The sequence below is a fragment of the Amycolatopsis sp. WAC 01416 genome, assembly GCF_003947485.1.
Lineage (GTDB): Bacteria > Actinomycetota > Actinomycetes > Mycobacteriales > Pseudonocardiaceae > Amycolatopsis.
Genome location: NZ_QHHX01000008.1, coordinates 286,556 through 344,226, shown reverse-complemented (window position 1 = coordinate 344,226; position 57,671 = coordinate 286,556). Strand labels below are relative to the sequence as shown.

Here is a 57,671-nt window from a genome sequence, read left to right as displayed (position 1 = left end):
GCTGTCGCGGTCACTCGACGCGGTGGTCGAAGACTGTGTGAACGCGGTCGGCGTGGACGTCAACACCGCGTCGGCGCCGCTGCTGACCCGCGTCTCGGGCATCACGACGACGCTGGCGGAGAACATCGTCGCGCACCGCGACGAGAACGGTCCGTTCAAGACTCGGAGCGGGCTCAAGGAGGTCGCGCGGCTCGGCCCCAAGGCCTTCGAGCAGTGCGCGGGCTTCCTCCGGATCCCGGACGGCGACGACCCGCTCGACTCGTCCTCGGTGCACCCCGAGGCCTATCCGGTGGTGCGGCGGATCCTGAGCTCGACCGGCACGGACATCCGCGCGCTGATCGGCAACTCGCGGACCCTGCAGGCGCTGAAGCCCACACAGTTCGTCGACGACACCTTCGGCCTCCCGACGGTGACCGACATCCTCGCCGAACTCGAAAAGCCGGGCCGCGACCCGCGTCCGGCGTTCAAGACCGCGACCTTCGCCGACGGCGTCGAGAAGATCGGCGACCTCAAGCCGGGAATGCGGCTGGAAGGTGTCGTGACGAACGTGGCCGCGTTCGGCGCGTTCATCGACGTCGGCGTGCACCAGGACGGGCTCGCGCACGTCTCGGCGCTGTCGAAGAACTTCGTCAAGGACCCGCGTGAGGTCGTGAAACCCGGCGACATCGTCAAGGTGAAGGTCCTGGAAGTCGACGTGCCGCGCAAGCGGATCTCGCTGACCCTGCGGCTGGACGACGAGCCCGGCCGTCCCGCCCGCGAGCAGGGCGGTGGCGGCGGCGGCGGTCGTGACCGCGGCCAGGGCGGTCAGCGTCAGGGCGGCGGACAGCGTCAAGGCGGCCAGGGCGGACGCGGCGGCGGCAACCGGGGCGGGAACTCCGGCGGCGGTGGCGGTGCCATGGCGGACGCGCTCCGAAAGGCCGGCTTCGGCAAGTAAGGGTTGGCACGTTATCGAGGGGTAAGGCAATGGTGTCGGGTCGCGGGGATTCACTCGCGGCCGTGGGGCACCCGGGTGTCGCGAAGGACGCCTTCTTCGCTACCGCACCCCTGCCCCCGACGTTGCGAAAGCCACTTTCGCAACGTTGAAGGTTGCGAAAGTGGCTTTCGCAACACGCCACCTTCGCCTTACCCCTCAAAGAGAAAGGGCGCTTTCCCCGCATGCGATGCGAGGAAAGCGCCCTTCACCACGTCAGATGCGGGGAAAGTCCCTTTCAGCTCACGGGTTCATGGCGTAGGCGCCCGAGAGGTCCCGCACCAGCGACCACACGTGGTCGAAGCGCGCCGCGTCGACGACGGGCTTCCGGATCGACGCCAGCGCGAGCGCCTGCTGCGCCTCGGTCGAGGACGACTTTCCGTGTAGATCGATCGCGGTGGCGCTGAAGTCCTGCACCAGGATGGCGAAGATCTGGTCGACGACCTCGGTCTCGATGCCGGTGATCTCCGCCTGCTCCAGCACCAGCTGCCCGTAGACGACCAGCGTGAACAGCTCGGTCAGCGCGAGGCCGAAGTCGATGTCCTGCTGCTGTGCCTCGTCCGGCGCGGCTTCGGTGAACAGCTTCACCAGCGCCTCGGCCTGCTCGGTGAACCGCGCGACGTTCGGGATCGCGGACGCCTTGGCGTAGGCCTCACGCCAGTCGTGGAACCGCACCTTCGACAGGCCGCGCGCGGGGCCCTGGCGGAACAGGAACTCGTCGTCGGCCGCGTCGGACCGGGTCGGCACCGGCTCGTAGGCCTGCGGCGCGAACAGGTACGCGGGCACGAACTTCGCGATCAGCGCGAGGTTCACCGCCACCGTGCCTTCCAGCTTCGGCAGGCCGTCGATGTCGTTCTTGGACATCGCGAGGTAGGTGTCGGCCTCGAAACCCTTGGCCGCCACCACATCCGCGACCAGGCCGATGACCTTCTGCGCCTCGGTGGTCACCTTCATCTTGGTGATCGGGTTGAACAGCAGGTACCGGCGGTCGTCCGCGTTCGCGCTGCGGAAGTAGTCCACGGCGCGGTCGGAGAACAGCTTCATCGCGACGAGCCGCGCGTACGCCTCGACGAATTCCCGGCGCACGTGCGGGAAATCGGTGACCTTCTTGCCGTAGAGCACCCGGTTGTGCGCGTGCGTGATCGCCTCGTACAACGAGTGCGTCGACATCCCGATGCCGCCGAAGCACAGGTTGAACTTGCCGATGTTGACCGTGTTCAGCGCAGCGGAGAACGCGTCGGCGCCGACGTGCAGAATGTCCTCTTCGGACACCGGGTAGTCATCGAGCTCGAACTCGGCGACGTACATCTGCGACGGGACGACGTTCTTCACCACGCGGTAGTTCGGGTGCTCCGAGTCCGCGTAGAAGAACACGTACTGGTCCGGTCCCTCGACGCCGCCGATGCGGCCGAACACCGACACGGTGCGCGCGCAGTTGCCGTTGCCGATGTAGTACTTCGACCCGTTCGCGCGGTAGCCGCCCTTGCCGTCCGGTGTGAGCACGAGGTCCGACGAGTAGATGTCGGCGCCGTGCTCCTTTTCGGACAGTCCGAACGCGGCGACGCCGCCGGCCGCGAGCGAGTCCGCCGCGCGTTTGCGGGCGGCCTCGTTCGCGCTCTGCCACACCGGGCCAAGGCCGAGGATGGTGACCTGCCACGGGTACCAATAATTCAGGCCGTAGAAGCCGAGGATCTCCGACAGCGCCGCGACGCGCGCGGTATCCCAGCGCTTGTCGGGGTTCCCCTCGGCGTTCGCGCCAGGAGTGAGGAACGTCGAAAAGAGCCCTTCCTTGCCCGCGAACTCGATGAAGTCCGCGTAGAAGGTCCGCTCGTGGTAGTCCTCGACGAGCTTGCGCTTGCCTCGCTGTTCGAACCACTCGATGGTGGCACGCAGCAGGCGACGCGTCTCCGGGTCGAACTGCCGTGGGTCGTACCCACCCGGGTTCAGCAACAACGCGGTCGCCTTTTCGCTCATCGTCACTCCTGGTCGCCGAAGTTACTACCCGGTAACCGTAGCGCGCCGCTTCGCCGTCCGGCCACCGAACTCGACCGAAGTCACCTCCCCGTGGTCGTTCCGCAGGAAACGCGCGGTGGGCTTGCGGGTGTCGGCGGCGGGGGCGATCGCGTCGCCGCCCACGAAAACGGCCTCGAACGGCGGAGGCGACGGGAAGTCCTCGATCTCGGCGACCAGCTGAGCCCACAGCGTGCCGTCGCGGTCGCTGACCACGAACGCCAAGTCACCGGTCTGGTAGCGGCCGAGGTACTCGGCGACGTCCGGCTGGGGCACCGGCGGCGGGCTCGCGAGCGGAGGCAGGCCGACCAGCTTCTCCAAGCACCAGTCGACGATCTTCGCGCCCAGCGCGGAGCCGCCCGCGCTGTTCGTCAGCACGGTGACGGCGAAGTCCTCCTCCGGAATGGTCACGAACTCCGACAACTGCAGATTGCTCACGTTGCCGCCGTGCCGGACCAGCCGGGCAGCGCCGTGGGTCGTGTGCAGCCAGCTCAGCCCGACCTGTTCGAACCGCAGCGCGGCCTTGCGCTGCGGCGCGCGCATCAGGTCGCGGGTGGCTTCGCTGATCGGCGGCTTGCCCTCGGCCTCGCCGGTCAGGAAGAACCGGGCCCATTTCAGCTGGTCACCCGCCGTCGACCACAATCCGCCGCTCGCGCTGTCCGCGCGGGTGAGGCCCACGGTGTGCTCGACCGCCGGTCCGCCGTCGCGCAGCACGTGCCCGACGGCGTGACGGCGCGTGAGCACCTCCCACGGCAGGTAATACGACTCGGTCATGCCCAGCGGTTCGAGCAGCCGGGCGCGGACCACGTCCTCGAAGGGTTCGCCCGCCACCACCTCGACGACCCGGCCTGCCAGCTGGAACCCGGCGTTGCAGTAGGAGAACACCTCTCCTGGCGGGAAGTTCTGCGGCAGGTCGCCGAACTTCGCGATCGCGAGGGCCAGCGCGTCGTCACCCCACCCGGTGGTGAAGTCCACGTCGCCGAGGAACCCGGCGGAGTGCGTGAGCAGCTGGCGCAGCGTCACCGTCTTCCGCGCCACCGGATCCGCCAAGGGGAGATCGGGGAGGTATTCGACGACCGGCCGGTCCAGGTCCAGTACACCGTCTTCGACCAGGGCCAGCACGGCGGCCGCGGCGAAGGTCTTGCTGGTGGAGCCGATCATGAACAGGGTGCCGGGATCGACCGGAAGCCCGGTGTCCACACTGGACACCCCGGTGGCGAACACCGACTCCTCGCCGCGATGCGTCACCCCCACCACGGCTCCAGGGACACCCGCCCCGCGCGCCTCCTCTTCGAGCACGCCTCGCAGATCCTGAACGTTCGACACCCGTGTCCCCTTTCGTCCGGTCAGGCCAGCGTTTCACCGCGACCCGGCGTCCGGCTCGTCCGAACCGACGAACATCGGCGGACCGGTGCGGGCGATATCACGTAGCCCCGGAGATCACGACCCAGTACACTGGACAACGCGGTCCGCTCAGTTCTGCCTCGGGCCGCGTTTCGTTGTCGAAGACCACGCGCCGCGGCCCCCCGAGGTCTGCGCCGGGCAGGACAACCCTTTCTATCCTTACGGAGATACCAGGGCGCACCTGTGCCCACACGCTTATGAGCACACCTACCTTCACCGAACTCGGCCTGCCCAAGACCCTCGTGGACTCGCTCGCCGAACAGGGCGTCACCAGCCCGTTCCCCATCCAGGCCGCCACGCTGCCGCATTCGCTGGCGGGCCGCGACGTCCTCGGCCGCGGCCGCACCGGCTCCGGCAAGACCTATGGCTTCGTGCTGCCCGTCCTCGCCCGGCTCGCCGCCGGCCCGACCCGGCGCCGCCCCGGCCGCCCGCGCGCGCTTGTCCTGGCGCCGACCCGCGAACTGGCCACCCAGATCGAGGCGTCGTTCCTGCCGCTGGCCAAGCCGCTCGGCCTCAAGGTCACCACCATCTTCGGCGGCGTCAGCCCCAACCCGCAGATCACCCGGCTGCGTGACGGCGTCGACATCGTCGTCGCCTGCCCCGGCAGGCTCGCCGACCACATGCGTTCGGGCGAGGTGAAGCTCGACAACATCGAGATCACCGTCCTGGACGAGGCCGACCACATGGCCGACCTCGGCTTCCTGCCCGACGTCCGGCGCATCATGGCCGAGACCCCGGAGCGCGGGCAGCGGCTGCTGTTCTCCGCGACCCTCGACGCGGGTGTCGACGTGCTGGTCAAGCGCTTCATGCACAACCCGGTCACGCACAGCGTCGACTCGGCCCAGTCGCCGGTATCGACCATGAAGCACCACGTGCTGCACCTGGAGGAGACCCACCGGCTGGCGGTGCTGATCGACCTCACCGCCGCGCCCGGCCGCACACTGGTGTTCACCCGCACGAAGCACCGCGCCAAGCAGCTGACGCGCAAGCTCATGGCCTCCGGCGTGCCGGCGGTCGAACTGCACGGCAACCTCGGGCAGACCGCGAGGACGCGCAACCTGGAGGCGTTCTCCTCCGGCGCGGCGAAGACGCTGGTCGCGACCGACATCGCCGCCCGCGGCATCCACGTCGACGACGTCACGCTGGTCATCCACGCCGACCCGCCCGTCGAGCACAAGGCGTACCTGCACCGCTCAGGTCGGACCGCGCGGGCCGGGGCGTCCGGCACCGTCGTCACGCTGATGACCGACGCGCAGGTCGGCGACGTCCGCGACCTCACCCGCAAGGCGGGCATCAAGCCGACCACGACGCAGCTCGGCCCCGGCCACCCGCTGCTGTCGGAGCTGGCGCCCGGCGAGCGTTCGTTCACCGCGTCCCCGCGTCAGCCGATCGTGGACATGCGGCCGAAGCGCGTCAGCGCCAGCGGCGAAGCCATCCCGGGCAAGGGTGACGACGAAGACCGTCCGGCAGGCAGCCGTGGCCGCGGCAGCCGCGCCGGTCGCGGCCGAGGCCCCTCCGTCGGTGGCAGGGGTGCTTCCGGTGGCGGCTCGCGTCGCGGCGGTTCCTCGGAGGGCCGTTCGCGTCAGCCCCGCGCCGAAGGCGACCGCCGTGGCGGCGCCCCCGCCGGCCAGGGCGGCCGTCGCGCGGCCGAGTCCACCGGACGTCGCGAAGGCGCGCCCAAGGGCGGCGGCCAGGGCCGTCGCGGCGCCGCCGACTCCCAGCCGCGCCGGGCTTCCGGTGCGGGCAAGGCCCAGTCCGGTGGCGCTCCGGCCCGCCGGGGCGGTGCCGCCGCGTTCTCCTCGGGCACCCGCGCCGGCTCGCGCCGCTCGCGCTAGCTCACCCTGACGGCCGCCACGCGTGATCCGGCGGCCGTCACGCGAGTTACGGCTCCCGTCACGCGAGTTACGGCTCCCGTCACGCGAGTTACGGCTCCCGTCACGTGAGTTACGCCTTCCAACACGCGAGTTCCGGAGGGCGGCTCAGGTGATCGGGCCGCCCGACCACGCGAGTCGGCCACCGGAACACACGTGCCGTCCATCCGATCACGTGAGTTGGCCGTCTGGTCACGTGACTGGAGGCGGAACTCACGTGATTGGAGGCGCAACTCGTGTGATTGGGGGCGGAACTCGCGTGACTAGGGGCGCAACTCGCGTGATCGGGGGCGTATCACGTGGTTCGGGCGGCGGCGCGGGCGGCCGCGGCCGCGCGACGCTCTTCGAAGCGGGACGCCTGGGTGTCGAGGGCCTTCAGGAACTGGTCGAGTTCGTCCCGCGCCTTCTCCCCCACCTCGCCGAGCCCTTCGAGCTCGAAGATCTTCCACTGCCGCAGCAACGGCCAGATCACCTCGTCGTGGTGGATCCGCAGGTCGTAGATGCCCGCCTTCGCGATCAGCGCGGCCTTCCGCACGAAGCTCGGGATCACCGCGCCCGGCATCTGGAACTGGACGACCTCGTCGGTGATGGCGCGCATCATCGCGTCGGGTGAAAGCTCCAGCGAGGCCTGCACCAGGTTCCGGTAGAAGACCATGTGCAGGTTCTCGTCCATCGCGACCCGGGAAAGCAGCTTCTCGCACATCGGATCCTGCGTGTACTTGCCGGTGTTGCGATGCGAAAGCCGCGTCGCCAGCTCCTGGAACGACACGTACGCGAAGACGTTCAGCAATGCCTTGTCGCCGCTGTCGTACCCGGCCTGCATGGTCTGCATCCGCGCCCGCTCCAGCTCGACCGGGTCCACCGCGCGCGTCACCAGCAGGTAGTCGCGGATGCAGATGCCGTGGCGGCCCTCCTCGGCCGTCCAGCGATGCACCCACGTGCCCCACGCGCCGTCGCGGCCGAACGCCCGCTCGATCTCGCGGTGGTAGCTCGGCAGGTTGTCCTCGGTCAGGAGGTTGACCTCCAGCGAGGTCCGCGCGATGGGCGACACCCGCGACTGCTCGGGATCCCACGGCTCGCCGCCCAGTTCGGCGAAGTTCTTGCCCTCGCTCCACGGCACGTACTCGTGCGGCATCCATTCCTTGGCGACCGAGAGGTGCCGGTTGAGGTTTTCCTCGACCGTTCCCTCCAGCTCGAGCATCAGCCGGGTGCTTTCGGGGACCGTCATGCGTTTCGTCCTTCCAGGGTACGGAAAACGCCACCTACGACACCGTAACTTACGGTGTCGTAGGTTTGCCACCTCCGGAAGGTGAACGCTCAGGAGCCGGGGACGGCCGCCAGCTTCGGCACCAGCTGTTCGATCGCGTACGGGATGCTCAGCACGGTGTTGAACGAGATCGCGGCCCCGACCGGCGGGTTCTCGTAGGTGATGAACAAGTCCCGCTTGTCCGCCGACACCTTCAGCTTCCGGTACACCGGGTCGGCCCGCACCCTGGTCTCCGCGTTGACGTCGGAGTTCAGCCACACCAGGCGATCCGCGTCGAACAGGTCGAACCGTTCCGACGAGACCTCGACGACGTTGTTCTCCGGTTCGCTCAGCGCCTTGACCGGATCGAACGGCCGGAAACCCAGCTCGGTCATGAAGATCATCTTCGGGTCGGTGGTGGTGAACGCGGAGAACTTGCCCGCCTCGAAGGTGTCGGCGACGACCATCGACAGCTTCGCGAACCCGGGGTGTTCGGCCCGCGCCTGCGCGAACCGCCGGTCGATCCCGGCGATCAGGTCGTCGGCCTTCTGCGGCAACCCGAGCGCGCGACCCACCATCCGGGTCATCTCCTGCCACGGCGCCGCGTAGTCCTCGTACTTCGACGGCTGCGCGACGACCGGGGCGAGCTGCGAGAGCTTGTCGTACTGCTCCTTCTTCATCCCGCTGTACTGGGCGAGAATCAGGTCCGGCTTGAGCGCGGCGATCTTCTCGAAGTTGAAGTCGTCCCGTTCGCCGACGACCTCCGGCCACTTGTCACCCCAGCGAGCCTGGGTCCACGGCCACTTCCCGTACGGCCGCTCCTTGAACCAGTCGACGGCGCCGACCGGCCGGATCCCGAGCGCCAGCACGGCGTCGTGGTCGGACAGGCCGAGCGTGACGATCCTCGAAGGCTGCTTCTCGACCGACGCCGACCCGTATTTGTGCTCGACGGTCACCGGGAAGGTGCCCCGGGCCTCCGGAGGCACCAGGCTCTCGTCGACCGATTGCGAAGAACCGCAACCGGCCACCAGCAACGACATCATCAGCGCGGTCAGGGTCGCCTTGACCCGCACCCCAGTAACGGACATGCGGGTAAGGCTAGCCTGCCCAAAGTCCTAAAGAGACGCGGTGAGACCACGGGCACGCAAGACCGACCGTTCCAGCGGACGGAACACCACCAGCTCGATACCGACGCCGACCAGCAGGATCAGGAAGATCGCCGAGATCACGCCTTCCATGCTGTTGAACGACGAGCCTTCGTTGAGGTACGCGCCGAGTCCCTTGCCGAGCGCCGGGGACAGCGCGATCAGCTCGGCGGCCATCAGCGAACGCCACGAGAACGCCCAGCCCTGTTTGAGCCCCGCCAGGAAGCCGGGCAACGCGGCGGGCAGCAGGATGTGCCTGGCCGACGAGAGCCGGTTCGCCCCCATCACCTGGCCGACCCTCGGCAGGATCGGCGGGATCTGGTCGATGCCCGAGACGAGACCGTTCGCGATCGAAGGCACCGAGCCCAGCAGGACCACGAAGTAGATCGAGGCGTCGTTCAGACCGAACCACAGGATCGCCGCGGGCACCCACGCCACCGACGGCAGGCTCTGCAGCCCGGTCAGGAACGGGCCGACGGCGGCGCGGACGATGCGGACCTTCGCCACCACCAGCCCGAGCGGGGTCCCGATGACCACGCCGATCAGGAAGCCCAGCGCGGCGCGGTGCACCGACGTCCAGACGAACTCGAAGATCTCGCCGTCGATGGTGATGCCGACGAGTTCGTCCCAGACCGCGAGCGGCGCGGGCAGCATCGACTCCGGCCAGAACGCGGCCGCCCACAAGGCCTGCCACAGCGCGACCAGCAACGCCAGGAAGACCAACGGCGGCACGAAGCCCCGCAGGAACCGCTTCCCCCGGCTTTCCCGGCGCTCCCCGGTGGGGGTGTCGAGCGAGTCGAGCCCCGCGCCGACGGCCTCGTCCGCCTCCTCCGCCGCTGTGTCGGGGCGGTCAAGCCGCGGCATGGGTACTGATCACCTCCCGGAGGTGACCGGTGATCTCCAAGGTCAGCTCTTCGGCATCGGAGGCCTGGACGTCGCGCCATTCCCGCACGACCCGGCCCGGCCGCGACGAGAGCAGCACGACCCGCTGGCCGAGCCGCACGGCTTCGCGGACGTCGTGGGTCACGAACAGCACCGACGTGCCGGTGCTGCGGTAGACGCGCAGCAGTTCACCCTGCAGGACGTCGCGGGTGATGGCGTCGAGCGCGGCGAACGGCTCGTCCATCAGTAGCAGCGACTGCTCCGGGTCACCGCCGACGCGCAGGGTCGCGGCCAGTGCCCTGGCGAGCGCGACGCGCTGCCGCATCCCGCCCGACAACTCGTGCGGCCGCTTGTCGCCCGCACCGCCGAGGCGGACGAGTTCGAGCAGTTCGGCCGCCTTTTCGCGGCGCTCGGACCGGCTGAAACCGGCGAGGCGCAGCGGCAGTTCCACGTTGCGGGCCGCGGTCAGCCACGGCATCAGCGCGGCCTCCTGGAACATGACCGCCGGCCGGGAGGTCTCGAGGGTGATCGTGCCCGACGTCGGCCGGTCGAGACCGGCGACCAGGTTCAGCAGCGTGCTCTTGCCGCAGCCGGAGGCGCCGAGGAGGCAGACGAACTCGCCGGGGGCGACCGTCAGGTCCATCCCGTCGAGGGCCACGACGGCGCGGCCGGTCGGCCCGAACGCCTTCCGGACCCCGTCGAGCCGCACGGCGACACCGGTGGACAGGCCGGGCTCCAAGGTGGTCGTCATCGCTGATCCCCTCCGGTCACTTCGTCAGCCCTGGCGCGTTCACGCCGGGCTTGCCCTGCTCTTTGAGCACGGCGTTGAGCGGGCCGAAATCGGCGAACCCCTTGAGGTCCACCGCGGACTTCACCACGCCCGCGGTCACCGAGTCCTGCGCGAGCTGGGCGAAGGTCGACGCCACCGGGTCGATGCCGAGTTCGATGCCGGAGAACGCGCGGTCGAGGACGGCCTCGTTCAGTGTGCTGCCCGCGAGCGCCTTGAGTTCTCCGTTGACCACCTTCTTCGCCTCGGCGGGGTTGGTCTTCGCCCAGTCGATGGCGGCGAGTTCACCCTTGAGGATGGCGGTGACGGTCTCCGGATGCTGCTGCAGGAACTCACTGCGGACGATCACGACCGTGGTCGGGAACTTGCCTTCCGGCCACAGGGTCTTCTCGTCCAGGAGCACCTTCGCGCCAGCGTCCAGCACGAGCCGTGAGGACCACGGCTCCGGCAGCCAGCCGCCGTCGAGTTCACCTTTCTTGAAGGCGTCGAACGTCTTCGGGTTGTCGAGGTTGGTGACCTTGACTCCCGCCAGCTTCTTCTCGGCGACGAACTTCTTGAGCGCGACGTCCTGGGTGTTCGCCAGCGACGGCGTCGCGATGTTCTTGCCGGCGAGCTGCTCCGGCGTGGTGATCTCCGGCTTCACCACCAGCTGCGCGCCGCCGGTGACCGCGCCGGAGACCAGCTGGATGGCGCCCTTGGACTTGGTGAAGGCGTTGATGGCCGGGCCGGAGCCGATGAACGCGATGTCGAGCGAGTTGCCGAGCAGCGCGTTGACCTCTTCGGGGCCCGCGTTGAACGTCTGGGTCGTGAGCTTCGTCGAGCCGAGTTCCTTGGCGAAGAAGCCGTTCTTGGTCCCGATCAGCGCGGGCGCGTGCGTCACGTTCGGGAAGTACCCGACGCGCACCTCGGCCGCGGCTCCCTGGCTCTTCTGCTCCGCCGGGGCGGTGCCGCTGTCCGCGCGTGAACATCCCGCGATCCCGCCGGCCAGTGTCAGGGCGGCGAAGGCCGCGGCCAGCAAGCGGGCTCTGTGGTGGGTGCGCACGGAAGGTCGCCTTTCGGAGGGTACGACTCGGCTCGGGTGGTGGCGCGAGAGTCGCATGTTCACCCACGTGCCTGCATCGCCATCCGAATGACGGGAAAGATGCCGAGAATCCTTGACACCTGGCGGAACTCCTGTTCCACATTTCAGGACCGGTGTAACGGTTCGGGCCGAACGGGCGAATCACGCTTAGTGGTGAAGCACCCTCGAACCGTCGCGATGGCGGGCGTGCTGACCGCCGGTATCGGCATGGGTGTCGTAGCGACGACGCTCAAGATCGCCGACGGCACGCACACCGTGCTCGACACCACCCTCTCGTCCACGACCGGGTTCCTCTTCCTCCTCGCCGGCGCCGTCGCGCACGTGCGCCGCGCTTCGAACCCCATCGGCCTGCTCATCGCGCTGGCCGGGCTCGCGTTGTTCGCCGAGGACCTGCAGTTCGCCGACGAGCCGCTCGCGCATACCGCCGGTTTGGCGCTGACCGCCGCGTCCAGTCCGGTGATCGCCCATCTGGTGGTCGTCTTCCCGCACGGGAAGCTCCGGTCCCGCTGGGAACGCGTGCTCGTCCTTTCCGCGTACACCGTGATCTTCGGGGCGGCGGTGCTCGGCCTGCTGGTCAACGACGATCCGAAGAACCTCGCCGCGGTCGCCGCCTCGACGGAGGCCGAACAGCTGGTCAAACGGCTGCTGGAACTGGTCGGCGCGCTGATCGGTGCCGGGGTGCTGGTCGTGCTGCTCTACCGCTGGCTCGCCGGACGGCTTCCGCAGCGGCGGCTGCTCTCCCCCGTCGTCGCGATCGCGGTGGTCGGCGCGGTGAGCACCCTGGTCGGCAGCGCGCTCGGCTCCGCGCATCCGTTCTCCGGACCGCTGCTGGACGTCTACCGGATCTCGTTCTGCCTGTGGCCGCTGACCTTCCTGATCGGGGTGCTGCGGGCGCGGGTCGGCAACGCGGAGATGATCCGGCTCCTGCTGGAACGCGACGGTTCCGGCCTGGCCGCGCTCGTGCAGGACGACGAGGTGTGGAAGGACAGCCGGTCGATCGACGCGCTCAACGCCGCCGCCGGGCTGATACTGGACAACCAGCGGCTCGCCGCGGAACTGGAGGAGCGCCTCGTCGAGGTCCAGGCGTCGCGCGCCCGCATCGTGGCCGCCGCCGACGACGAACGGCGACGTCTCGAACGGGACCTGCACGACGGGGCACAACAACGGCTGGTCAGTGTCGTGCTGCTGCTGAGGATGGCGGAACGGCGGCTCGGGAGCGACCTCACGCCGCCGGTCGCGGCCCTGCTGACCGGCACCATCGACGAACTCCAGGCCACCATCACCGAACTGCGTGAACTCGCGCGCGGGCTCCGGCCCGCGATCCTCACCGAGGCCGGGCTGATCCCCGCGGTCCGGTCACTGCTGGACCGGGTCCCGCTCGCGGTCGACCTCGCGGGGGCGGACGTGCCGCGGCTCAGCGGCGCCGTCGAGGCGACGGCGTACTTCGTCGTCTCGGAAGCGGTCACCAACGCCTTGAAACACGCGCGGGCACGCGAGGTCCGCGTGTTCATCCGCGTCAAAGAGGACGGTCTGCGGGTGGACGTCCACGACGACGGCACCGGCACGGCCGACATCGACGGCGGCTCCGGGCTGCACGGCCTCCGCGACCGGGTCCGGGCGCTCGGCGGCGAACTGACCGTCGCGAGCGAACCCGGGTCGGGCACCACGGTTTCGGCCGTCATCCCCTTGGACGGCTGACGCGAGTTCCGCCTCCAATCACGCGAGTTACGCCTCCAATCACGCGTGTGCGCTCCCCAATCACGCGAGTTCCGCCTCCAAGCACGAATGATCGCCATTCGCCGAAGGAGGCGCGGCGGTCAGCGCCGTCGGTCGATGAGCGCGGCGAGTCCGTCGAGGATCCGCTGGAGCCCGAACTCGAAACCGTTGTCCGCGGGGGCGTCTTCGATCGCCTTCGCCGCTTCGTGCAGCGCCGGGAACATGTCCGGGTTCGCCGCGACGTGCCCGCGCAGGCCGCGGTCGCCTTCCCAGGGTTGGGTTCCGGCGTTGTTCGTCGAATGGGTGTTGCGCAGATGCCCGCTGATCAGGAAGACCGCGTCCATCCGTTCGGCGCCGGTCAGGCCGGTGCCCGCCAGCGCGGCGACGGCGGACTCCGTCCAGCCGATCTCCCGCGGCCCGGTCGCCCGGACGCCGACCGTGGCGTCGGGCAGCCACGGATGCCGCTGCCAGGTCTCGCGCATCCGGACCGTCCATTCTTCGAGCCGGGAGCGCCAGTCTCCGGGCAGCGCGAGGAGGTCCGGGGCGGGGCCGATGGCCAGTTCGGTCATCACCGCGAGCAGTTCCGCCTTGTTCCTGACATGGCGGTACAGCGCCATTTTCGTCACGTCGAGCTTGCTCGCGACCAGGTGCATGGAGACGCCGGCGATGCCGTCGGCGTCGGCGATCCCGGTCGCGGCGTCGGCGATCCGCTCGATCGTCAGCACCGGGCGAGTGGGTTTCGGCTCGCGCTGGGAAAGCCCCCAGAGCAGCTCGGTACTGCCGGCGCCGGGGTCCGGGCCGGCTCCCGTAAAGGTCGCCATCGTGCACTCCGCTTTCGGACATTCGGGACTTGTCATCCGGTCTCGGATGTGTCTAACGTACACCATGTGTCCGGCGGACACATCGCTCTCCTGGGGACACAAGAGCGTCCGAGAGATACTTCACTGGGAAGGAACAGCGCCATGCGCAAGTTCAAGCTGCAGGTCCAGACCACCGTCGACGGCTACATGGGTGGCCCGGAAGGCGAGATGGACTGGATGACCATGCCGTGGACCGACGACGTGAACGCCTACGTCGGCCCACTCTGGGACCCGGTCGACTGCATCGTGCTGGGCCGCAACCTCGCCGAAGGGTTCATCCCGGCCTGGCAGTCGGACATGGAGGGAGAGACGCAGGAGACCATCGACAAGATGAACAACACGCCCAAGGTGGTGATCTCGAACAGCCTCACCGAGTCGCCTTGGGAGAACGCCACCGTGGCGGGCGGGGATCTCACCGAGATCGTGCACAAGCTCAAGGACCAGCCGGGCGGCGACATCATCACCTCGGGTGGCGCCCGGCTCGCGGCGGATCTGATCGCCAAGGGCCTGCTGGACGAGATCCACCTGTTCGTCAACCCGACCGCGATCGGCGCCGGCCTGCCGGTGTTCCCCGCGCTCGGCGGCAATCAGCCGCTGCGGCTGGTGCGGTCCAAGACGTTCGAATGCGGGATCACCGCGCTGCACCTGGAGCCGAAGAGCTCCTGAGCCGGGGAGGGTGTCAGGCCAGCCCGCGGATCGCGCGCGCGGGCGGCCGCACCCCCTGGATCGACGCGACCATCTCCAGCACCTGCCGAGTGCGCCTGACCTCGTGCACCCGGAACACCCGCGCCCCCTCGGCCGCCGCCCATGCCGTCGCGGCGAGGGTCCCGTCGACCCGCTCCGCGAGCTCCACACCGAGCGTCTCGCCGACGAAGTCCTTATTGGACAGTGCCATCAGCACCGGCCACCCGGTGACGGCCAGTTCCCGCGCGTGCCGCAGCAGCGCCAGGCTGTGCCACGTGTTCTTGCCGAAGTCGTGGGTCGGGTCGATCAGCACCCCCTCACGCGGGACGCCGAGTGCCACGACCGCCTCGGCGTGCGCCGTCGTCTCCGCGACGACGTCCGCGACGATATCCGGGTAGTTCACCCGGAACGGGCGGGTGCGCGGGACGGCGTTCCCGGTGTGCGAGCAGACGTAGCCGGTGCCGAACTCCGCGGCGACCTCGGCCAGTTTCGGATCGGCTCCCGCCCAGGTGTCGTTGATCAGATCCGCGCCCGCCTCCGCCGAACGCCTGCCCACCTCGTGGCGCCAGGTGTCGACGCTGATCACCAGGTCGGGATGCAGTTCGCGGATCCGCTCGACGAACGGGACCACCCGCCGGATCTCTTCCTCGACGTCGACCTCCGCACCGGGCCCGGCCTTGACCCCGCCGATGTCGACGATGTCGGCGCCGTCGGCCACCGCCTTGGCGACGGCGGCGAGCGCGTCCGGATCCGAGAAGGTCGCGCCCTTGTCGTAGAAGGAATCGGGGGTCCGGTTGACGATCGCCATGACCAGGGCGCGGTCCCGGGCGACGCGGCGCCCGCGGAAGGTCAGCTCGTTCACGCACCGATCGTAGGCGAGCGGAGGCCGCCGCGGAGAGTGCCGCCCATCGGGACCGTCCCGGACACCGGGAGCAGCCATTGACTCGCCGTCGAGCACCCGAGTAGACGTTGTCCCGCAAGGAAGTTCAGCCCGGCGAGTCGCCTCCCCGGTTTCCCGGTGCAGGAAGGGCCTCGAATGTCATCGGATCCTCTTCACGCGGCACGGCTTTCCCGGCGCACGGTACTGGCGGGAACCGCGGGCGCCCTCGGCGCGCTCACCCTGCCCGGCGTGGCCACCGCGGCGCCGGTGGACCGGTCGCGGGCGATCGTCGACTCGACGATGCAACGCTTCACCCCGGCCACCCTCGGCGGCTGGAGCTACACCCGGGGCCTCTACCTCTACGGCCAGTACCTGGTGTACCGGCGCACCCGCGAGAAGTCCTATCTCGACTACATCCTCGCCTGGTACGACCGGTTCGTCACCGAGAGCGGGATTTCCAACGGCTTCACGAACCTGGACGCGATGCGCTCCGGGCAGATGTTCCCCTTGCTGTACACCGAAACCGGGCAGGCGAAGTACAAGACGGCGGCGGAGCAGCTGCGCGGCCGGTTCCCGTCCTATCCCCGGACGTCCGACGGCGGGATGTTCCACGCCACGAGCAAGGTCGGACAACTGTGGGCGGACGGCGTGTACATGGCGCAGCCGTTTCTCGCCCTGTACGGCAAGACCTTCGGCGACACCGCTTACTGCTACGAAGAGGCCGCGAAGAACGTCAGCGTCTACTTCGACCGGCTCAAGGAGCCCGCCAAGGGCCTGCTCTACCACGCCTACGACGAGGACGGCTCGGAACCGTGGGCTTCGGGCGCCGGGCGGCATTCGAAGTACCACTGGGGCCGCGCTATCGGCTGGCTCGGGATGACGGCGATCGACCTGCTCGAGATCCTCCCCCGTGACCATCCGCGCCGAAAGCGGCTCGTCGACGTCGTCAGGTTCCTCGCGGCGGGCTACACCCGCTGGCAGGACCGGGCCTCCGGCCGCTGGTTCCAGGTCGTCGACCGGGGCGGCGACAAGGACAACTGGCTGGAGACGTCGGCTTCGGCGATGTACACCTTCCTGCTCTCCCGAGCGGTGGAACGCGGCTACGTCGGCGCGGAGTACGGACCCGTGGCGGCGAAGGGTTATCGCGGGGTCCTGTCCCAGGTTTCGACCGGAGCCGGCGGGTTGACCGATATCGCAAACATCTCCGAAGGCACCAATGTCGGCGACACGGCGTATTACTACGCACGCAAACGCAATACCAACGATTTCCACGGTCTCGGCGCGTTTCTCATCATGAATGAGCAATTGGGTTTCCCCGGCAGTGCCGGGTATTGACGGGAGGCGCTAACATCGCGTGCTGCGACGCCCACTCCCAGGAGGGACGACCGGATGCGCGAGACGCCGCCCCCGGCTTCTTATACCCGGCTCGAACTCGGTGACACCAGCACGATCCCGATCGGGGTGACGGTTTCCCCGCACGTTTCGCTGGTTTCGATGCTCGTCGAGGTCGTCGGCGGGTACGACCGAGGTATGCCCGCCGCCTGGCGCCGCCAGGTGGGCTCGGCGATCCCCGAACAGGGATACCGCGCGGCGAGCGCGCTCGCCCGCCGGGGCACCTCGGTCCAGCCGGATTTCATCGTCCCGATCAGCCCCGGCGAGGACTCTTCCGCCGCCGCCCAGGCGGAAATGCTGCGCGACCTGACGGAAACCGACGTCCTGAAAGGCCTCGAAGAGGTTTTCGGCGACCGGTTGCCCGCGCAGTGGCGGCAGGCCGCCGACCATCCGAGACGCTGGGTCGCCTCGCTCGCGGACGCCTTCACCGCGACCAGAGTGGCGACCGAAAGCCTCTGGACCAGGGCCCGTCCCCTGCTCGACCGTGAGATCGAACGTATCGGCGTCGCCTCCGTCCGAGGCGGGACGGACGCGGTACTCGGCCTGCTGCGGCCGCATTTCCGGTTCAGCAACGGCTGCCTGCTGCTGCCCGACGCGGAACCGGCGCGGTACACCACGCGCGGCCGCAAACTGATCCTCGTCCCGATGGTCGCGGGCGCCCGCTCGGTGGTGTCCAACTTCGACGAAGAGGACGCCATCTGGATCGGCTACCCGCTGCCGGGGCTGGACGGCCTGCTCGACAGCGGCAGGCCCGAAACCGCCCCCGGCGTCGAAGGGCTCGACCTCGTGGTCGGCGCCCACCGCGCGAAACTGTTGCGGCACTTGGGAAAGCCCGCCCGGATGGGGGAGATCGCGAATCTGCTGTCGTGTGCCGCCAGCACCGCGACCTATCACTGCGAACAGCTCGTTTCGGCCGGGCTGATCCAGCGGCACCGCGAGGGCCAGGTCGTCCTCGTCGTCCGGACGCCTCGCGGTGACGCGCTGGTGGACCTGCTGTCCTGACTCACGAGTACCCGCGCCACCAGTCAGGCGCTCACGTGAGTTTTCGCGATCCTGGGGATGTCGTGAAGGGCCCCTTTGAGACGATGAAGGTCCCAAAGGGGCCATTCACGACATCAGAGGTCGACGCCTGGCCATCGGAAGCGCTGAAAGGAACCGCAGGTCCGTGAAGGCCTCCTTGAGGGACTCTGGGTCCCTCAAGGGGTCCTTCACGGACTCGGGCATCACCACGTTCGCCCCACATGCACCAGCAGCCACAACAGTGGCGCGTGAAGGCCCCCTTCCCCAGTACATGAAGGACCCCTTCACCGCGCCAGGCGCAAGGAAGGGGTCCTTCATGTACTGGGGAAGGTCACTGGCGCCGAGCCCGGCAAGAACGGTAAACCCGAATCGCCACTCGCGAGACCCAACGCCCAGCCGCTGTCTTACACCCTCTGGAGCCCAGGCTTCCCCGCCTCGACGACGTAGGACCGGTCCGCGGCAAGAGTCACCTTCGAGAAGTCGTACTCGCTGGTGTCCGAAACCGTCATGAAGTCGGCCCGCATCTGCGTTTGCGACGCCGTCACCCGGACGTAGCCGCGCTTTCCCCGGCAGTACTTGACGTGCGGGTTGTTCGAGAGCCAGGTCGACGACGGATCGGTCGCGGTGTCGCTGTTGCTCGTGACCGAGGTCGTCACCAGTTCCGAACCGAACACCGGGTCGCTGTGGTTGAAGTAGTCGCGGCGCAGGTCGGCCGCCCAGTGCCGGTGGACGTCGCCGGTCAGCACGATCGGGTTCGGCACCTTGCGGTCCACGATGCCCTTCGCGATCCGGTCGCGGGAGGCCTCGTAGCCCTGCCAGGAGTCGGGGCTCTCGCAGGTCGCCTTGTTGCCGTCGCCGTCACGGGTGGCGAAGAAGACCTGCTGGCCGAGGAAGTCCCACTTCGCCGGATGCGTCTCCAGCGCCTTCAGCAGCCAAGCCTCCTGCGTCGTGCCCAGGATGCTGCGCGACGTCGACCGCATGTCGGTGCACGACGGCCCCGCCGTACCGGACGGGTCGGGCACCTGCGCGTTGCGGTACTGGCGGGTGTCGAGCATGTGGAACCGGGCGAGGTTGCCCCAGCCGAACTGCCGGTACAGCCGGATCGACGCGCCGCTCGGCTTGGCGGTGGACCGGATCGGCATGTTCTCGTAGAACGCCTGGAAACCGGCGGCCTTGCGGTCCGCGGTGGCCGGGCTGGCGGTGCCGTTCCAGTTGTTCATCACCTCGTGGTCGTCGAAGACCACGACCCACGGCGCCATCGCGTGCGCGTTCTGCAGGTCGGCGTCGGTCTTGTGCTGGGCGTGCCGGGCGCGGTACTGGGCCAGCGTCGTCACGTCGTCGGTGAAGGCCAGCCTGCGCGGGTTCCGTTCCGCGGCGGCGCGGCCGGACTTCCGCTCGTACATGTAGTCGCCGAGGAACAGCACCAGTTCCGGGTTGTCGGCGAGCATTCCCTTGTACGAGTGGTACCAGCCCTCCTCCCAGTGCTGGCACGAGGAGAAGCAGTACTTCAGCTGGTTCACCGCGGCACCGGCGGCGGGCGCGGTCCGCGTCCGGCCGACCGGTGAGATGTAGCCGCTGGTCTTGAACCGGTAGAAGTACTCGCGGCCCGGCTGGAGGCCGACCGGCTCGATGTGCACGCTGTGCCCGGAGGCGCGGGCCGCGGTCGCGGTGCCGCTCTGGACGACCGAGGAGAACGCCTGGTCGTTCGCGATCTCCCAGTCCACTGTGTACGAAGCGTCCGGCATACCGCCGAAGCCGTCGGGGTTCAGCGGCGCGGGAGCGAGCCGCGTCCACAGCACGACGCTGTCCGGGAGGGGATCACCCGAGGCGACACCGAGCTGGAACGGATCGTGGATGGCGGGCGCCGCCGCCATCGTTCTGGCGTTCGCCCATGAAGGCAACGTCGACGACAAGGCAGCCGCCGAAACCGCCGCGGCTCCACCGAGGAGTACCGCCCTCCGGTTCACCTGACCCATGAGAATTCAACCTTTCGAAGTGGGGAAAGAACGGGGAGGGATTTCACGCGGCGTAATCGGTGATGCCGCCGCTACAGGCTTCGAGGGTCGGATTCGCGGCGGCGTTGGCGACGCAGACCTTGTAATAGACCCACGATCCCTTCGCGACCGGCACGGCCTTGTCGACGTGGGTGCCGTTGCCGCCGGAGGCCCAGACGTAGAACGGGCCGGCGCCACCCTTCAGCCAGTAGGCGACCACGGCGGACTTGCCGTCGGCGTCCTTGTCGTAGACGAGGAAATGAGCATCCGATGAACGGAACTGGCCCTCGCCCGCGCAGACGCCGGTGGAACATTCGGCGCTGCCGGAACCGACCCCGCAGTCGGGCGCGATCCGCTGGTCGGAGCCGGTGTAGACATATCCGTCCGAGATGTAACCGCCGAGCGCGGGAACGTAGTCCCACAACGTCGTGGTGCCCAGCGGACCGGTGACCGAGGTCCCGATCGTCTGGCAGTCGATGGTCACCGTGGCCCCGTTGGCCACCGTGCGCACCGCGGTCGAGGTGGTACTCGGGGCGCGGCGCACGTTCAGCGGATCACCCGCCGTCTTCACGGTCCCGGTGGCCGCGGCCAGTGCGGGAGTGGCTCCGGCGAGGCCGAAGGCGCCCGCCGTCACCAGCACGAGAAAGAAACCGGCGAGCCGCCGGACACTTGAACGCTTCATGGCTTCAGCGTCGACCGGCGTCGTACACATCACGTACAAACGCCGACGAGGTGTCTGCACATGCATGCGAATGGATCTAGCCAACCATGGCGGGACGGCAATATTATCGGCGGATATGGGGCTCCTGCCGTATTGGCGGTTTAGGTGACTATTCTCGGGTTTCGCGTTCTCGGTCCGCTCGAAGTGGCGGTGGACGGACAGGTGGTGCCGCTCGGCGGCCCCAAACCGCGCCTGCTGCTGGCCGCTCTCCTGCTCCAGCCCAACGTCGTCGTCTCCACCGAACTCCTGATCGAGGTCCTGTGGCCTTCGTCGGCGCCACGTTCGGCGGCGGCGAACATCCGCACCTACGTCCACTCACTCCGCAAACGCCTCGCCGACCACGACCCCGAACTCGGGGAACGCATCGGGAGCCGGGCCTCCGGGTACATCCTCAAGGCCACACCCGGGGAGATCGACCACATCCGCTTCGGCGAATTGGCCGCCCACGCCCAGTCCGCGCTCGGCCGAGGGGAGGCCGAATCCGCTCTTGACCTGCTGGATCAAGCCGAAGCGCTGTGGCGCGGAGAAGTACTCGAAGGCCTTCCCCACGACCACGGCTGGGGCGCGACCGTGGCCAGGCTGACGGAATTGCGGCTCGCGGTCCAGGAACAGCGGCTACGGGCCAGGATCGAACTCGGCCGGACCGCCGAGGCCGTCGCCGAACTGCGCGGCCTGGTCACCGAACATCCACTGCGCGAGGAACTCTGGCAGCAGCTGATCGTCGCGTTGCGGGCCGACGGCCGCACGGCCGACGCGATCGAGGCCTACGAAACGGCCGAGAAGGTGCTGGCCGACGAACTCGGCACGGAACCGGGTCCGCGGCTGAAGGAACTGCGGGCTTCGCTGATCGTGGCGCCGCCCGTGAGCCCGGACGCCGTGGCCGTCGCCCTCCCCCGGCCGATGGCGCCGGTCTGCCAGCTGCCGCTGGACCTGCCGGACTTCACCGGCCGCGACGGGGTGGTCGGCGATCTCGTCGGCCTCTTCCGTGACCGACGTGAGCAGGGAAAACCCGCGATCGTGGTGCTTTCGGGCGCGCCTGGGATCGGCAAGTCCTCCGTCGCGATCCGGGTGGCGCACGCGGTCCGCGACGATTTCCCGGACGGTCAGCTGCACGTCGACCTCGCCGGGACGTCGTCCTCGCCCCGGCCCCCGATGACCGTGCTCGCCGAGCTGCTCCGCGCGTTGGGCGTCCCCGACGCGGGGCTGCCGCGTGAGCTTCCCGAACGCGCGGCGTTGCTGCGGTCGCGGCTCACCACCTTGCGGATGTGCGTCGTGCTCGACGACGCCGGCAGCGCGGCCCAGGTCCGGCCGCTGCTGCCCGGCGCGGGCTCCTGCGCGGTCCTGATCACCAGCCGGGTGCGGATGCCGGATCTGGCCGGGGCCAGCCCGGTCGACGTCGAACTCCTGCCCGAGGCCGAGGCCGCGACGCTGCTCGAAGGCATCGTCGGCACCGACAGGGTCGCCGCCGAGCCGGAGTGCGCGGCCGCGATCCTGCGCCACTGCGGGTACCTGCCGCTGGCGATCCGGGTCGCCGGGGCGAAGCTGACCCACCGGCCGGGCTGGACGTTGCGCGTGCTGGCGGACAGGCTTCGGGACGAGAGACGAAGATTGGACGAGCTCCGCGTCGGCGATCTCGCCGTCCGGGCCAGTGTCACCCTCAGCTACGACCTGCTGCCGATGTCCGCGGCGACCGCGTTCCGCGGCCTCGGCGGACTCGGCTCGGTCCAGTTCCCCGGCTGGGTGGTCGCGGCCCTGCTCGGCCGTACGCACGGTGAAGACGTCCTCGACGTGCTGGTGGACGCCCATCTGGTCGAGCTCAGCGGCTCGGACGGCACCGGCGAACCCCGCTACCGCCTGCATGACCTGTTGCGGTGTTACGCCCTCGAACTACGCGCGCAGGACGTCCCGGCGAAAGCGCACGACGCCACGAAACGGGTGCTGGAGGGTTATCTCGCGCTCGCGGTCGAAGCCGCGGACCGGCTGCCGATCCATTTCTTCGGGCTCTACCGGGACGACACCGCCGTCCAGCCCGCCCTCCCGCCGGGGACCGCGCAGCTGATCGAGGATCCGGCCGCGTGGTTCGCCGCCGAACGGCACACCTGCGTCGCCGCCGTCTCGCTGGCCGCGGACCTCGGCTTCGACGCCCTGGCCTGGCGCCTCGCCGCGGCACTGGCGCCGTACTTCGACCAGCGCGGGCACCAGGACGACTGGCTGCACACGCACGCCGTCGCGCTGGCCGCCGCGCGCCGGTCCGGCGAGGTCCGCGGTGAGGCGATCATCCAGCGCAACCTCGGGCAGATCCAGCTCTACCAGGACAGTTACGCCGAAGCCCTGGTCGCCTTCGAGCAGTCGCAACTGCTGTTCGACAAGATCGGCGACGCGCGGGGCGCGGCGATCGCGCTGGCCGGGCTCGGCACCGTGCTGCGGATCAAGGGCGAGGACGCCGTCGCGCTGGAGCATTGCCACGCGGCGCTCGACCAGTTCGCGGCGGCCGGTGATCCGCACGGCGAGGCGGTCACGCGGATCGCGATCGGCGCGGTGTGGCTGGCGCGGCGCCGGTACGCCGACGCGGAAGGCTGGTTCACCGAGGCGCTCGAACAGTCCGCGCGCATCGGCGACCGGCACCGCGAGGCGCACGCGCTGAAGCGGCTCGCGATGCTGCGGCAGCATCAGGGCAACCTCGCGGGCGCGCGGGAGCGGGTCGACCGGGCGATCGCGATCTTCAACGAACTCGGCGACGACCATTGCGTCGGCTACGCGAACCAGAACCTCGGCGAGCTGTACCTGCACAGCGGCGACCTTGCCCACGCGCAACTGCTGCTGGTCAATTCGCTGAGCGTGCACCGGCGCAACGGGGACCGCCGGTCCGAGGCCGAGGTGTCGCAGTTGCTCGGGGAACTGCACGAGGCGCTGAGCCAGCCCGAACGGTCGCGGACGTATTCGGAACGCGCGCTCGCGCTGTGGCGTGAACTCTCCGCGCGACCACAGGAATCCGCGCTCGCGTCGCGTCTGCAGGAATCGGCGGAAGCCTCTTACGGCGACTCCGCCAGCGCCTGACCTTTTCGCAATTCGGCACCTGAATGCGGGTTTCACCCACCGCAATCAGGTGCCGACTTGCGTTTGTATCGATCGTGTACACGACCCGGCGAAGCTCCCTTCATAGCAACCGAGAGTGCTCGAAGGGAGACCGGAATGGTCCGGACCGTTAAGGCCCGCCGGGTGATGGCGGCCGTACTGGCTGTGCTGGCATCGGGGGCGGTCACCGCGCTGGCCGCCAGCCCGGCGAACGCCGCCCCCGAAGGAAGCTGGCGCGCCGACTTGTCCACTGTGGACGGCGACGACGTCAACGTCCGCAGCGACGGCGGCGTGCTCAGCCTGGAAAACGCCGCCTGGCACAGAAAACCCGACTCCATCGGCAGCCAGGGCTACCTGCTGCTGGCCGAGCAGAAGCTCGGGAAGCCGGTGAACCGGGTCTCCGCCCAGGTGACCGCCGACGCGCCGAAGGGCACCGAGGTCGAGGTCGCCGTCCGCGGCAAGCTCAACGGCAACGACTGGACCGAATGGACGCCCACCGAGGGTGGCGCCGCCCAGCTGTCCACTTCGGTCTCCACGGTCCAGGTCCGCATCGGACTGCGCACGGTGAACGACGGCGTGACCGCGAAGGTCAGCGATGTCACCCTCCAGGGTGAGCTCGGCCCGCAGGTCAACGCGATCGGCGCGGCCGCCGCCCCGCTGACGTACAAGGTCTACGGCACCCGCGAAGGCCTCGTCGGCGGAACCACGGCCAACGGGCACGTGATCAAGTCCCGCGACCACTTCGTCGCCCTCCCCTCGGGCCGCGGCCTGGCGCCGAAGAACACGGGCAACTACACCGTGCGCATCTGCCGCACCGACAACAGCCGCTGCGAATACGCGCCGGTGTGGGACGTCGGCCCGTGGAACACCAAGGACGACTACTGGAACCCGTCGGCCACCCGTCAGATGTGGAAGAACCTGCCGCAGGGCAAGCCCGAAGCGCAGGCCGCCTACCAGGACGGCTACAACGGCGGCAAGGACGAGTTCGGCCGCAAGGTGGCCAACCCGGCGGGTATCGACCTCGCGGACGGCACCTTCTGGGACGGCCTGAAGATGACCGACAACGGCTGGGTCAACGTCTCCTACCTGTGGACCGGCTCCGGCCCGACCGGTGTCGTCAGCACGGCGGGCGACCCGATGAACGTCCGGGCCTCGGCGAGCACCAGCGCGGCGATCAAGGGCCTCGCGGCGAACTACGCGAAGGTCACCATCGAATGCTACGTCGAGGGCGAGACCGTCACCGGCAAGTTCGGCACCAGCAACATCTGGGACCGGATCGGCCCGGGACACTACATCTCCGACACCTACCTGCAGACCGGATCGGACCTGCCGGTGGCACCCAAGTGCTCGTGACGCACTCCTGATCGCGAAGGCCCGGCGCACCCCATAGCGCCGGGCCTTCGCCCTTTCGCCCGCGCGGGCGGCCCTGGAGCGAGGCCGTCGGCCAGCGACACTGTGCAGGACACGTTCTCGACGGTGCACGACGACGCGACCGCGGCCGGGCGCGGGCGCTGCGGGAAGAACTCCTGCCGCGTTCCGACAATTACGGGTGCGTACGGCGAAGTACGCGCGGTCGGCCGCGATCAAGGCGGTGTACGACCCGGACAATGTGTTCCGACATAATGCGAACATCCGTCCCGCTGAGTGACGCGGTTATTCACAACCGTGAATGCTCTTCACAAGTCCGTAATCGTCGTGCGAAACTCCCGTGACGCATTTCCCACTGACGAATGGCGGGCATTGTGAGCGTTTCCCGGCGAACCCTGTTGACCACCGCCGCCAGTGCCGCCGTCGCGGCCACCGCGATCACCCCGGCCGCCACCGCGGCCGAGCAAGACGCCAACGGGCTGAGGACTTTCCGCCGGACGGCCGATTACGCGGTGACCAAACTGCGGGCCGTCGCACCCGGCGTGACGGCCTTTCCCGAGATCACCCGGTTCGAGAAATGGACCTATTCGCAGAACGGCGGCTGGATCGGCGGATTCTGGCCGGGGACTTTGTGGCTCGCCGCGCTCTACAGCGGCGATCCGCAATTCCGCACCCTCGCCATGGCTTCGGCGGAAAAACTCGCGCCGCGACAGCACGAGACGCGGGACCACGACCTCGGATTCCTGTTCTACCCATCGTGGGTGACCGGCTGGCGGCTCACCGGCGACGAGAAATGGCGCACCGGCGCGCTCAACGCCGCCGCGTCGCTCATCCAGCGCTACAACGAAAAAGGAAAGTTCATCCGGGCATGGGGCGCGCTCGGCACCCCGGGCAACGCCGGCCGGGTCATCGTCGACACGATGATGAACCTGGACCTGCTGACCTTCGCGAGCAAGCAGACCGGTGACCGCAAGTACCTCGACATCGCCGTCTCACACGCGAAGACCACCGAACGGGTTTTCCTGCGCCCGGACGGTTCGACCCCGCACGTGTTCGACTTCGACCCGGCCACGGGCGCCGAGATCGGCCCGAACACCGTGCAGGGCTACAGCCCGACGTCCTGCTGGTCGCGCGGTCAGGCGTGGGCGATCTACGGATTCACCACGATGTACCGGCGCTCCGGCGACCCGCTGTTCCTGCGGACCGCGCAACGCCTGGCCGACTTCGCGCTGCGCGCCCTCACCCCGGACAACGTGCCGGTGTGGGACTACCTCGCGCCGCAGGCACCGCACGACATCAAGGACTCCTCCGCCGGCGCCGTGATGGCGTGCGGCCTGCTCGACCTCGCGAAGGTCACGAACCGGCCGCAGTACCGCGAGGCGGCGATCCGGATCCTCACCGCGTTGTGCGACACCTGCCTGACCACGAACTCCACCCGCGCCGACGCGATCATGGCGCGAGGGACCCGCAACCGCCGCGCCGAGGACGGCGTCGAGGTCTCGTTGCCCTACGGCGATTACTACCTGCTGGAGGGCATCCTGCGGGTGCTGATGCCATCGGAGATCGACAAGGCGATCGACCTGTCGAGCGGCTGACCCGGCGGTGGTGCTCGGTCCGGTGGGTCGCGAGTGGCGATTCGGGTTCTATTGAGGGGTAAGGCGAAGGTGGCAGGTTGCGAAAGCCACTTTCGCAACCTTCAACGTTGCGAAAGTGGCTTTCGCAACACCGAGGGCAGGGTACGGCTGCGAAGGGGGGCGCTTCGCTACGCCGGAGGCGTGCCCTCGCTGGACACATGGTCAAGATGCGTCGCGAAAGCCACTTTCGCGACGCCTGACGTCCCAGAAGTGGCCTTCGCGAGACGGCCGCGAGCGAATCCCTGCGACCCGACACCTTTGCGTTACCCCGCAATAGCCCGAATGGCCACTCACGACCCACCGGCGACGGACAGCGCGCCCTCGATGGTCGACGATGTAGGAACTGGGACGTTCAGTGTCCCGATTCGTACGTCTTCGCGAAGGCGCCGACCTCGGACCTCGGTCTACGGAGGATCGGGGACACTCAACGTCCCCGATCCTCCGTTGATCAAGCTCAAAGCCAGGCGAGTGGGGAGGATTTGGGACGTTGAACGTCCCAAATCCTCCCCACTCGGCCCTGCCCACATCACCCGCTTCGCGGCCGACTCGCCGATCAACCGCTCACCGACACCTACCCGGCTCCCCACCCACAATCACCCAAAGTCACCCCCGTAGGCCGACCCGGTAATCAGGCCAGGTCGATGAACTCACTTCCGTAACCCTTTGCGCTCATCCGGTTGACCGGGGTAACCGGAGACCCTAGTTTCGCCGGAGGTCTCCACCGCGCGCAGACCGATCGGCTGGGTTCAAGTGGTTCCGTGACTATGGGGTGGAGATGCGAGGGCCGACGAAGACGCTCGTCGTTGCCACTGTGCTCGTTTTGGGCATGGTGTTCGGGCTGACCGGCTGCACCGGTGAAGAACCGGCGGGGCTGGCGGCCAAGCCGATCCGGATCGCGTTCGTGCCGAAGGTCGCGGGCATCCCGTACTTCGAGGCGATGAACACCGGCGGGCAGGCCGCGGCGAAACAGCTCGGTGTCGAATGGTCCTCGACGGGCCCGGCCACGGTGGACCCCGCGGCGCAGGTTTCGATCGTGCGCGGCCTCGTCGACCAGCAGGTGGACGTCATCGCGATCGCGCCGAACGATCCAAGGGCGATCGCGCCCGCGATCGCCGACGCGCGGGCCAAAGGCGTCCACGTGATCACTTCGGACACCGACGCGCCCGGCACCGATCGCGAACTGTTCGTCAACCAGGCGACCCCGGAGGGCATCGGAAAGGCGCTCACCGACGCGTTGATGAAGAAGATGGGGAACGCGGGCAAGTACGCGATCGTCTCCTGTGGCGAGACCGCCGAGAACCTCAACGCGTGGATCGCCGTCCAGCGCGCCTACACCGCTTCGCAGTATCCCGGAGCGCAGCTCGTCGAGACGGTCTACGCGGGCGAGGACAAGGACACCGCCACCGCGCTCGCCAAAGAGCTGATGACCAAGTACCCGGACCTCACCGGTCTGGTCGGCGAGTGCACGACGTCCGCGCCCGGGGTCGCCGAGGCGGTCCGTTCGCAGCAGAAGATCGGCCGCGTCTTCACCGTCGGGGTCGGGACGCCGCAGGCGATCAAGCCGTACCTGCTGGACGGTTCCTCTTCGCTTTCGGTGCTGTGGAACGTCGAATCGCTCGGCTATCTCACCGCTTGGGCGGGTAAGCAGATCGCCGAGGGCAAACCGCTCGGCCCGTCGAACAAGGTCAATCTCGAACTCCCGGCGATCAAGTACGAGGAAGGCACGAAGACCGTGCTGCTGGGCGACCCGCTGCTGATCACGCGCGAGAACGTCGACCAGTTCAAGTACTGACTCACCGGGCCCGCCGGACGGCACCCGCCGCCGCGCCACCACCGAGGATCAGCACCAGCGCGGTCAATCCCCACCGCCGTTTCTCCTTCGTGCGGGCGTGCGGATCGGTCTCCGCAGCCTCTTCCTTCCGTTCCCTCGGCGACGCCGAACGAGACGGCTTCGGCACGGCGACGGGTGGCGGGACCACCTTCGGGGTGGGAGTGGGCGCCGAACTCGACGAAGGCGTCGGTGTCGGCGTCGGCGTCGGCGTCGGACCAGGGCTGGAGCTGGGGGACGCGCTCGGCGATGGACTCGCGCTGGGAGAAGGGGTGCGAGACGGAGTAGGCGTGGGAGCCGGGGTCGGCGTAGGCGTCGGTGTCGGCTTGGGCGGTTCCGGCTTGGGCGGTTCCGGCTTCGGCGGTTCGGGGAGCTCGGCCGCGGTGAGGCAGCCCGCTGCGTCCGAACCCGCCAGCGGCGGTCCCGAACGCACCGCGGTCACTTGCCCGCTCCGATCCAGCCGGTAGAGCACGCTGCGCCCGCCGATCCGGTTCGCCGTGGCGTACAGGGCACCGTCGCGGCCGAGCACGACCGAGCCGTAGACGTCGGCAGGCGGGAAACGCGCGTCTTCGGCTTCGCGGACCTTGCCGGACGCCGGGTCGATGGTGATCACGGCGCCCTTTCCGCGCCAGGTGGTGGAAACGCCGTAGAGCAGTCCGTTGTGGTACGCGAAGTCGTTGACGTCGTGGGCGAGGGTGATCGGCCGCAGGAACACCGTCTTGATCACCCGCAGGTACCGCTCCCCCGGTGTCAAGTCCACTGTGTACAGTGTGCCGTTCCTGAGCAGATACCAGGAATTCCCGCCGATCGCGCCGGCGGTCACCCCGGCGACCGGGCTCCACACCGGCAGCCGGTTCCCGGCGCGGGTGATCGGGCCGAGGTCCTGGATGTCGCCGTCACGATCGATCGTGACCGCATGCGCGCCACGGCTGAGTCCTTCGGCGACACCGAAGACCCGGTCCCGCGTCGCGGAGTAGCCGAGCGCGTTGAGCCGGTAACCCGAATCGGTCACTCTCGACGTGACCCCCGAGCCGACGTCGATCCAGCGCAGCTTCGACTTCCCGTGCGACCCGGTCTCCGCCTGCACCACCAGGCAGGACTCGGCGGCGCGCGCGGCCATGGGGGCCAGCAGCGCCGACGCCCCCACCAGCCCCGCGACGGCCACCGTCGCCGCCGTCCGCGTCACACCGTCCACGGTGCGCACCGGCTCAAGAGATCCGCGCCAGCGCGGCGGTGAAGGCGTCGGGCGGGATCCCTACGCCGCCACCGTACGGGTTCTGCAGCTGGTAGATCGCGAACAGCAGCAACGTGACCGTGCCCGCCAGCGTCGACACGATCACCAGGTGCGCGGCCAGCCGGGTACCGCCGAACAGGTTGGGCAGCAGCACCGAGACGAGGCTGCCGAGGATCAGGGCGAACCAGACCACGCCGCCGACCTTGCCGCCCTCGACCGCGTTGAGCCGCTCCTGCCGGGCCTCGTAGACCTGCCAGAGCTGGGTGGACGCCTCGGCTTTGCGCTCGCGGATCCAGTCGTCGTCCGTTGGAGCCTTGTCGATCGCCTTGCGCAACTGGTCGAGCTGCGTCCAGCCGATGTCGGGGACGGTCTCCTTACCGCCCGCCATCTGCGGCCATTCCTTCTGTTCGACGGTGGCGATGTACGCCGCGCTCAGCTTCCGCACCTCGTCCTTGACCTCGGTCCCCAGTGAATCGGCGGCCCAGACGGTGGCGACCAGGCTGTCCGCCTCGTGGTACGAACCTTCGCGCGCGGCGCTCGCGGAGTCGAAGAGGGAGATCAGGATGAACGCCACCATGACGGCGTGCAGGCCGCCGACGATGGTGAACACCTGGCCGGCGGCGTCGTTGTTGTCCGGCCGTCCTTCGTCCCAGCCGAACCGGCGGACGAGGTAGCCGACGAATCCAGCCAAGGCCGCCGCGCCGACGACCCAAGTGATGCCGGTCAGGTAAATACCCATTCGACTCCTTCCGTGCGCAGAGTGCCGAAACTAGTTCACGCCGAGACAAGTGGAAAAGGTCGCTTGAATCAATTCATACCGGTGGCGGATGAGCCAAAGTCGATCATCACCTTCTCGGCCCAGTTTCCCGTAATTCGAAACGATTTCCGGCACACGCAGGAAAGGGCCGTCACCAGTCGGAGAACGAGGCTTCACGACCGGGTGAGCAGCCACCACGAGACGTCACCGCCGCGACCGCATACCGAGATTTTCCGCAGCTCCGGCACCCGAAAGGCCGCCTCGGAACGACGCGTCCCGGGCCATCCGGCAAACAGGTGAACCTCTCCGCAGACCCGATCGAGTTGTTTGTCCGGGCATTACCGCTTGCTATGTTGACTTTGCACCCACTCCACTCGAATGGGTATCCACGAATTGAGTTGCGGCAGTTCACCTGGTCGACCACCGGTTGTGTCATCCCGTCGACTTCGAGACCGAAAGGGAGTTCGTTGACGACCATCGAGACCCATACCGGTGCCCGGCCCGCCGTCGAAGTGCTGGCCTGGAGCCGGAACCTGCTCGACCCGGCTCTGCGCGAGGCCGTCGACGGACTGCCCGAATCGATGCGGCTCATCGCCGGCTACCACTTCGGGTGGTGGGACGAGCACGGCCGATCGTCCACTTCGGATGGTGGCAAGGCCTTGCGGCCCGCGCTGGCGCTGTTGTCGGCGCAGGCCGTCGGCGGGGACGCCGAAATCGCCGTCCCGGTAGGGGTCGCGGTGGAGATGGTGCACAACTTCTCCCTGCTGCACGACGACGTGATGGACTCCGACACCACCCGGCGGCACCGTCCGACGGCCTGGACCGTTTTCGGTACCGGCGCGGCGATCCTCGCCGGGGACGCCCTGCTGTGCCGGGCCTTCGAGGTGCTGTCCCCGTTCGGGCAGACCGCGCTGCGCGTGCTCAGCACGGCCGTGATCGATCTGCTGGAGGGACAGAGCGCGGATCTGAAGTTCGAGGAACGCGGTGACGTCGACACCGCCGAATGCGTACACATGGCCGAGGGGAAGACCGGCGCGTTGCTCGGGGCGTCCTGCACGCTCGGCGCGCTCGCCGGGGAAGGGAGGCAGGATCAGGTCGACCGGCTGACCGAGTACGGGAGGGCACTCGGGCTGGCGTTCCAGCACATCGACGATCTCCTCGGGATCTGGGGCGATCCGGCGGTGACCGGGAAACCGGTCCACTCGGATCTTTCCCACCGGAAGAAGTCCTTGCCGGTGGTGGCCGCGCTCCACTCCGGGACGGACGCCGGGCGAGAACTGGATGCCTTGTACCGCAAGGAAAACCTCGACGCCGCGGAATTGCCCCACGCGGCGGAGCTGGTGGAACGGGCGGGCGGCCGGACGTGGAGCCAGGAGCAGGCAGACGTGCTCCTGACCGGCGCGCTGCATCATCTCGCCGTCTCGAATCCGGTGCCCCGCCCAGGCGCCGAACTCGCGGCCCTCGCGAAACTGGTGGTGCGGCGACGATATTGACGGCGGGCGCGGGAAGGCAAGGGTGGGCTGGGAAGAGCCCATCCTTGTCCCGCCGGGTCAGCGTCCGGGCCGGGTCAGCCCCTGTTCACCCGCGCCGCGGCTGAGGACGACCTCGTCGGTGGCCTTGAGCGCTTCCGCGCCGGCGTTGCCGCCCTGCCCCGCGCTCAGGTCGAGCAGCCGGATCGGCGGACCGAGCTGGACCAGGGTCGGGACGTATTCTGCCTTGTCGACCTTCCAGCGTTCGCCGTCCCGCACGAATCGGAACCGCGCGGCGGCGCCCTGTTCGGTCGACCCCTTCGGTTCCGAATGCCGGGCGACGCTGTTGCCGAGGCCGTAGGCGACCCACTTGCCGTTGATCCGCTCGAAGGGCTGCACGACGTGCGCGTGGTGGCCGATGATCAGGTCGATCGAGTCGTCGCTGAGGAGCTTCTTCGCGAGTGATCGCTGCTCGGCGGTCGGGTCGTGCTGGTACTCGGTGCCCCAGTGCAGGCTCGCGAGGACGACCTGGGCGCCGGCCTTCCGCGCGGCCTTGGCCTCGGCGATCACGTCTTCGGCGTCGATCTGGTTGACCAGCCAGGGTTTACCGGCGGGCACCTTGATCCCGTTGAACCCGTAGGAGAACGAGATCTGGGCGACCTTGACGCCGTTGACGTCGACGATCAGCGGCTTCTCGGCCTCTTCGGCCGAACGGGCCGAACCGGTGTGCTTGATCCCCGCCTCGTCGAGTTCGTCGAGGGTCCGGGTCGCGCCGGCGGCCCCCTGGTCGATCGTGTGGTTGGACGCCGTCGAGCAGTTGTCGTACCCGGTGTCCTTGAGCGCGGTGACGATCTCGGGCGGCGCACTGAACGACGGGTACCCGCTGTAGGGGCCGCCCTTCGGCGCGAGCGGGGTCTCGAGGTGGCAGATGCCGAGGTCGGCCCCGGAGATCAGCGGTTTGATCCCGGCCAGCAACGGCCGGTAGTCGATCTTGCCGTCGCCGTCCTCCTTGGCCTGGTCGGTCAGCGCGGGGTGGATCAGCACGTCACCGGTCGCGACCACGGTGAACGACCCCTCCGGCACCCGGCTCGACGGTGGCGCCTCGATGGCGGGCGGCTGTTCCTGCTGGTCAGGCGTGGTGCTGCAGGCGGCGAGCAGGACGGCGGCGCCGAGGAGGGCGGTGGTCTGACGGGCGCGGGAGCTGAACATCGATTCCCTCGATCGGGTGACAGTTCTTCCCATCCTGCCTTACGCCGATCGGGTAGGACACTCAACCGAAGTCACCGAGACCACCCGGTTCGCGGCGGTCCTGGGATCATCTCCGCCATGACTGCGCTCTCCCGGTCAGGTCTGATCGGTTTCGTCGTGCTGGCGTTCTGGGTGACCGCGGCGTGTGGTTCGTCGAACGACAGAGCGACGGCGGACGGCACGGCCGGAGTGATCGCGAACGCGATGACCGACGGCGACAACCCCGCCCTCATCGCCTTGACCTGCCCGCGCACGCCGGACAAGCCGGCCGCCCCCGACGAGCTCGTCTCCGGCGAAACACCGGTCACCGTCGGCAGCGTGGACCAAAAGGGACAGGCCGCCATGGCTGTCTTGAACGATCAGCGAAACGCGCAACGGTCGTACGGTGCGCTGCTGGTGCAAGGGGACGACGGGAACTGGTGCCTCTTCGGCTTCCGCAATTGCCCGCGCGACGTCAAGGTGACCAGCGTGAACTTCGTGACGGTCTGCCGCGGCTGAGGCCCTTACCGCTCCCCATGTGACATTGGGGCCGCTCAACGTCCCCAATGCCACATGGGGAGCACACGCCGGCTCGCCGAAGGCACCCACGCACCCTCCGGCCTCAGAGCAGGCAGTCACCGGGTTCTCCCCTGCGCAACGCCGGATCCTCCTGCGGAAAGGTCCGCGCCACCCCCGGCCCGCTGGAGCGCGTCTCGAACCGGACGGTCACCCGCCCGTGCCCGGCCCCCTGCACCCACCCGGTTCCATACGCCTCGTGCACGACGTCGTCGCCGGGCCGCCAACTCGACGACACCACGGGAACCGGCGCCGGAGCCGGGGCGCGCGAGACGACGGGCACGTCCGAAGCCGGGACGGAGAGGGTGAACAGCGGATCCTGATGCGGCACCGAAAGCCCGGAGAACGCGACCCCGGCGAGCCGTACTCCGCCGAACTCGGTCGGGTCGATCAGCAGTCGTTCCGCCATTGAGGCCAGCTGGTCGAATTCGTCGGTCGGCGAGGCCATCGTCTCCGAGCGGGTCACCGTGCTGAAGTCGGTGTGCCGCAGTTTCACCACCACCGTCCGCGCGACCCGGTCGGCGTTGACGAGCCGGCGGTGCGCGTGCGCCGCGAGGTCGCGAACCTCGCGGCGCAGGCTCACCAGGTCGATCAGGTCGCGGTCGAAGGTCGTCTCCGCGCTGACCTGTTTGAGTTCCGCGCGGTCGGACACCGGCCGGTCGTCGACGCCGGTGGCCAGCCGCCGCAGGTCCCTGCCGACCACGCTGCCCAAAGTGGACACCGCGTCGGCGTCGGAGAGCGCGGTCAGCTGGCCCAGTGTCCGGACCCCGATCGCGCGCAGCTTCCCTTCCGCCACCGGGCCGATCCCCCACAGCACCCTGGTCGGCAGCGGCGCGAGGAAATCGCGTTCGGTGCCCTGGTCGACGACGAGCAGCCCGTCCGGTTTCGCCAGATCCGAGGCGACCTTCGCGACCTGTTTCCCCGACGCCGCCCCGATCGACGCCACCAGGCCGATTTCGGACCGGATGTGCTCCCGCAGGCGCGCACCGAATTCCCGCACCTCGTCGGAGGAAGCCCCGGCGAGTGCAGGCGGTTCCGCGAAGGCCTCGTCGAGGGAGATCCGTTCCAGCACCGGCGCGTACTGGGCGACGAGGTCGAACACCTGGGTGCTCAGCAGTTCGTAGAGTTTGAACCGAGGCGGCAGGATGACCCCGGTCGGCGGCAGCAGCCGCCGGGCCTGCGACATCGGCATCGCCGATTTGATCCCGTGTTCGCGCGCCTGGTAACTCGCGCCGGCGACCACGCCGCGCGGGCCCGCGCCGCCGACCAGCACGGCACGCCGCGCCAGGGTCGGCCGGGTCAGCTGTTCACAGGAGGCGTAGAACGCGTCCATGTCGAGGTGGATGACCCACCGGTCATGCGCGCCCATCGCCCGGAACCTCGAGAAGACGGTGCAGGGCCTTCGTGTACTCCTCGAACGCGGCCCGGCCCCGGGTGGTCAACTGGACCAGCGTCACCGGTGTGCGGTGTTCGAAAGCCTTCGTGATCTCGACGTAGCCCGCGTCCTCGAGTTTGCGCAGATGCGTCGACAGGTTGCCCGGTGTCATGTCCAGCAGTTGCTGCAGGCGCGGGAAAGTGATGCTGTCGCCCGGCTCGAGACTCGACAGCGCCACGGTGACCCGCAGCCGCGCCTGCGCGTGGATCACCGGATCGAGCTGGGGCAGCCCGTCTTCGCTCATCGCGCCCGCACCAGGAAGACCAGCGACGCCACCAGGAAGCCACCGCCGCCCGCGACGCTCAGCACGAGGAAGTTGTACGGTCCCCCGGCCAGCACACTCGCCGCACCGCAAGCGATGATCCAGACGCCGAGGCCGTACTGCAGTCTGCTCTGCCACAGCATCCCGCCGGCGAGATACATCAGTCCGGTCAGCATGAGCGCGGTCCCCGACCACAGCAACGGGATCAGCCCGGTGTCGAGGCCGAGGCGGATCAGCGCGGTGTTCACCACCGTCAGCCCGCCGAACGCGATCATCCAGCTCCACCCGTACATCGCGCCGACGAGCCGGGACGGCCCGCGCACGCCGCGGCCGGCACGGATGCCGTAGACCGCCGAATACGCCATGGCCCCGACGAAACCGGCGCCGGCGATCACCGCGGCGGCCCACATCGGCATCAGCGCGGTGGGCGGGGCGGAGACGTAGACGAGCCCGAAACCGAACAGCCACACCAGCCCCCAGACGGCCAGCAGCACCGCGGGATTCGGCCCGATCTCACGCCGGGTCTTCTCCGACTGCGCGGCGATGAGCGCGAGCGACTCCTCGGGCGTCATCGACCGCGCGTCGTCGTCCCGTTCATCCTCCACCACTTCGGAAAACTAACACGGGTTCACAGTCTCGCCGTGTCGAGCCGGAACCTCGCCATCACCACGAGCGCGGGCACCACCAGCCACGCCGCGAGCACCCCGACGGCGGTCACCGTGCCCGATCCGCCGAGCACCGGCGCGCGGCCGATTTCACCGAGCCAGTAAGTCGGCATGAGGTGCCCGGCGGTGTTCATCCAGCCGGGCAGGACCTGCAGCGGGATCCACAATCCGCCGAACATGCCGAGCGGCAGCATCAGCGCGCCGGTCACCGCCTGGACGGTGTCGCCCTTGCCGAACAGGCCGATCATCAGGCCCAGCACCGCGAAGGGCAGCGTCCCGAGCCAGAGCGTGCCGAAGATCGTCAGCCACTGCCCGGTTTCGAGCCGGATACCGCGGATCATCCCGGCCGCGAAGATCACCAGCAGCACGGGCAACGCGACGAACATCCCCGCCGACACCTTGACCCCTAGATAGCCCGGCGCTCGCAGCGGCGTCAGCCTCAAGGTGCGCTGCCAGCCGTCGGTGCGCTCGGTGGCGACACGGGTGCCGGTGAACAGCGCGGCGGTCATGGCGCCGTACGCGGCCATGTTCACCATGGTCACGGTCGCGGTCGAAATCCCGGGAGCGATCTCCTGGGCGCCGAAGATCCCACCGAACAGCAGGAACATCGCCAGTGGCATGCCGATGGTGAACAACGCGAACTGCGGGCTGCGGACGATGCGTTTGATCTCGAGCGCCAAGTAGTTCAGGTTCATTTCAAAGCTCCTTCGGCCGCATCGGCGGTCAGCGCGATGAAGGCTTCTTCCAGTCCCACAGCGGTGATTTCGATGTTCGAGGCGAGCGGGAACTCGCGCAGCAGGCCGCGGATGGCGGCGTCGGAATCGGCGCACCCCAGTTCCGCGTGGCCTGCCCGGACTACCGCGCGCGACACCCCGGGCAACGCGGCCAGCGCGGCTTCGGTGGCATCCGGGACGACGGCGCGCAGCACCCGTCGGGCGACCGCGGCCCGGACCTCGCCGACCGGGCCGTCCGCGACGACGCGACCGTGCCGCATGAGCACGACGCGGTCCGCGTAGTCCTCGGCTTCGGCGAGGTAATGCGTCGCGAAGAGCACCGTGCGGCCCGTCCCGGTGTACTCGCGCATCGAGGCCCAGAAGCGGCGGCGCCCGTCGACGTCCATGGCCGCGGTCGGCTCGTCGAGTACCAGCAGGTCCGGATCGCCGACCAGCGCGAGCGCGAACCGCACCCGCTGTTGCTCGCCGCCGGAGAGCTTCCCGCAGCGGCGATTCGCGTATTCGGTGACTCCGGCGCGCTCGAGGACCTCGCGGACCGACAGCGAATTCCGATGCAGCGAGGCGAACAGGCCGACGAGTTCGGCGACCGTCGCGTCCCTCAGCAGCGTCCCGTTCTGCGCCATCGCGCCGACCATCCCCCGGTCCATCGCCTCGGCCGCGCCGAGTCCGGCGACCCGCACCCGGCCGGAATCCGGCCTGGTCAGCCCCAGCAGCATGTCGATGGTGGTCGACTTGCCCGCCCCGTTCGGCCCGAGCAGCGCCACCACCTCCCCCGGTGCGACCCGCACGCTGACGTCGTCGACGGCCAGGACGTCACCGAAGTGCTTCACCAGCCCTTCGAGGCTGAACGCGTCCGCCATGACTTTCCCCCTTCGAGCACTCTGAACTACAAAGCTCACTTTCACTTTGTAACACAAAGTCCCCTGTCGCGGAAACCCCAGAAGTCCATGAAGGCCTCCTTGAGGGACTCTGGGTCCCTCAAGGAGGCCTTCATTTGTGTGCCTACGTCTGACCTGCGGGTTGGCGGGTGGGTCGTGAGGTGATGTCACCACCAGGCCGATGGACGTCGCGCGTGATTGAAGGCGGAACTCGCGTGTTTAAACGCGGAACTCGCGTGATTGGAGGCCGATCTCGCCCGTGACCGGGTCCGCCGTGAGTTCCGCTTCCAATCACGCGAGTTCCGCGTCCAATCACGCGTGTCACGCCTAAGGCCACACGACGACCAAGGGGGATCTCAGAGTGCGAACCCCGAGTAGTGGGTAAGCAAATGCGGTGTCCCCCAGGAGGCCTTCACGGACTTGGGCTAGGCGGGCACCGGGAGGGGCAGCGGCGCGCACTCGACGTCGGCCGTCCGCCCCGGTTTGCGTTCGGGGAGCGCCCCGGTCGCCAGGTAGTCGGCGATTCGGCTGTCGACGCACGCGTTGCCGCGCGGGGTGATGGCGTGGCTAGTGCCACCCGGCTCACCGATCAGGCGAGCGCCGGGGAACCGGCTACGCACCTCGAGGCTGCCTTCGTACGGCGTCGCCGCGTCGAGCGTCTCGCCGATCATCAGCACACTCGGCACCTTCGAGCCGTCGACCTTCACCGGCTTGCCCGGCTTCGCGTGCCAGGACCGGCAAGGAGCGTTGTACCAGGCGTTCTGCCATGTGAAGTACGGCGCCTTCTCATGGGTGCGCCAGTTGTCGCGCTTCCACTGCTGCCAGCTCGGCGGCAACTTCACGTCGGTGCACACGACGGCGAGGTAGACGGCGTAACCGTTGTCGTCGCCGCGCCCGCCGAAGCTCTCGAACAGGCCTTTCATCGTCTGCCAGTCGCCCTTGACGAACTTCGTCAGCGCGTCACCGAGCAGCGTCCAGTTCAGCTGGCGGTACGAAGCCTGCAGGAAGACGTCGAGGAACTCGGCGGGACCGATGTAGCCGCCCGCCGGCGCCGCGGCCAGCTTCTTCAGCTGCGTGTCGAAGACCTGCTTCACCGCGGCCTGGGTCTTGCCGAGGTGGTAGACGTCGTCGTGCGAGGCGACCCAGCCGAACCAGATGCCGAGGTTGACGTCGGACGCGAGATCCTGGTTCAGGAAGGCCTGATACCAGACATTGCGAGGGTCCACAGTGGAATCGAGGACCATGCGGCGGACGTGCCGCGGGAACAGTGTCCCGTAGACCTGGCCGAGGTAGGTGCCGTAGGAGTACCCGTAGAAGTTCAGCTGCTCCGCACCGAGCGCCTCGCGGATGCTTTCCATGTCCTTGACCGTGTCGGTCGTCTTCATGTTCTCGAGCAGCGCGAGGCTGTTCTTCTCGGCGCACGCGTCGGCGTAGGACTTCGAGCGCAGCAACCAGGTCTTCTCCAGCTGCCGCGTCGTCGGCACGTAGTTCGGCCGGTGGTAATCCATGTAGTTCGGGACACAGGAAAGCGCGGGCTTGCTGGCGCCGACGCCGCGCGGGTCGAAACCGACCCAGTCGTAGGCGTCGCCGGCGTGGTTGGGCACGCGCGGCCCGCGAGTCGCGAGCAGCAACCCGGAACCGCCGGGCCCACCGGGGATGGTGAACATGACGCCTTGGTACCGCGCGTCGGGCGCCTTGTGCTTGACGCGGCTGAGCGCGAGCTGGATCTTCTCACCGCGCGGCCTCGAATAGTCCAGCGGGACCGGCAGATAGCCGCATTCCGCGCCGGCGTTGATCAAGGTCTGGTCGGTACAAGCGCCCCAGGTGATCGTCCCGGCGGGCTGCGCCTGTTCCGCCGCGACGGCGGGCGCGGTCACCGCGACCGACGCGAGCGTGGCCACGGCCAGCGCGGTGATGAGAACACGTCTCAAGGTTCTCCCCTTCCCTGCGAAGGTGAAAGCCCGGAAACCCTACCCACGTCCATGACCCGCGAAAGCCTTCCGGCGAAGGTCCCTGCAAACGGCGGGTCCCGATCGCGGCAAACCGGGCAACGCGTTAACCGGTTGGGAGGCCACGCGGGGCGCGCTAGGATCTCGATCATGATCTGCCACGTCCGCATGCGCACCGCCTGAGTCGGCGTGACCGCAGGGCCGCCCGCGACCGGGTGGCCCCTTTTCCGCGCGCCGTCTGACGCTCCTTCACGAATTCAGACAGGACATCATGCAGAACACGCATATCGCCATGATCGGCAGCACCGCGCCGAGCCACATCTACCCGTCGCTGGCCGTCATCCGTGAGCTGGTCGCCCGAGGGCACCGGGTCAGCTACGCCGTGGGCGAACCGCTCACCGGGTTGATCGAACCGACCGGGGCCGAGGTCGTCCCGCATCCGTCGATCCTCCCGCTCGGCGACCAGTCGGCGTGGCCGGAGGATCCGGCGTCGCAGATGCGGGTCTTCCTCGACGAGGGCATCCAGGCGATGCCGGTGCTCACCGATTTCTACGACCGGAACCGTCCGGACCTGCTGCTGTACGACATCGGCGGGCTTCCGGCTCCGCTGCTCGCCAGGCGCTACGACGTTCCGGCGGTGCAGCTTTCGCCGACCTATGTCGCCTGGGAAGGCTACGAAGAGGACATGGGTGAGATCCTGACCTCGATCCGGACCTCACCGTCCGGAAAGGACTATTTCACCACTTTCACCCGGTGGCTGAACGAGAACGGCATCGAGGCCGATGCCTGGGACTGGATCTCCCACCCGTCCCAGGTGCTCGCGCTGCTGCCGAGGGCGATGCAGCCCAACGTCGAACGGGTGCCGTCGTCGGTCCGCTTCGTCGGCCCGGCACTGGACCCGGAACGCCTCGCCGACCGGAGCTGGACGCCGCCGTCGAACGGCAGGAAAGTCCTGCTGATGTCGCTCGGCACCGCGTTCACCGACCAGCTGGACCTGTTCCGCGCTTGCGTGGACGGGTTCCGCGACTCGGACTGGCACGTGGTCATCTCGATCGGCCAGACCGATCCGGCCGCGCTCGGGCCGCTGCCCGAGCACATCGAGGTGCGCCCGTTCGTCCCGCAGCTCGCGGTACTCGAGGCCGCGTCGGCGTTCATCACGCACGCCGGCATGGGCGGCAGCACGGAATCGCTGTGGTACGGCGTGCCGACCGTCGCGATCCCGCTGGCCACCGACGGTTTCGGCAACGCGGCGAAGCTCGCGGAACTCGGCGTCGGCGAGCAACTCGCGGCCGACGAGGTGACGGCCCCGACGTTACGGGCCGCCGTCGAGCGGGTCGCCGGGTCGCCTTCCGTGGCCGCGCGGCTTGCTGAGGTGCGGGCCGAGACGCGCGGAAACGGCGGCATCGACCGGGCCGCCGATGCCGTGGAGTCCTTCCTGAACTAGCGCCCTCATGAGTGGTAAGGACGGTTCTAACCGTCTTTACAGCCTTGACCGGCTCGGTACCGGTGGCCTTGCCCGCCCGAGGCCTCCGTCCCTCGGCTCAGCCGAGGGACGGAGGCCTTCACGCGCAGCTGTTGTGACTACTGGTCCCTCAAGGAGGCCTTGACGGACCGTGCCTGGCACCGATCAGCAGCCGGATCCACGCCATGAAAGGACTGGTCACCCGCTGCGATGAAGGACGCTTTCATTGCAAATTTTGCTATGAAAGCGTCCTTCATCGCGCGCGCGAGAGCGTCAGGTGCCCCGGATCTCGTTCAGGTAGTTGTAGATCGTGTACCGCGTGACGTCGAGTTCCCCGGCGAGGTGGTCCACCGAGTCCTTGATGAGGAAGAACCCCGCCTCGTCGAGTTCGCGGACCACCGCCGCCTTGTGCCGCTTCTTCATCAGGTCCACCGGGATCCCGGCCTTCGCCACCGCGCGCCCGACCAGGAACCGCTGCAGGCTGTCGACGTCCGGCGGGAAGGTCTCGGGTTCGTGCCCGTTGGCTTTCGGCGAACCGTCGGACAGCCGGTTGACGCACAGGCAGCCGATCGCGACCCCGTCGGCGTCCCGCAGGAACAGCGTCGAGGAACGGATCGCCCGGCCGTCGGGGCCGTGGGTCTCGTAGTTCGTCAGGTCCTGCGTGGTGCCGCGACGGACGAGGCCCAGCAGCAGATCCGTCATCGGCCCGCCGACCGTCCGGCCGGTGAGGTCGCCCGCGATGGCGACGATCGAGTCCGGCAGCCTGCTCAGATCGTGCAGCAGGACCTCGTTGCCCGGCCCCAGCATCGCCGCGAGCGCGTGCACCGCCGGGACGAGCGCGGTGAGCAGGTCACTCGACGCCACTCCGACCGCGGGAACTCCGGAGAACACCGTGACCGGTTTGTTCAGCCGCTCCAACGCCGTCCGCACCTGTTCCGCCGCGCTCGCCGGAGTGGACGCGTGCGGGGACAGCCGGACGTGCTCCGGCCGCACGGTCGCGGCGATCCCGGCGTCCGCCAGCGCGGCCCCGACCTGTTCGGCGGCCTGCCCTGGCAGAGTGAAAGCGAGGATCCCGGCCCGCCGGTCCACGGCCGAAACCACCTCTCCCCCGGCGGATTTCACGACTTCTTCGAGTTCACCGACGCGTTCGGTGATCCGCGCGGCGATGGCCTCGACGCCCGCCTCTTCGACCAGTTCCAAAGCGGCGGCGAACGCGCCCGACGTGATCGGGCTCAAGTTCGAAATCGACCAGGCGGCCGCGGTCTCGTCGGCAGGATGGATCTCGTCGTCGAACAGGCCCGGGTCACGGGCGCCGGTCCAGCCGGACAGGATCGGTTCCATCCGCTCCAGCGCCCGGTCCGAAAGCACCGCGAAACCGGTGCCCCAGCCCGCCCGCAACCACTTCTGCCCACCGACGACGAGCACGTCCGCGACTTCCCACGGTGCCTCGGTCACCCCGAAGCCCTGGATCCCGTCGACCACGAGCAGCCGGTCGCCGACCACCTCCCGGATCGCCGCCAGGTCGGCGCGATACCCGGTACGGAAGTCGACCGCGCTCACGCTGACCAGCGACGTCTCCGGCGTCAGCGCCGACTTGACCGCGTCCGCCGTGACGTTCCCGAGCGGCAGCCGCCGCACGGTCAGCCGTCCCGCCTGTTCGGCCCGCGCCCATGGGTAGGTGTTGGCCGGGAACTCCGCCGAAGACACCAGCGTCTCACCGCCGGGAGCGTTGAACGCCGCCTGGAACAGGCCGAGACTGGTGTGCGGCAACAACACCGTGTGGTCGGTGTCGCTGCCGGAAAGCCGCGCGGCGGCGGCCTTGGCCCTGGTCTCCTGCCGCATCAGGTCGTCCACAGTGGACGGACCGGCCTTGGTGGAGGCGTCGAGCAGGCTCGCCGTCGTGTCGAGCACGGCGTGCGACGGCGGGCCGAACCGCGCGAAGTCGAGGTACCCGGCAGGCTCGTCGAACTGCAGCAGGTACCGCGGGGAGATCCGCGTCATGCGAGGACCCGTGCCAGGAACTGCTTGGTCCGCTCGTGCTTCGGAGCGCTCAGAAGCTCCCCCGGCGGCCCGGTCTCGACGACCATGCCGTCGGCCATGAACACCACCTCGTCCGCGGCCTCGGCCGCGAACCCCATCTCATGCGTCACCACGACCATCGTCATCCCCTCCGCGGCCAACGTACCCATCACCGCCAGCACCTCGCCCACGAGTTCCGGGTCGAGTGCCGACGTCGGCTCGTCGAACAGCATCAGCTTCGGTTTCATCGCTAGCGACCGGGCGATCGCGACGCGCTGCTGCTGCCCGCCCGACAGCTGCGCCGGATAGGCGTCGGCACGGTGTGCGAGGCCGACCCTGTCGAGCAGTTCGAGCGCCTGGACGCGCGCTTCCTCGGGGTTCAGCCCGAGCACCCGCACCGGCCCCTCGATGACGTTCTGCAGCGCCGTCCGGTGGCCGAACAGGTTGAACCGCTGGAACACCATGCCGATGTCGCGCCGCTGCCGGGCGACCTCACGCTCCTTCAGTTCGTACAGTTTTCCGTTGCGCAGCCGGAAACCGATCGGTTCGCCGTCGACCCAGACCTGTCCGGCGTCGATCGTCTCCAGATGGTTTACACAGCGCAGGAAGGTGCTCTTCCCCGCGCCCGACGGGCCGAGCAGGCAGACCACTTGTCCTTTGTGGACTTCGAGGTCGATTCCGCCGAGCACCTCGGTGTGGCCGTAGCTCTTGCGGACGCCGACGGCTTTGAGCAGCGGCTCAGACACGTTCACTCCTCACCAGCGGCGCGGTGCGCAAAGCCTTGGCCGCACGGGAGAACGCGCTCCGCGACCGGTCTTCGGAATCGAAGGCGCGCTCCAGGTAGTGCTGCCCGACCCCGGCGACGGTCACCACGACCATGTACCAGACGGCGGCGGCCAGCAGCGTCTCCATGACCAGCAGGTTGTTGGACGAGATGTTGTTGGCGGCGTGGATCAGTTCGGTCACGCCGATCACCGACGCCATCGACGTCCCTTTGAGCATGTTGATGAAGTCGTTGCCGGTCGGCGGGATGATCACCCGCATCGCCTGCGGCAGCACCACGCGGCGCAGGGTCGCGCCAGGCGACATCCCGATGGACTTCGCCGCCTCGGTCTGTCCACTGTCGACACTGTTCAGCCCGGCGCGGACGATCTCCGCCATGTACGCGCTTTCGTTGAGCGCCAAGCCCAGCAGCGCGGCGGTGAACGCGGTGATCAGCACGTTGGTCTGCTCGTGCAGCAGGTGGCCGCCGAACGGCAGCGGGATCGAGATGAACTCGAACACCAGCGCCAGGTTGTACCAGATCAGGATCTGCAGCAGCACCGGAAGCCCGCGGAACAACCAGATGTAACCCGCCGCGAACCAGCGCGCCACCGGATTCGCCGAGCGGCGCATCAGCGCGATCACGATCCCGATGACGATCGCCGAACCCTGTGCGATCACCGCGAGCAGCACGGTGTTGAGCAGACCGACCGCCATCACCCGGTACCAGAGGAACTCCGGGACGGAATCCCACTGGATCTGGGCGTTCCCGAGCGCGATCCCGAGCAGGATCAGCAGCACGAGGATGACGACGGCACTGACCCAACGACCCCAGTGCCTCAGCCGGACGATCGGCAGCGGCTCGGCTGTCGACCCCCTAGCTTCCGGCATTGAGCTTCGCCTCCTTGACCGCGCCCTGCTCGACGCCCCATGCCTGCAGGATCTTGCCGTAACCGCCGTCGGCGATCAGGGACTGCAACGCCTTCTGGACGGACTCGGCCAGCGGCTTGTTCTCCTTGTTGACGCCGATCCCGTACGGCCCGCCGTTGATCGGCTCGCCGGGGACGACCTCGAAGAACTTGCCATCGCCCGCGGTCCGCGAGATGTAGACCGCACTGGGCAGGTCGTTGAGGATGGCGGCGACCCGGCCGGTGCGGAGCTGGTTCTGGTTCTGGGTGTCGGAATCGGTCGCGGTCACGGTCAGCGCGGGCTTGCCCGCCTGCGTGCACTTGCCGTTCTGCTCTTCGGCGAACTTCTGGTGGCTCGTCCCCTGCACGACCGCGACGTTCTTGCCGCACAACGTGTCCGCGCCGGTGATCTGGTCCGGGTTGCTCTTGCGGACCATGATCGTGATGCCGGAGGAGAAGTAGTCGACGAAATCGATCTGCGCCTGGCGGGTCTTGGTGTCGTTCATCGCGGCCATCGTGAGGTCGACGCGGCCGGACTGGAGACTCGTGATCAGCGAACCGAACGCCATGTCCTGGTGGTGCACGGTGACGCCCAGCTTCTTGCCGATGGCCTTGGCGAGGTCGACCTCGTAGCCGATCGGGGTCTTGCCGTCGGCGGCGTAGAAGTTGTTGGGCGCGGACTGCAGGTTCGAGGCCAGGTGCAGCATCCCGGCCTGCGCGTACTTCGCGGGCAGGGTGCCGGCGACGGCGGCGTCCTTCTGGACGGACTCGATCAACGCGGTCGTGTCCGGGATGGCGGCGGGAGCGCCCGGGGTGGCGGGTTCCTGCCCGCCGGCTCCGTCGGGCCCGCCTCCGCAGGCCGCAGTGACGAACGCGGCCAGGCCGGTGAGCACGGCCAGGCGCCAGGTTCGGGTCAGGGTGAGCGGCGTCGACGGCATGAAGGACCTCCACGGGCTTCGGATGGTCGCCGACGCTACAACTGGCTGTTGAAGAGGTCAACTCGGAGTTGAAATCCTGTCCAGTCGATGTCCGTTTCGTGCGTGAAGGCCCCTTCCCTCGGCTGAGCCGAGGGAAGGGGCCTTCACGCGAGTGGGATCAAACCGCGATGTAGTTCCCCGAGAGGATGAGCAGGACCTGCACGGTGATGCCGGTGCCGTAGTAGTCCTTGGCGTTCGGCGACCACGTCGTGATCGAGGTCCACAGCTTGTCCAGCCAGGCCTGGCTGCCCGGGTCGTTCATCGCCGCGATGGCGAACGACGCGGTGAAGCAGGGGTGCTGACCCGTCTCGCCCGGCAGTTTGGACCCGGACAGCGTGTAGCCGGTGGTGATCTTGGCCGGGTCGCCGCCGGTGTTCTGCCGGATCCAGGTGTTCATCTTCCGCACCTGCCCCTGTGCGGGGCTTCCCGAGACGGTGATCCCGTCGACGCCGAGCCGCCACGGGTCACGGCAGGCGTTGTAGGCGTAGTGCGGGTCGTTGTCCTCGAGGAAGCCGTCCGGAGCGGGCTTCGGCGTGGAGTTGGTGTTGACGACGAAGTCCGGGATCAACCCGGTCTTCGGCGCGTACTGCTGCTGAAGCTGGGTGACGGCCTTCTCCTGGCGGGTCCGGACCTGACCCCAGAACGAGTCTCCGGTGGCCTTCTCGAACGCGCGGAGGTGACCCGGCATCCAGTCGGAGGATCGGGAGCTGTTGATGTACTTGCCGCTGTCGGCCCAGTCCGCCAGCCGCATGAACTTGGTGTCGGGGTTGACCTCGCTGCGCTTGATCGCCTTGATGATCCGCAGCGCCTCGGCCTTGTAGTTCACCGAACCGCCGCTGCCCCAGACCTTGTCGGCGAGGAGCAGGCCGTAGGCGATCTCAAGGTCGCCGTCCGTCGCCGCGTCGCTGCCGTTGACACTCTTGCAGTTCGGATCCTGCTCGGCGGCGTGCAGATCCTTGTCGATCACCGACGGATGCGCCTTCACGAACTTCAGGATGCCGTCGAAAACGGTCCGGGCCTGCGAGTCCTTGGTCCCCATCATCGCCGCGATGGTCATCCCGTAGCCCTGACCTTCGGCCACGAAGGCGTGGTCGGCGTCCGGCGCCTTGACCGCGTAGGTGCCCGTCCCACACTTCGTGGTGAGGAAGTTCTTCTTCCAGTAGTCGTAGTACTTGGCGAGGGCGGCGTCCTGCGTCGCCTGCGACACCGACGGGCGCAGAACTCCCGGCAGGTAAGGGGTTCCCTGAGTGGTCACCGCGGTGGCGGGGGCGGTCGTGGCGACCAGCCCGGCGGTCAGCGCGGCCGCGGCCAGCACTGTCCGAACGGTCTTTCTCATGGCTCCTCCGGAAACGTCGTTGGTGGCGGCGGCGCGTTCCGAGAGTGACATCCGGGTCGGTCAAAAACAAGAGAGTTAAGAAAGTTTCCTTACTATTACCTCAAAAGACGCCTCGTGATCGGCGGCCAAGGCCGTGTCCTAGCGTTGACCGCATGACGATCGACCTGAGCGCGCGCGGCGAGACCTTCCGGGACTTCTGGACCGAGCGGCACCTCGCCACCCTGACCACCGTCCGGCCGGACGGGACCCCGCATGTCGTCGCGGTCGGGGTCACGGTGGACTTCGATGCCGGGATCGCCCGCGTGATCACGTTCCGCTCGTCCAAGAAGGCCCGCATGGTCAAGGAAGCGGGCGAAAAGGGCATTCCGGTCGCCGCCTGCCAGCTCGACGGACCCCGGTGGTCCACTTTGGAGGGACGCGCGGTGCTGCGCGAAGACCCGGAGTCGGTGCGCGACGCCGAGAACCGCTACGCCGCGCGGTACCGGCAGCCCAAGCCGAATCCGGAACGCGTGGTCATCGAGATCACCGTGACCCGGGTCCTGGGCAACGCCTAGGCCGTGTCCGGTAAGTCTGTTCGATGGGCTTCGTGATCCAGGTGGTTCCTGGCGGTGCGGGCGGATCGGCCTCGTACCGGGTCGTACTCGGCCGCATCCGCCCGTGCCGTCAGGGACCACCTGGGCGCGAAGACCGCGAACATGACTTACCGGACACGGCCTAGGCGAGCACCAGCCGGGTGTATTCGTCGAGGATCTCGCCGAGATCGGTGAATCCCCCCGCCGAGGCCAGCTGCTGATACCCGACCAGCATCGCCAGCCCGAGCGAGGTCACGACCTCCGCGCGACGCCGGTCGGGGATCAGCTCGGCCACCACCTTCCCGACCGTCTTTACCCGGGTGTCGTCGACGCGTTTCTGCGCCACGCGAACGGTTTCGTCGTTCGCCGCCCAGGCACGGATGGCCGCCTCCGCACGATGTCTGAGGCCGCGCGTCAGGCTCATCAGCGCGGCGAAGTCCGCCTCGGGCCCGCCGGAACCGAAGTCCAGTTCCCGCAGGATCCGCACCTGCCGCTGCGTCCAGAATTCGAGCAGCGCGCCGACGAAAGCCGGCCAGCCGCCGAAATGGTGGTAGAAGGATCCGCTGGTGACGCCCAGGCGTTTGCCGAGCGTGCCGACGTTGAGGCCGGCGAACCCGGACTCGGTGAGGATGTCCAAGGCCGCGTCGAAGTACTTCTCGCGACTGACGATCGACGGCATCAGACGGCCCGTTCCCGCCCTTCCCAGTACGGACGCCGCAGGGTGCGTTTGAGGATCTTGCCGGTCGCGTTGCGCGGCAACGCCTCCACGATTTCGACCGTACGCGGGCATTTGTAGTGCGCCAGCCGTTCCCGGCAGTATCCGACGAGTTCGTCGACGTCGACCCGCTGCCCGGGGGCGGGGGTGACGACCGCCTTGATCTGTTCTCCCCAGCGCTCGTCGGGGACACCGATGACGGCGACCTCGCCGACCGCGGGATGTTCGGCGATGACCCGCTCGACCTCGGGCGAGTAGACGTTCTCGCCGCCGGTGATGATCATGTCCTTGACCCTGTCTTCGATGAAGACGAAGCCGCCGTCGTCGACCCTGCCGACGTCGCCGCTGCGGACCCAGCCGTCGACGATCGTCTCCGCGGTCGCCTCGGGTTTGCCCAGATAGCCCGCCATCGCCTGGTCGGTCCGGAACCACAGTTCGCCAGGGGCCCCGGGCTCGGCGTCCTCCAGCGTCGCCGGGTCGACGACCCGCATCTCGACCCCGGTCAGCACCGTGCCCGCCGACGCCAGCCGCTCGGGCCCGGCCGGGTCGCGATGTGCCTCCGGATCGAGCGCCGTCACCACTCCCGACAGTTCGGTCATGCCGTAGACCTGCACGAACCTGGTGTCCGGCCAGGCGGCGAGCGACTTCCGCAGCAACGGGAGCGGCATCGGCGACGCGCCGTAACCCAGGTACTTCAACCGCGAGAACGCGGCGACGGCCTGCTCCCCCGCCTGCACGATCCCGGCGACCACGGCGGGGACCAGGAACGCGTGCGTGACCCCTTCGGCCAGCGCGCCCAGCAGGGACTCGCCGTCGGGGTCGCGGGTCATCGTCGTCGGCTGCCCGTAGTGGAAACCGATGATGGCGTAACAACTCCCGCCGACGTGGAACAGCGGCATCGCGACCAGGTTGCGGTCGCCTTCCCCCATCGGGAACTGCGCGCCGGCGTTGCGGCTGTGCGCCAGCAGGTTCCGGTGCGTCAGCACGGCACCCTTGGGGAAACCGGTGGTTCCGCTGGTGTAGATGACCAGCGCGCCGTCGTGTTCGCCGACCTCGGGTGACAGCCCGGTGGGGGCCGCTCCGGCCAGGAAGTCCTCGTACTGGTCGTCTTCTCCGCCGACGACGATCACGCGCTCGACCGACGGCAGCCGATCACGCAGCGCCTCGACGGCGGCCAGCGATTCCGGACCGGCGAAGACGATCCGCGCGCCACTGTCGCCGAGGACGTACGCCAGTTCCTCCGGTGCGAGGCGCCAGTTGACCACCGCGTTCGCCGCCCCGAGCGAGGACGCGCCGAAGGTCACCTCCAGGCAGGCGGGCGTGTTCTTGTCGACGAACGCGACCCTGTCCCCCCTGCCGAGCCCGGCGGCCGCGAGCGCGCCGGTGACCCGCCTCGCCCGCTCGTCGAGTTCGGCCCAGGTGAGCCGCCGCCCCTGGTACGAGAGAGCTTCCCGCTCGGGAGTCGTCTTCGCCCAATGCGCGAAAAGTTCACCGAGAAGCCGCACATCCGGACGCACGTCGTCGGGCATGCCGGACCCCTTTCGCCTGGTCAGAGTCACCATAGAGAGGTCTATGGTGACTCCAGGACCGGCAGGCGTCAAGCCACGAACAGGCTGAGCAGTCCCTCGACCGAACGCACGATCACCCGCGCGGCGGCGCGTTCGGCGTGCGCGGCATCGGGCCGTTCAGCCTCCTGCCGCCAGCGGACGAGCGCGCCTTCCGCGGCCGCGTGGATCTCGGCGGGATCCGCGTCGGGTTCGAGACCGAGCCGCTCGGTGGGCGCGAGTCCCTGCGCGCCGAGCAACCGGACGGCCTCCTCGGCGATCTCCCCGGACAACGCCGTGCGGCCACCGCGGATGCCGGCGATGAGCCGCAGTTCCCGGAAGTCGTGCGCGGCCGCGGCGAAGCGCTCCACGCGGGCGGCCAGCCGGTCACCGTGCGGAAGCGGTTCGGCGGCGAGCAGCCCTTCCAGCCGCACCACCGCCGTGCGTGCCTTCAGCGCGTCGGCCCTCGCGACGAAGCACCCCGCGAGCGTGTCCCGCAGGTCGCCGAGGCCGCTGCGGTGCACGAGTTCCGCCGAAAGTTTCAGCCTGCTCTCGCAGCCGGTGCGGATCAGGGTGATCGCCAGCCGGACCCCGTAAAGGCCGAACCGCGACACCAGGTGTTTCCTCGACTCCGGCGGGACCGCCACCGGGAACGGATCGTCCACAAAGGAATCCACGGACAGGAGATACCGCTCCAGCTCCGGCCGGGAGACCGACGCCAGCGCGCGCAGTACCTCGAATTCGTCGTCCCGCAGCGCGCGTCCCGCGTACCCCAGTTGTCCGGCGACCGCGATGACCCCCTGGAATCCCGCGCAATCCGGATCCTCGCGCCAAGCCCGGCGTGCCAGCTGTTTCGCGGTGAGCAAGGCGTCGATCCGGCCCGCGCCGACCTCGTCGGCCCTGCCGAGCACCAGCACCGAATTCACCGCCGTCTGCCGCGCGAACGGCGAACCGCCCACCGGCCGGGTACCGGCGAGTTCGTCGGGTTCGAGATGACGCACCAGGCGCACGGTCGCGTCGACGTGTTCGGCCGGCGCCGGGGTGTCGAACAGATCGAGTTCACGCAAGGCCCTGGTCGGCCATTCCGCCAGCGCGGAGACCAAAGTGGACTTCCCGGTGCCCGGCGTGCCCGCGAAGCCGACCCGCAGCGGTTCTTCCAGTCGCTCCAGGCATTCCCGCAGCATCGCCACCGCATGCGGGCGGCCACGATAGTGCGCCGCGGCCTCGTTCAGGAGTTCACGGACATCGAGTGCGGTGTTCATGCCGCCTCCGCGGGAAAGAGTACGTCGGCGGTCACGCCGAAAGCTCCCGGCGCGGCGCGGCGCCACTGCCGAGCGCCCCCGCCTTCCGGTGCAGAGCGGCCAACCGATCGATCTCCTTCTTGACCCGCTGGGTGCGCCGGTCCCGTTCGGCGGAGCCCGCGATGATCAGTTCCCGTTGGCGGGTCAGCTCTTCCGCGAGTTCGTCGGACAACGCGACGAAATGATCGCGCAGCCGCCGCTGGACCTGACGGACCTCGTCCTTGATCTCCTTGCTGAACCGGATGAACACGTCGTCGACGTGGCGCTGCGCCGCGGCCTTCGCCAGCGCCTGACGTCGCTGCAACCGCATCCCGCCTTCGTCACGCACACTCTTGGTCGCGAACGCGACACCGGCGCCGAGGGACACCGGGTTGATCAGGGGCAGCCCGGCGAGACTGGTGACCAGGCCGAACATCAGCACGCCGCCGTAGGAGCCGCGCAAGCCGGTGAAGAGTTTCTGCCCGATCTTGAACCGCTCGATCTTGGGGGCGCCGACCTCGGGGATCGAGTCCACTCCGGACCCGGTCAGCGGCAGTTCCGGAGCCTGGCCGTAGCGCGGCCCGAAACTCGTGGCGACCGCGTGCGCGATCCACGTCGCCCGGTCGGACACCCAGTTGTAGTTCGTCTCGACGGCTTCGGCGAGGTTCTCTTCCAGCCAGGTCTGGAAATCCGGCCAGATCTGCACCGGATCGCCCTCGTCGAAGGTGCGGTCGATATGGCGCACGATCACCCTGGTCCGCTCGCGCAGATCGTATTCGGCGTCGGAGATCAGGTCGGTGATCTCGTCCGACAACAGGTTCTGCCAGCGGACGTTCTGCCGCCGCAGCTCCTCGGTGCGCCGCTGTGCCTGGTGCAGCAGGGTGATCTGATCGGCCCCGTTGTCCTGTGAGACGGCGTTGAGCCGCGCCTGCAGCGTCTCGACGAGTTCGACCGCCGCCGCCCGCACACTCACCGCGGCGGCGAGCGCGCGGGTGCGCTCGATCGGGCGCGCGGCCTGTTCCCCCACCCAGTTCAGGAGTTCCGGGAAACCGGACCGTCCGTTCAGGCCGGCGTCACCGGCCTTCGCGGCCGCCTGGCGCACCGTCGCGGACACGGGAAAGACGTCGGCGACGACACCGGTCTCGGAGAGCGCGGCACGATTGCGGGCGGCGAGTTCCCGCCAGTCCGGGCTCACGTCGATCTTGGTCAGTGCCAGCACCAACGCGGGGCACCAGGTCCGGATATGCCTTGCCAGCGCCAGTTCGGCCGGCTGGAGTTCCTGCGTCGCGTCGGAGACGAGGATCACCGCGTGCGCGTCGGCGAGGACGTCGAGGGTGGCGGCCGTGCGCGGCGATCGGGGATCCCCGATCGCCGGGGTGTCCACCAGCACCAGTCCCGTGCCGAGCAGTTCGCGCGGCAGGCCGACTTCGACCCGGCGCAGCGAACCGGGCGGCCGTACCTCGAGTTCCTTGGCGAGATTTCCGACCGGCACGCTTTCCCTGGCGTGCCCGATCAGCGTCGCGGCGGGGTCCGCGGCGTAACCGATCTCGGTGGGCACGGCGGGCGTGCTCGCGTCCCCGACCGCGCAGACCGGCGCGTTCAGCAGCGCGTTGAGCAGGTAACCCTTGCCCTGCTTGGGAAAACCGACCACCGCGATCCGGGTGCCCGGCGCCTGCTGGTCACGTCTGCGCCGGAGGCGTTCGGCCAGGTCGGCGCGACCGTGGGCGGCACAGGCGTCCAAGGTCTCGTTGAGCACGTCGAGCCAGGCTGGGGCTGTCACGGGGATGCAGTGTTCCCTTAACCAAGCGCGGAATCAATGTGGCATGGGCCAACAATGCCCTGCGGGCCCCGCGACCTGGTGCGGTCGCGGGGCCCTGGCACAGAACTGAAAAATATTCGGATCAGCCGATGTTGATGTCGTTGCCCGAACCGATGTCGCCGGTGCCGATGTGCACGTCGTTCAGGTTGCCGATGGTGTGGCCGATGTTGTTGCCGACCTCGGAAACCGTGTCGTGGACCTCGGAGACACCCGCGTGGTTCGCGACGTTGGCGACCTCGTTGGCCACGTTGCCGGTCACGTCACCGTTGTTGTGGGCGATGTTGTTGGCGATGTCACCGTTGCCGTAGTTGTTCGCGATGTCGTGCACCTTGGTGGTGACGTCCGCGACACCCGCCTGACCGATGACGCTGGTGAGGTCACCGACCGTCGACAGGAAGTCGGGGGCACCGCCCGCGACACCGTCGGCGCGCGGCAGGTCGCCGGCCAGGTCGCCGACGGCCGGAACCGAGTCGACGGCCGGGAGACCGGCGGTGTCCACGGCCGGGACGTCGTGGACCAGGTCGGTCGCGGTGTCGACGGCACCGGTGGCGACGTCACCGGCCTGGGCGGCGGGGGCGGCGTCGAGGCCACGCGAAAGGTCGTCGGTCAGGCCGAAGCTGCCGACGGTGTTCTGCGCGAGCGCGGTCACGCCGGCGGCGGCGTTCGACACGTCGGTCACGTCGGAGACGGCCGGGACGGCGGGCAGGCCCGGGACGTCGACCGGCAGGTCGCCCACGGCGGGGACGGCGGGCAGGCCGCCCAGCTCCGGCAGTCCCGGAACGGCGGGGAGACCGGCCTCGGGCAGGCCCGGAAGGCTCGGCACGCCGGGGAGGGCGTCCGCACCGGGGACGGCGACCGGCAGGCCGGCGGTCAGCGCGGTCGGCTGGTCGATCGCGCCCTGGACGCCGTCGGCGCACTCGCCGTCGGTGCCGTTGACGGCGTTGGTGACGCCGCCGAAGCCGGCCAGGTTGTCGGCGGTGGCCGCGGTGGTTCCGGTGAGGTCGGTGGCGGTGTCGACCGGGACGAAGTCGAGCACCAGCGGAACGACCTCGTGCACGTCTGCGGCGTTGATGTCACCGAGGCCGGCGTCGGCCAGCACCTGCTGCGGGTCGTTGGCGAACGCCGCACGGGCGGCGGTGTCGTTCAGCAGGTTCAGCGTGAAGTCGTGCAGGGTCTGGACGGAACCCATGAAAGGACTCTCCTGGAGGTCTAGGTCGGTGGGGCAGGCACAGCGGCCGGAGGGCACGGCTGAGCGCAGGTCACCGAAGTTAGTGAGCCGGCGCCACTGGGCACATCGGGGATCACTCCTGGTCGTCACTCACTCAGCCAATAGGGGATCGGTATGACATCGTTAGGGCGTTAGGGGCTTAACCGAGACGCGTTCGGTTGGGTTTAATGCCAACCCTCACCCAGACGGGTCAAGCCGTTCGGGTGAGTGGCCCTATTTGGTCCTTAGGGGCTGGTCAAGCGAAGGAGGATGCTCGTTGCCCTACGTCCTCGGCATCGATATCGCCTCGACCCGCACCACCGCCGCCACCTGCGTGAACACCGGCGACGGCTGGGGCGTGCCCGAGCCGTCGTGGCTCGGCGCGCGCGGCCCGGCGGCGGCGTCCGCGGTGTTCCTCGACGACGACGGCTACCTGCTCACCGGGGACGCCGCCGTCGAAGCGGGCCGGTCCGCGCCCGCCCGGCTGCTGACCGGATTCCACGAACGGGTCGGCGACGACGTCCCCGTGATCGTCGGCGGCGAGCGGTTCCCGGCCGAATCCCTCAGCGCGGTCCTGGTGGACGCCGCGGTGGATCAAGCGGCCGAACGCTTCGGCGAGCAGCCGCAGCACATCGTGCTCACCCACCCCGTCGACTGGGGTTCGTTCCGCCGGGAGCTGCTGCGCCGGGCACTGGCCGAAGCCGGCTTCCCCCGCGCCGCGCTGGTCGCCGCGCCCATCGCCGCACTGCACGCGTACCTTGCCCCGCAAGGCGACGTCACCGCCGGTGTCTGCGAATTCGGGCCCGAAGGCGCGGTGGTCACGATCGCCGCGGCCGGCGTCAACGGCTGGCAGCCGGTCAAAACGGTGGAAGGCGTCGAGCCGGGTGAGGCCGTCGGCAAGGTCTTCGAACTCGCGCACGGCGCGGGGATCCCGCCGCAGGCGCTGGCGGGCATCGTGCTCTGTGGCGACGCCCCACCGGTTCCCGGCCGGACACCGTGCCCCCTCTTCGCGTCGAGTGATCCGGTGCTGACGGTGGCGACCGGTGCGGCCAACATCGCCGCGCGACGTGACCTTCCTCAACCCGGGGGCCCGGCGTCGAACGCCGTCGCGACCGTCGAAACCACCCTTCTTCCCCGGGTCGACGTGCCAGAAGAGCTCACCGAGCGGCCCGAACGGCCACCCGTCGACATCACCCCGTTCCCCTTGCCAGAACGCACCGGGGCGGCGAAACTGCTCAGCCGACGCAAGCCGCTCGTCGCCGGTGCCGCGGTCGTGGTGCTGGCCGCGACGACGCTGCTGCTCACCTTGACCACCCGAGAAGCCACCGCAGACAAGGGTCCCGAAGCCCCTCCCACCACTTCGAGCTCGTGCGCGCCGGTCACCCCCGGCGTGACTTCCTCCCCCGAAGGTCGCTGTTGAACGCACTGCTCGACAAGCCCGGCATCATCCATCCGGGTGCCCGGCGCCTGCTCGACGAGGTGACCGCCGCCCCGGAACTCCCGGTGCGGGTCACCGTCGTCGCCCCCGGCGCGCACGGGAAGACCCATCTGCTCGGCCTGCTCGGACGCCACTTCGACCACGCCGGGGTCGAGGCGGTGCTCGTCGACGACGCCGACCAGCTCGGCGACGACGAGATCGCGAAGATCAAGGCTCTGGCGGAGGAAACGACGGCACCCGTCGTCCTGGCCTTCCGGCCCGCCGCGCGGACCACCACCTTGCGCGCACTCGCCGATTCCTTCGGCACAGCGGTGACCTTGGGCGCGTTCGGCGTCGACCGCGACCGGCGGCTCGTCGAGCACGCCGGCGGCGACCCGGCCACGGCGGAGGACGTCCACGCCAGGACCGGTGGTGTGCCGGGGCTGGTGGTGCGGGCGGTCACCGGCAGGCTCGCGGACTTCCGCGGTGAGCTGGAACAGCTCGACGACGACGTCCACCGGTTCCTGATCGCGGCCGAGGCAGGCGCGGGCCGGAATCTCGATCTCCTGGCGGCCCTGCTCAACCGCGATCGCGAAGGACTGCCCGAAGTCTTCGACAGCGCCAGGGCGACCGGTCTCCTCGGCGAAGACGACGTGCTGCTGCCGATCGCCGCCGAGGCCATCCGCACCTGGGGGTCGCCCGGAAGGCGGCTGACCGTGCTGCAGCGGCTGGTGGAACTCCAGCTGCGCGACGGACTTCCGGTGCTGGACCTCGCCCGATCCCTGCTGGGAACGGGAAGTTCGGGCGCGAGCGCGGCGGCGGCCTTCGAGGCGGCCGCGCGTGAAGCGATGCCCGACGACACGAAACTCGCGGCGCGGTTCTACGAAGCCGCGTCCGAGGCCGGTGGGCGCGGCGCGGCGCTCACCGTCGGCTGGGCTCACGCCGCGGCGCTGGCCGGGGACCTCGACACCGCGCTCCGGCTCGGCGACGGGATGCTCGGCAGCACCTCCGACACCGACGCCAGGGCCGCGGGCGCCGAAGTGGCGGCGACCGTGCTCGCGCATCGCGGCGAACTGGCGCACAGCGCGGAGCTGTACCAATGGTCCGGCCGGGCGGGCTCGAAGGCGTTCGCCGCGATCGCGTTGCTGGGCACCGGAAAACTCGAAGCCGCCCGCGGCGTGCTGGAAACCCCCGAAGTCCCGACCCTGTTCGCGGGCGCCGCCTCACGGATGGCGCGCGCGATCACCGGTTCGGTCTCCGGCTGTGGCGCCGAAACCCTGTCGGCCCTGCTGGGCGCGGCTTCGATGCTGGAATCGGCGGGGGCGCCGGCACCGCTCCCGGACAGCCCGGCGGCCCTCGCCGCGTTGGTGGGCCTGCATTCCGGCGAACTCGCGCTGGCCGAGTCGGTGTTGAGCCGCGCGGTGAGCGGTCGGATCGGCGGCGACCTGCTCGCGAAACGGCATCGGCTGCTGCTCGGCTGGGTCGCGATGACCGCGGGCGACCTCAAAACCGCAGCCGAGTCCTTGATGCCACCGGACGGTCTCGAAGCGCGCGACGAACTTTTCGCCGCCACCCTGCAGCTCGGCCTGGCGCGACGGGCGAGCGATCTTCCCGGCCTGCAACGCTCCTGGGACCGGGCGTATCAGGCTTCGATGCGGCAGCAGCCGGACCTGTATTCGTTGCTGCCGCTGGGCGAACTCGCGATCGCGGCCGCACGGGGCGGTGCGAGCGCCAAACTGGCCGGGCGACTCGAGCGAGCGCACACCGTGCTCGACGCGCTCGGCAACCCTCCACTGTGGACAGCCACCTTACGCTGGCACGAACTGCACGCCGCCATCACCGTCGAGGATCACACGTCGGCCGCGGAACACTTGGCCGCACTCGACGATTTCGCGGCCT

General features: G+C 69.0%; 47 protein-coding genes (2 of these 47 running past the window's edge). 17 read left to right on the top strand and 30 right to left on the bottom strand.

From position 1 onward, the window contains the following. A protein-coding gene (locus DL990_RS27925; protein WP_199746627.1) for a Tex family protein crosses the window boundary here: on the top strand, window positions 1-934 show its end. The gene continues 1,451 nt to the left of window position 1, outside the view; only the last 934 of its 2,385 coding nucleotides appear in the window; its start codon lies beyond the left edge, outside the window; the stop codon is at window positions 932-934. A 279-nt stretch (window positions 935-1,213) separates the two neighbouring features. Here DL990_RS27925 and DL990_RS27920 read toward each other — a convergent pair whose 3' ends face one another. Both DL990_RS27920 and DL990_RS27915 read right to left on the bottom strand, forming a co-directional pair. Continuing rightward, a complete protein-coding gene (locus tag DL990_RS27920; protein WP_199746626.1) occupies window positions 1,214-2,944 on the bottom strand; it encodes an acyl-CoA dehydrogenase in 1,731 nt (576 codons plus the stop codon). A 24-nt stretch (window positions 2,945-2,968) separates the two neighbouring features. Further along, window positions 2,969-4,306: a serine hydrolase gene (locus DL990_RS27915; RefSeq protein ID WP_125785696.1), complete on the bottom strand. Its 1,338-nt coding sequence runs from the start codon at window positions 4,304-4,306 to the stop codon at window positions 2,969-2,971. A 275-nt stretch (window positions 4,307-4,581) separates the two neighbouring features. Here DL990_RS27915 and DL990_RS27910 point away from each other — a divergent pair, with 275 nt between their 5' ends. Then, complete coding sequence (locus tag DL990_RS27910) at window positions 4,582-6,219, top strand: DEAD/DEAH box helicase (RefSeq protein WP_125785695.1); 1,638 nt, start codon at window positions 4,582-4,584, stop codon at window positions 6,217-6,219. Between the two features lie 331 nt (window positions 6,220-6,550). On the opposite strand, the gene DL990_RS27905 is transcribed toward DL990_RS27910, so the two are convergent. From DL990_RS27905 to DL990_RS27885, 5 genes are all read right to left on the bottom strand, one after another. After that, window positions 6,551-7,483 carry an acyl-ACP desaturase gene (locus DL990_RS27905; RefSeq protein ID WP_125785694.1) on the bottom strand — a complete coding sequence of 311 codons (933 nt, stop codon included), beginning with the start codon at window positions 7,481-7,483 and terminating at the stop codon, window positions 6,551-6,553. An 89-nt stretch (window positions 7,484-7,572) separates the two neighbouring features. Then, window positions 7,573-8,589, bottom strand: coding sequence for an iron-siderophore ABC transporter substrate-binding protein (locus DL990_RS27900; RefSeq protein WP_199746625.1), 1,017 nt, complete (start codon window positions 8,587-8,589; stop codon window positions 7,573-7,575). Between the two features lie 27 nt (window positions 8,590-8,616). Next, on the bottom strand, window positions 8,617-9,510 hold the full coding sequence (locus DL990_RS27895) for an ABC transporter permease (protein WP_125785693.1): 894 nt from the start codon (window positions 9,508-9,510) through the stop codon (window positions 8,617-8,619). Continuing rightward, on the bottom strand, window positions 9,497-10,279 hold the full coding sequence (locus DL990_RS27890) for an ABC transporter ATP-binding protein (RefSeq protein ID WP_125785692.1): 783 nt from the start codon (window positions 10,277-10,279) through the stop codon (window positions 9,497-9,499). Before DL990_RS27890 ends, DL990_RS27895 begins: the two co-directional genes overlap by 14 nt. Window positions 10,280-10,295: 16 nt before the next feature. Next, window positions 10,296-11,357, bottom strand: a complete 1,062-nt coding sequence (locus DL990_RS27885) for an ABC transporter substrate-binding protein (protein ID WP_125800409.1) — start codon at window positions 11,355-11,357, stop codon at window positions 10,296-10,298. A gap of 216 nt (window positions 11,358-11,573) precedes the next feature. On the opposite strand from DL990_RS27885, the gene DL990_RS27880 reads away from it, so the two are divergent. After that, complete coding sequence (locus DL990_RS27880) at window positions 11,574-13,094, top strand: sensor histidine kinase (protein WP_125800527.1); 1,521 nt, start codon at window positions 11,574-11,576, stop codon at window positions 13,092-13,094. A 119-nt stretch (window positions 13,095-13,213) separates the two neighbouring features. Here DL990_RS27880 and DL990_RS27875 read toward each other — a convergent pair whose 3' ends face one another. Then, complete coding sequence (locus DL990_RS27875; RefSeq protein WP_233620594.1) at window positions 13,214-13,933, bottom strand: TetR/AcrR family transcriptional regulator; 720 nt, start codon at window positions 13,931-13,933, stop codon at window positions 13,214-13,216. A gap of 141 nt (window positions 13,934-14,074) precedes the next feature. Between DL990_RS27875 and DL990_RS27870 the strand changes: the two genes are divergently transcribed. Then, window positions 14,075-14,638, top strand: a complete 564-nt coding sequence (locus tag DL990_RS27870) for a dihydrofolate reductase family protein (RefSeq protein ID WP_125785689.1) — start codon at window positions 14,075-14,077, stop codon at window positions 14,636-14,638. 13 nt (window positions 14,639-14,651) lie between these two features. Here DL990_RS27870 and folP read toward each other — a convergent pair whose 3' ends face one another. After that, window positions 14,652-15,518 (bottom strand): dihydropteroate synthase, encoded by an 867-nt coding sequence (gene folP, locus DL990_RS27865; protein WP_199746624.1) that lies wholly within the window; start codon window positions 15,516-15,518, stop codon window positions 14,652-14,654. A 174-nt stretch (window positions 15,519-15,692) separates the two neighbouring features. Between folP and DL990_RS27860 the strand changes: the two genes are divergently transcribed. Both DL990_RS27860 and DL990_RS27855 read left to right on the top strand, forming a co-directional pair. Further along, window positions 15,693-16,871, top strand: coding sequence for a glycoside hydrolase family 105 protein (locus DL990_RS27860; RefSeq protein ID WP_125800407.1), 1,179 nt, complete (start codon window positions 15,693-15,695; stop codon window positions 16,869-16,871). A 54-nt stretch (window positions 16,872-16,925) separates the two neighbouring features. Then, a complete protein-coding gene (locus DL990_RS27855) occupies window positions 16,926-17,930 on the top strand; it encodes a helix-turn-helix domain-containing protein (RefSeq protein ID WP_125785687.1) in 1,005 nt (334 codons plus the stop codon). A gap of 422 nt (window positions 17,931-18,352) precedes the next feature. On the opposite strand, the gene DL990_RS27850 is transcribed toward DL990_RS27855, so the two are convergent. Together DL990_RS27850 and DL990_RS27845 are read right to left on the bottom strand one after the other, a co-directional pair. Beyond that, window positions 18,353-19,924, bottom strand: a complete 1,572-nt coding sequence (locus DL990_RS27850) for an alkaline phosphatase (protein ID WP_125785686.1) — start codon at window positions 19,922-19,924, stop codon at window positions 18,353-18,355. Window positions 19,925-19,967: 43 nt separating this feature from the next. Further along, window positions 19,968-20,624, bottom strand: coding sequence for a hypothetical protein (locus tag DL990_RS27845; protein WP_199746623.1), 657 nt, complete (start codon window positions 20,622-20,624; stop codon window positions 19,968-19,970). Between the two features lie 144 nt (window positions 20,625-20,768). Between DL990_RS27845 and DL990_RS27840 the strand changes: the two genes are divergently transcribed. The 5 genes from DL990_RS27840 to DL990_RS27820 all read left to right on the top strand — a co-directional run bounded on the left by DL990_RS27840 (window position 20,769) and on the right by DL990_RS27820 (window position 28,532). Further along, a complete protein-coding gene (locus DL990_RS27840; protein ID WP_125800406.1) occupies window positions 20,769-23,720 on the top strand; it encodes a BTAD domain-containing putative transcriptional regulator in 2,952 nt (983 codons plus the stop codon). A 135-nt stretch (window positions 23,721-23,855) separates the two neighbouring features. Next, window positions 23,856-25,091, top strand: a complete 1,236-nt coding sequence (locus tag DL990_RS27835; RefSeq protein ID WP_125800405.1) for a hypothetical protein — start codon at window positions 23,856-23,858, stop codon at window positions 25,089-25,091. A gap of 196 nt (window positions 25,092-25,287) precedes the next feature. After that, entirely contained in the window at window positions 25,288-25,386 is a 99-nt protein-coding gene (locus DL990_RS42475) for a BBE domain-containing protein (RefSeq protein ID WP_370451379.1), read from the top strand. 94 nt (window positions 25,387-25,480) lie between these two features. Then, window positions 25,481-26,701, top strand: a complete 1,221-nt coding sequence (locus tag DL990_RS27825) for a glycoside hydrolase family 88 protein (RefSeq protein WP_125800526.1) — start codon at window positions 25,481-25,483, stop codon at window positions 26,699-26,701. 814 nt (window positions 26,702-27,515) lie between these two features. Further along, window positions 27,516-28,532 carry an autoinducer 2 ABC transporter substrate-binding protein gene (locus DL990_RS27820; RefSeq protein WP_370451378.1) on the top strand — a complete coding sequence of 339 codons (1,017 nt, stop codon included), beginning with the start codon at window positions 27,516-27,518 and terminating at the stop codon, window positions 28,530-28,532. 1 nt (window position 28,533) lies between these two features. On the opposite strand, the gene DL990_RS27815 is transcribed toward DL990_RS27820, so the two are convergent. Next, window positions 28,534-29,754: a serine protease gene (locus DL990_RS27815; protein WP_233620593.1), complete on the bottom strand. Its 1,221-nt coding sequence runs from the start codon at window positions 29,752-29,754 to the stop codon at window positions 28,534-28,536. Window positions 29,755-29,776: 22 nt separating this feature from the next. Further along, complete coding sequence (locus tag DL990_RS27810; protein ID WP_125785681.1) at window positions 29,777-30,541, bottom strand: DUF4239 domain-containing protein; 765 nt, start codon at window positions 30,539-30,541, stop codon at window positions 29,777-29,779. A gap of 485 nt (window positions 30,542-31,026) precedes the next feature. Here DL990_RS27810 and DL990_RS27805 point away from each other — a divergent pair, with 485 nt between their 5' ends. Continuing rightward, window positions 31,027-32,052 carry a family 2 encapsulin nanocompartment cargo protein polyprenyl transferase gene (locus tag DL990_RS27805; protein ID WP_125785680.1) on the top strand — a complete coding sequence of 342 codons (1,026 nt, stop codon included), beginning with the start codon at window positions 31,027-31,029 and terminating at the stop codon, window positions 32,050-32,052. A gap of 57 nt (window positions 32,053-32,109) precedes the next feature. Here the strand turns inward: DL990_RS27805 and DL990_RS27800 are convergent, their stop codons facing one another. Further along, window positions 32,110-33,237, bottom strand: a complete 1,128-nt coding sequence (locus tag DL990_RS27800) for a CapA family protein (RefSeq protein WP_125800402.1) — start codon at window positions 33,235-33,237, stop codon at window positions 32,110-32,112. Window positions 33,238-33,354: 117 nt separating this feature from the next. Here DL990_RS27800 and DL990_RS27795 point away from each other — a divergent pair, with 117 nt between their 5' ends. Then, window positions 33,355-33,774 (top strand): hypothetical protein, encoded by a 420-nt coding sequence (locus DL990_RS27795; RefSeq protein WP_125800401.1) that lies wholly within the window; start codon window positions 33,355-33,357, stop codon window positions 33,772-33,774. Window positions 33,775-33,877: 103 nt separating this feature from the next. Here the strand turns inward: DL990_RS27795 and DL990_RS27790 are convergent, their stop codons facing one another. The 6 genes from DL990_RS27790 to DL990_RS27765 form a co-directional block, all read right to left on the bottom strand. Continuing rightward, window positions 33,878-35,200, bottom strand: coding sequence for a DNA polymerase IV (locus DL990_RS27790; protein WP_125800400.1), 1,323 nt, complete (start codon window positions 35,198-35,200; stop codon window positions 33,878-33,880). Further along, entirely contained in the window at window positions 35,187-35,510 is a 324-nt protein-coding gene (locus DL990_RS27785; protein WP_125785676.1) for a transcriptional regulator, read from the bottom strand. Before DL990_RS27785 ends, DL990_RS27790 begins: the two co-directional genes overlap by 14 nt. Then, window positions 35,507-36,136 (bottom strand): hypothetical protein, encoded by a 630-nt coding sequence (locus DL990_RS27780; protein WP_125800399.1) that lies wholly within the window; start codon window positions 36,134-36,136, stop codon window positions 35,507-35,509. Before DL990_RS27780 ends, DL990_RS27785 begins: the two co-directional genes overlap by 4 nt. A gap of 20 nt (window positions 36,137-36,156) precedes the next feature. Further along, window positions 36,157-36,888, bottom strand: coding sequence for an ABC transporter permease (locus DL990_RS27775; RefSeq protein WP_125800398.1), 732 nt, complete (start codon window positions 36,886-36,888; stop codon window positions 36,157-36,159). Further along, window positions 36,885-37,787 carry an ABC transporter ATP-binding protein gene (locus DL990_RS27770; RefSeq protein ID WP_125800397.1) on the bottom strand — a complete coding sequence of 301 codons (903 nt, stop codon included), beginning with the start codon at window positions 37,785-37,787 and terminating at the stop codon, window positions 36,885-36,887. The genes DL990_RS27775 and DL990_RS27770 overlap by 4 nt, the downstream gene beginning before the upstream one ends. 443 nt (window positions 37,788-38,230) lie before the next feature. Further along, the gene (locus tag DL990_RS27765; RefSeq protein WP_199746621.1) at window positions 38,231-39,736 is read right to left on the bottom strand and encodes an alpha/beta hydrolase; all 1,506 of its coding nucleotides are present in this window, start codon (window positions 39,734-39,736) and stop codon (window positions 38,231-38,233) included. Window positions 39,737-40,025: 289 nt separating this feature from the next. Between DL990_RS27765 and DL990_RS27760 the strand changes: the two genes are divergently transcribed. Beyond that, on the top strand, window positions 40,026-41,198 hold the full coding sequence (locus tag DL990_RS27760; protein WP_125800396.1) for a macrolide family glycosyltransferase: 1,173 nt from the start codon (window positions 40,026-40,028) through the stop codon (window positions 41,196-41,198). 291 nt (window positions 41,199-41,489) lie between these two features. On the opposite strand, the gene DL990_RS27755 is transcribed toward DL990_RS27760, so the two are convergent. From DL990_RS27755 to DL990_RS27735, 5 genes are all read right to left on the bottom strand, one after another. Continuing rightward, a complete protein-coding gene (locus tag DL990_RS27755) occupies window positions 41,490-43,217 on the bottom strand; it encodes an aminotransferase class V-fold PLP-dependent enzyme (protein WP_125785671.1) in 1,728 nt (575 codons plus the stop codon). Next, complete coding sequence (locus tag DL990_RS27750; RefSeq protein ID WP_125785670.1) at window positions 43,214-43,981, bottom strand: amino acid ABC transporter ATP-binding protein; 768 nt, start codon at window positions 43,979-43,981, stop codon at window positions 43,214-43,216. The genes DL990_RS27755 and DL990_RS27750 overlap by 4 nt, the downstream gene beginning before the upstream one ends. Then, window positions 43,974-44,888: an amino acid ABC transporter permease gene (locus tag DL990_RS27745; RefSeq protein WP_125800395.1), complete on the bottom strand. Its 915-nt coding sequence runs from the start codon at window positions 44,886-44,888 to the stop codon at window positions 43,974-43,976. Before DL990_RS27745 ends, DL990_RS27750 begins: the two co-directional genes overlap by 8 nt. After that, window positions 44,875-45,843, bottom strand: a complete 969-nt coding sequence (locus DL990_RS27740) for an ABC transporter substrate-binding protein (RefSeq protein WP_125800394.1) — start codon at window positions 45,841-45,843, stop codon at window positions 44,875-44,877. Before DL990_RS27740 ends, DL990_RS27745 begins: the two co-directional genes overlap by 14 nt. Before the next feature lie 157 nt (window positions 45,844-46,000). Further along, window positions 46,001-47,218 carry a glycosyl hydrolase family 8 gene (locus DL990_RS27735; RefSeq protein WP_125785668.1) on the bottom strand — a complete coding sequence of 406 codons (1,218 nt, stop codon included), beginning with the start codon at window positions 47,216-47,218 and terminating at the stop codon, window positions 46,001-46,003. A 152-nt stretch (window positions 47,219-47,370) separates the two neighbouring features. Between DL990_RS27735 and DL990_RS27730 the strand changes: the two genes are divergently transcribed. After that, window positions 47,371-47,772 (top strand): PPOX class F420-dependent oxidoreductase, encoded by a 402-nt coding sequence (locus tag DL990_RS27730; RefSeq protein ID WP_125785667.1) that lies wholly within the window; start codon window positions 47,371-47,373, stop codon window positions 47,770-47,772. A 160-nt stretch (window positions 47,773-47,932) separates the two neighbouring features. On the opposite strand, the gene DL990_RS27725 is transcribed toward DL990_RS27730, so the two are convergent. The 5 genes from DL990_RS27725 to DL990_RS27705 form a co-directional block, all read right to left on the bottom strand. Then, the gene (locus DL990_RS27725; RefSeq protein WP_125800393.1) at window positions 47,933-48,469 is read right to left on the bottom strand and encodes a TetR/AcrR family transcriptional regulator; all 537 of its coding nucleotides are present in this window, start codon (window positions 48,467-48,469) and stop codon (window positions 47,933-47,935) included. After that, window positions 48,469-50,034: a long-chain-fatty-acid--CoA ligase gene (locus DL990_RS27720; protein ID WP_125800392.1), complete on the bottom strand. Its 1,566-nt coding sequence runs from the start codon at window positions 50,032-50,034 to the stop codon at window positions 48,469-48,471. Before DL990_RS27720 ends, DL990_RS27725 begins: the two co-directional genes overlap by 1 nt. 68 nt (window positions 50,035-50,102) lie before the next feature. Beyond that, complete coding sequence (locus DL990_RS27715) at window positions 50,103-51,311, bottom strand: GTPase (RefSeq protein WP_125800391.1); 1,209 nt, start codon at window positions 51,309-51,311, stop codon at window positions 50,103-50,105. Window positions 51,312-51,342: 31 nt separating this feature from the next. Beyond that, complete coding sequence (locus DL990_RS27710) at window positions 51,343-53,109, bottom strand: dynamin family protein (protein WP_125785663.1); 1,767 nt, start codon at window positions 53,107-53,109, stop codon at window positions 51,343-51,345. A gap of 121 nt (window positions 53,110-53,230) precedes the next feature. Further along, window positions 53,231-54,337: an IniB N-terminal domain-containing protein gene (locus DL990_RS27705; protein WP_125800390.1), complete on the bottom strand. Its 1,107-nt coding sequence runs from the start codon at window positions 54,335-54,337 to the stop codon at window positions 53,231-53,233. A 295-nt stretch (window positions 54,338-54,632) separates the two neighbouring features. Between DL990_RS27705 and DL990_RS27700 the strand changes: the two genes are divergently transcribed. Together DL990_RS27700 and DL990_RS27695 are read left to right on the top strand one after the other, a co-directional pair. Further along, window positions 54,633-55,775 (top strand): molecular chaperone DnaK, encoded by a 1,143-nt coding sequence (locus tag DL990_RS27700; protein ID WP_125800389.1) that lies wholly within the window; start codon window positions 54,633-54,635, stop codon window positions 55,773-55,775. Next, window positions 55,772-57,671, top strand: partial view of a helix-turn-helix transcriptional regulator gene (locus DL990_RS27695; protein WP_125800388.1) — the 5' portion only. 452 nt of this gene lie beyond the right edge of the window; 1,900 of the gene's 2,352 nt are visible here — the first part of the coding sequence; its start codon is at window positions 55,772-55,774; its stop codon lies off the right edge, out of view. The genes DL990_RS27700 and DL990_RS27695 overlap by 4 nt, the downstream gene beginning before the upstream one ends.

Excerpts from the sequence above, each read along its gene's own strand:
- DL990_RS27920 (WP_199746626.1), bottom strand. The coding sequence starts at position 2,944 with ATGAGCGAAAAGGCGACCGCGTTGTTGCTGAACCCGGGTGGGTACGAC.
- DL990_RS27905 (WP_125785694.1), bottom strand. The coding sequence starts at position 7,483 with ATGACGGTCCCCGAAAGCACCCGGCTGATGCTCGAGCTGGAGGGAACG.
- DL990_RS27800 (WP_125800402.1), bottom strand. The coding sequence starts at position 33,237 with ATGTTCAGCTCCCGCGCCCGTCAGACCACCGCCCTCCTCGGCGCCGCC.
- DL990_RS27715 (WP_125800391.1), bottom strand. The coding sequence starts at position 51,311 with ATGAACACCGCACTCGATGTCCGTGAACTCCTGAACGAGGCCGCGGCG.
- DL990_RS27740 (WP_125800394.1), bottom strand. The coding sequence starts at position 45,843 with ATGCCGTCGACGCCGCTCACCCTGACCCGAACCTGGCGCCTGGCCGTG.
- DL990_RS27910 (WP_125785695.1), top strand. The coding sequence starts at position 4,582 with ATGAGCACACCTACCTTCACCGAACTCGGCCTGCCCAAGACCCTCGTG.
- DL990_RS27890 (WP_125785692.1), bottom strand. The coding sequence starts at position 10,279 with ATGACGACCACCTTGGAGCCCGGCCTGTCCACCGGTGTCGCCGTGCGG.
- DL990_RS27785 (WP_125785676.1), bottom strand. The coding sequence starts at position 35,510 with ATGAGCGAAGACGGGCTGCCCCAGCTCGATCCGGTGATCCACGCGCAG.
- DL990_RS27790 (WP_125800400.1), bottom strand. The coding sequence starts at position 35,200 with ATGGGCGCGCATGACCGGTGGGTCATCCACCTCGACATGGACGCGTTC.
- DL990_RS27820 (WP_370451378.1), top strand. The coding sequence starts at position 27,516 with ATGCGAGGGCCGACGAAGACGCTCGTCGTTGCCACTGTGCTCGTTTTG.
- DL990_RS27720 (WP_125800392.1), bottom strand. The coding sequence starts at position 50,034 with ATGCCCGACGACGTGCGTCCGGATGTGCGGCTTCTCGGTGAACTTTTC.
- DL990_RS27880 (WP_125800527.1), top strand. The coding sequence starts at position 11,574 with ATGGCGGGCGTGCTGACCGCCGGTATCGGCATGGGTGTCGTAGCGACG.
- DL990_RS27755 (WP_125785671.1), bottom strand. The coding sequence starts at position 43,217 with ATGACGCGGATCTCCCCGCGGTACCTGCTGCAGTTCGACGAGCCTGCC.
- DL990_RS27900 (WP_199746625.1), bottom strand. The coding sequence starts at position 8,589 with ATGTCCGTTACTGGGGTGCGGGTCAAGGCGACCCTGACCGCGCTGATG.
- DL990_RS27875 (WP_233620594.1), bottom strand. The coding sequence starts at position 13,933 with ATGGCGACCTTTACGGGAGCCGGCCCGGACCCCGGCGCCGGCAGTACC.
- DL990_RS27775 (WP_125800398.1), bottom strand. The coding sequence starts at position 36,888 with ATGAACCTGAACTACTTGGCGCTCGAGATCAAACGCATCGTCCGCAGC.
- DL990_RS27795 (WP_125800401.1), top strand. The coding sequence starts at position 33,355 with ATGACTGCGCTCTCCCGGTCAGGTCTGATCGGTTTCGTCGTGCTGGCG.
- DL990_RS27705 (WP_125800390.1), bottom strand. The coding sequence starts at position 54,337 with ATGGGTTCCGTCCAGACCCTGCACGACTTCACGCTGAACCTGCTGAAC.
- DL990_RS27735 (WP_125785668.1), bottom strand. The coding sequence starts at position 47,218 with ATGAGAAAGACCGTTCGGACAGTGCTGGCCGCGGCCGCGCTGACCGCC.
- DL990_RS27725 (WP_125800393.1), bottom strand. The coding sequence starts at position 48,469 with ATGCCGTCGATCGTCAGTCGCGAGAAGTACTTCGACGCGGCCTTGGAC.
- DL990_RS27760 (WP_125800396.1), top strand. The coding sequence starts at position 40,026 with ATGCAGAACACGCATATCGCCATGATCGGCAGCACCGCGCCGAGCCAC.
- DL990_RS27895 (WP_125785693.1), bottom strand. The coding sequence starts at position 9,510 with ATGCCGCGGCTTGACCGCCCCGACACAGCGGCGGAGGAGGCGGACGAG.
- DL990_RS27845 (WP_199746623.1), bottom strand. The coding sequence starts at position 20,624 with ATGAAGCGTTCAAGTGTCCGGCGGCTCGCCGGTTTCTTTCTCGTGCTG.
- DL990_RS27835 (WP_125800405.1), top strand. The coding sequence starts at position 23,856 with ATGGTCCGGACCGTTAAGGCCCGCCGGGTGATGGCGGCCGTACTGGCT.
- DL990_RS27770 (WP_125800397.1), bottom strand. The coding sequence starts at position 37,787 with ATGGCGGACGCGTTCAGCCTCGAAGGGCTGGTGAAGCACTTCGGTGAC.
- DL990_RS27745 (WP_125800395.1), bottom strand. The coding sequence starts at position 44,888 with ATGCCGGAAGCTAGGGGGTCGACAGCCGAGCCGCTGCCGATCGTCCGG.
- DL990_RS27870 (WP_125785689.1), top strand. The coding sequence starts at position 14,075 with ATGCGCAAGTTCAAGCTGCAGGTCCAGACCACCGTCGACGGCTACATG.
- DL990_RS27730 (WP_125785667.1), top strand. The coding sequence starts at position 47,371 with ATGACGATCGACCTGAGCGCGCGCGGCGAGACCTTCCGGGACTTCTGG.
- DL990_RS27810 (WP_125785681.1), bottom strand. The coding sequence starts at position 30,541 with ATGGGTATTTACCTGACCGGCATCACTTGGGTCGTCGGCGCGGCGGCC.
- DL990_RS27860 (WP_125800407.1), top strand. The coding sequence starts at position 15,693 with ATGTCATCGGATCCTCTTCACGCGGCACGGCTTTCCCGGCGCACGGTA.
- DL990_RS27850 (WP_125785686.1), bottom strand. The coding sequence starts at position 19,924 with ATGGGTCAGGTGAACCGGAGGGCGGTACTCCTCGGTGGAGCCGCGGCG.
- DL990_RS27855 (WP_125785687.1), top strand. The coding sequence starts at position 16,926 with ATGCGCGAGACGCCGCCCCCGGCTTCTTATACCCGGCTCGAACTCGGT.